We start from the raw sequence: 56,763 nt of genomic DNA on the forward strand, positions 1-56,763 counted from the left end.
CCGGCACGTGGCCACCGCGGTTCTCGCTCAGCGGGAGTGGCGATGGTCTCTTTCGTACCGGCGACTTAATGTCGGTGGCGAATCGACCGGAATACACCGGCGTCACGAAGAGGTTTTCGCTGCGTGGTGTTCGCACCGGTCGAGGTAAACGGTTGCCGACCGCTACGCAGCGGCCGGTCCGCGTATTTCCGCCACCCGCCTGATCGGCCGGACGAGAATCGCGGGCCGGTGGCCGCGGACCTCCGCATACGCGCGTGTATTCGCGCGCTTCGCGGCCGGCGGAGGAGAAGAAGGGAACGTCATGACCGCGACCCAATCCTTATAGCCCGGTTCGTTGCGGTGTTCTGCCCACCGGCCGAAATATCGGACGGCGGGCGTATCGCCACGCCCTGATCACCGGCGCGGCGATATCGTCGCATCCATTGTGCCGAACCCCGAATGAATCCGTTCGGCGGATCGTAATCGCTTCGCCCAGACAATTTACTGTTGCCGGGAATTTTCGTGTGCTCATTCTCCCGACTATGAGCACGACCTGTGGCGTAGTGGCCTGTCCATATTCTTCCGGTGACATTCCGGAAAAAATTGCCGATGCCGGCATGTCCGCTTTCGATCGAGATGAGGGTCAACAGATGAAAGCAAATGTCCCACGCTACCCGTATGCCCGTGGCGTCCGTCGCGGTACGCGCCTGGGCGGCGTAAGTGCGGTATTCGCGACCGTCGGAGTGCTGGCCGCCGGCCACGCCGCGGCCGATACCTTCGTACCGCTTCCCGACGGCCACCAGGCCGCTCCCGGGGCGACGATCAGTCGTACGGGCGAACACGCGGTGGTGTCACCGTCGATGGCCGCCAACGGTGCGGGCCGAGTGGTGTGGGTATCGGGCACCGTCACCGCCGATGTCGTCCATACACCGACGGTCGAACGCCCGGGACCCTATTCGACACCGGCGGATATGCCCGGTACGAACAATTCGTCGACCCACGGCGCCTCGCAGGTCAGCACCGGCTATATCGTGGGTTGCCAGGTCAGCATCGGCGACAGGGCCGTCACCGCAGGACTTTCCGGAAATGCCAGCACGAACGGTGGCGGATTGAGTGGTTCAGTCGGCATCCAGCTCGGCCCGGGGGAGGTGGAATTCGTCCGGGTCGGTTTCAAAGATATTCTGAAGCCGGGTGTCTACAGTCTCGGATACCGGGATTTCGAGATAGAAATCCAGGGTTGTGGCGGTTACGCGCAGGCCAGGGCCTACACGGTGGTGGAAATCATCGGCGATCATTATTCGAAGACCACTCTCTACGGGGCGCCGTTCAGTATCGGATGAGCCGGATCCGATACCGGCCGCTCATCTTCTCGACATGTAATGAACCCGGAGAGGTTTACGCAATGATGAATCCCGAAAAACTCGTCCGCGCCGCTTTCGTGGCGGCCGCATCGGTGGGGTTGCTGACCACCGGCACCGCCGGCGCCGACACCTTCGTACCGCTGCCCGGGGCAGCGGTCACCGAAACTCTCGGTGACGGCACCACCGTCACACTGCGCGTCGTCGGTGAGTCGGCCACGATCAGCCCGTCCATGGGCGCCACCCCCTTGCACCGCAATGCCTGGGTGTCGGGCAGCGCCCAGGTCGAACTCTCGGCGCCGGCACGCTCCAAGATCAAACCCGGCTATGTGGTCGGCTGCCAGGTGAATATCGCCGGCGGCGGTGCCAACGGTGGTGCGAACTACAACAGCGATTGGGCGGGCGAGAACCAGTCGGCCGGCACCAGTCTCGGCGGGAACCTGAGTCTGGGACCGGGGCAGGCCAAGAAGTTCTACCTGCTGGACCTGGAAGCCCCCGACGCTTTCGGTTCGGAATCGCATCGGCCCTTCTCGTCGATCGCCGGTACCAACGGCAGCGTGAGCTGGCACAACAGCACCATCGGGCTGTCGGGTTGCGCGGGCTACGCGCAGGCCAGGGTGTTCACCGAGGTGGAGGTCGAAACGGCTACCGCCAAGGAGATCGTCACCGTATGGGGTCAGCCGTTCAGTCTCGGCTGAGAGCGCCGCAGCCCCGGGGCCCACCGCGCGGTGGGCCCCGGGCATTCCAGTACCGGTCGGCGCGGGTAACGAAATCCTGTTCCCGCAGCCATACTGCGCATTCTTGCCGCTCGCGACCCGACCACCTGCGCGCGAGGCCGCCTACTTCACGCAGTGACCGGCGTCCACCGGAAGGGTGACACCGGTGATGAAACGCGATTCGTCCGACGCCAGGAACAGACTGGCGTTGGCGATGTCATCCGGTTCGATGAAGGCTGTCGGTAGCAGATGCATGGAGCGTAGGCCGTTCTCGAACTGCTCTTGCGTCGGATCGTCTTCGCCCGGGCAGAACGTCCGCATTGTCGAGGCATTCTGGATCATCGTGGTCCGGGTGTTCGCGGGGTGCACGGTGTTGACGCGTACGTGGTGTGGAGCCAATTCCTGGGCCAGTGATTTCATCAACCCGACCACGCCGTGCTTCGCGGCCGTGTAGTGACCGACGTTCATCAGGCCGCGGAGCCCGGCGATCGAACTGACCAGCACGATGGATCCACCCCGGCCACCGGCGAGGATATGGGGAATACCGGTCTTGCAGGTACGCCATACCCCGGTGAGGTTCACGTCCAGCATCGTCTGCCAGCGGTGGGAATCCAGCGCGACGGCGGGTGCGGCCGAGCTGATACCCGCGGTGGCACAGATGAGGTCCAACCGGCCCAGCGTGGCGACGCCGGTGCCGACCGCGGAATCGAGTTCGCCGGGGTCGCGCACATCGGTCTGCGATAGCGTGAATGCGACGGCCGAGCGCCTCCACCGCGCGGACGGTTTCCGCGAGATCGTCCGGCGTGGCCCCGGGGGTCGTCGAATGCTCGACCGGGCGGCAGATATCGAGTGCGATGATATCGGCGCCTTCCTCGGCGAACCGCACCGCCTGGGCGCGCCCGATACCGCGCGCGGCGCCGGTTACCAGGGCGACCTTGCCCGTGAGCCGTCCACTCATCACGCCACCTTCTGGGTGAGTCCGGCGTCGACGATCATCTGCAGGCCGGTGATACAACGGGATTCGTCGGATGCGAGGAACAGGACGGCATCGGCGACGTCGCCGGGCTCGACCTCGACCGGTAGCAGCGCCGCGGTAGCACGGGGGCACGAATGGACGGTGTTGACTCTGATGTGCTGTGGCGCCAGTTCGTTGGCCAGCGTTCTGGCCAGCCCGGTCACCGCATGCTCGGCTGCCGAACTGTGTGATGCCGCCGGAACGGATTTCACGGCGGCCGTGGAACTCACGAAGACCACCGACCCGCCGGCCGTGCTCATCGACGCAATGCCTGCCTTCGCGATCTGCCAAGCGCCGGTGACGATCGTGTCCAGTGTGCGGTGCCAGGTGTCGTCGTCGATCTCCCACGAGGGAGCGTGGGAGCCGGGCGTCCCGGTGATCGCCACGACGCTGCCGAGCGGGCCGAGCTCATCGGCACCGGCCTGTACCGCGGCCGCGACTGCGGCGGTATCGCTGGGATCGGCCATACCGGTTACGGCCCGGCGTCCGAGTGCGCGCACCAGTTCCGCGGTGGCTGCCAGGCCGGCTTCCGAGTTGTGACCGGGCCGGTCCAGCGCCACGATATCGGCGCCTTCCCCGGCCAGCCGCAGCGCGCACGCCCGCCCGGGCTGCCGGCCCGCTCCCGTGATCAACGCGACCTTCCCGGACATTCTCGTCATGGCGTCGGTTCTCCGATCCGGTGACTCACCTGCGGCGTCTTCTCCTGGGTCCGGGTGAGGTTATGCGATGAGGACGGCAGGTCCGTGCCGTTTTTCCACCGAGTGGGACGTTGCGCGCTGTTACGTGAGTGGCGAGCGTGCTCGTGGTCCGCGTACCACCCGGCCGATGCCCTCGGGAAGCCCGGCGGCGGTCTGGATCCGGCTGAACTCCGCCAGGTAACGCTGCCGGTCGGCGGTCATCGGGGCGGAACGCCGAGTGGTCAGGTCGAAGTGCAGGTCCAGTTGTTCACCGACCGCTACCCGGCGCTGTGTGTCCAGGCTGAACACCTCGTGCAAAACGTGAATACGTTTGTCGTCGGCGCCCAGCAGCCAGGAACGGATCTCGAGTTCGTCGCCACGCCGCACCTCGCGCTCGTATCCGAGCGAAGACTGGACCACAACCTTGCCCAGTCCGGTTTGCTCGACGTAGTCGCCGCCCATTCCGATGAGCGCGCTGAACTCCGCCTGCCCCCGGTAGACGATGATGCCGTAATACATGGCATTCATATGATCGTTGAAGTCGATCCACGAATCCTGCACCCGGCATCGGAAAGAGGTGACCGGCCCCTGCGGCACCTGGTCGAGTGGTATCGCGTCCGCCGAAATCATGGGCCTCCTCCGCATCCGGACCACCGGGCCCGACGGCAACCGGTGGACAACTCCGGAACGTATCGACCGGACGATCATGTTGTCTGTCCGGTTACCGGTGAGTGGAAACATCCGGCGGCGCGGGCCGGCCGTCGACCGGGCTGTATCGCCGACAGCGCCCGCACGAGGGTTGGAACGGCCGTGGCAATCGAATACATCGGATACTCGGCGAAACCGCGGCGGATCGGCCGGTGCGGTGTCCTGGTCGTCGGGAAGACCGGTGATAGCGCCGGCCGGGTGACGCATGATGGTGCAGATGTGGGTCCGCCACCGCTGCCGGCGGCCGGGCGGACGAAACCTACGGCCGAGGAGGTCCACCGGATATGCGCGGAATCAACCATATCGTCCTGTACGTTTCCGATCTCGCGCGCAGTCTGTCCTTCTACGAGCAAGTACTCGGGTTCCAGCGGCTTCCCGGTGGCTTTCCCGGTGGCGCGTTCCTGCGGCACGCCGGCTCGGCCAACGATCACGACCTGGGGTTGTTCGAATCCCGTAGCGCGGCCGTCCCGGCGCCTGGATCGGTCGGGATGTATCACGTGGCGTGGGAGGTCGAGACACTGGCCGACCTCGTGGCGGCGCGGCAGCGGCTGTCCGAGGCCGGAGCGTTGACGGGTGCGGGCGATCACGGCTCGACCAAGGCGCTGTACGGCCGCGACCCCGACGGTATCGAATTCGAGGTGTGCTGGCTAGTCCCCGACGAGCAGGTCGAGGAAGCGCTGCGGGGTGCGTCGATGACCGCGCCACTGGATCTCGCGGCCGAGATCGAACGGTACGGCGCGAACACCGCGGGCGGTCCGCGCACCGACCCGGCAGTATGGGCGAGGGTCGCGGCGATGCGCACCGCTGAATAGGGGTCATCCCACACCTGCGGGCCGCAGCGACCGCATATTGCCCGTCTGCCGGTATCCGCGTGCTCCGGTCGGGTAGGTCGCGGATCGCTACCGCCGGGAGTTTCGATGAAGTCGGGATACCGCGCGCCCAACCCCGGAGAAACCGGAGGGCACGCCGGCACGGCCGCGGTCGGTCCGGCCGGTTGTCTCTGTTGCGCGGTGGGGGCGGTCCGGCGTCGGACATGAACGGGCCGGCGATCGCCGAAATTCGAAACCGCCGATGAGCAGTGGCGAAGCCGGCCACGAACACATCGCGGGCGTCGCGATGGGACCGGAAGCGATAGACCCGCGATCCCGATGAATGCGGGTCGCCCGCGGTGGTTCGCGACCCGGCGGTCGATGCCGCGTGCCGGGGCCGCGCCTGATCCGGGCACGCGCCCGAATCCATTCAGTGGGAGTCGGCACCGCACGGTGCGCTGCCGACTCTAGCCTCGACAGCGGTTCTTCCGGGGGTGCCATCAGCCTGAGTGGATGAGGTGTGAGCCCGGTTTCGACTCGGAACGAGGAGAGAAACATGGATATGCAGAAGTATGGGCCGTGGGCCGTTATCGCGGGCGGATCCGAGGGGGTCGGGGCCGAATTCGCGACCCAGCTCGCCGAGCAGGGGATGAACCTGGTGCTGCTGGCGCGCAAGCCGGAGCCGCTGGAAGCCACCGCCGCGGCCTGCCGCGCTCACGGCGCCGAGGTGCGGACACTGTCGGTCGATCTGCTGGCCGCGGATGCGTTCGACCGGATCCGGGAGGCCACCGATGATCTCGAGGTCGGCCTGTTCATCTACAACGCGGGCGCCAACACCTACGGGCACGAATTCGTGACCGGTGATCTCGACCGCTTCCAGGACGTCATCGACCTGAACATCACTGCCCAGCTGAAACTGGTGCAACATTTCGGCGCGCCCATGCGGGAACGGCGCCGGGGCGGGCTACTACTGGTGGGTTCGCTGAGCGGTTATCTGGGATCGGCGCAGATCAGTGTCTATTCGGCGGTCAAATCGTTCTGCCGCACCTTCGCCGAAGGACTGTGGCTGGAGATGAAGGACTACGACGTCGACGTCCTGGAGTTGGTGCTGGGGCTCACCCGTACACCGGCCATGGACCGGGCGGGCCTGAAGATGGACCGGCCCGGGCTGCTGGTCTCCGAACCCCGCGATGTCGCGGCCCAGGGTCTGGCGAACCTCGCCAATGGCCCCGTCGTCGTGGTGAAGCAGTTCGAGGCGGCCGCCGAGAAGAACAGCGGGCACAACCGGGCCGAGCTGCTGCTGGAGGCGCGTGCCTCGGCGAAGAAGCTGCTTCCGCCGCCGACCGAATGATGCTGCTACCGCGGCAATTCGGTTGAAACAGTAGTTTCCGGACGGAAGGAACACACGTGAGACTCGACGGAAGAGTCGCGATCGTCACCGGCGGAGCCGGTGGTATCGGCCGCGGGATCGTGCGGGCTTTCACCGACGAGGGAGCGTCGGTCGTCTTCGCCGATATCAACGCCGAGGCGGGGCGGGCACTGGAGCAGGAACTCCCGGGCCGGGCGAAGTATGTCGATATCGATATCGCGCAAGCGGGCAGCGCCGAGAAGATCTGTGCGGCAGCGATCGAGACCTTCGGCGCGTTGCATATCCTGGTCAACAATGCCCACGCCTCGCGGCAGGCCCCGCTGGTCGACACCACGCAGGAGATGTTCGACCTGTCGTTCGATACCGGGTTCTACCCGACGGTGCGGCTGATGCAGGCCGCGTACCCGCATCTTCGGGAGACCGCGGGCACCGTGATCAATTTCGCGTCCGGTGCCGGCATCGAGGGGCAGGCCACCCAGGCTTCCTACGCCGCGGCGAAGGAGGCGATCCGGGCAGTCAGCCGCGTGGCGGCCAACGAATGGGCCGCCGACAACATCACTGTGAACGTCATCTCGCCGCTGGCGCTCACCGAAGGGGTGCGCGCGTATATCGAGGCGAATCCCGGTGTCGAAGATGCCATGCTGAGCCGGGTCCCCTTGCGGCGCTTCGGTGATCCACAACAGGATATCGGGCGCGTCGCGGTGTTTCTGGCGAGCGCGGACGCCGACTACATGACCGGTCAGACGCTCATGGTCGACGGCGGGACCCAGAAACTCCGATAGTCGGTGCGCAATCGGATATTCGGCCGGACCGCGCCCTCGGTCGCCTACGCCGCATCCGAGATCGCGGTGACCCGCCGGGCCCGGCATCACGCCGTGACGGTGGAATGGGCGGGTGCGGGGATCCGGCCCGATGTGCTCGCGCCTGGTGCCATCCTGGCACCGCTACTGAAGAAGCAGCTCGCCGATGCCGGCCACCGAGCGGCTCCCGCGGCCGATCGGTGGTTTCGCCGGACGCCGGCGATCTGGCGGGACCGGGTGGTCTTCATACTGTCGGATGCTGCGCGGTTCCTGTGCGGGATTGTTGTTTTCGTGGACAGCGGCAGCGACGCGTGTTTCCGGGCCGACGGCCGGCCGCACGCTGTTCCGTTCCGGCGTCTCCCCGCCTGTCTGCGGCATCTCCGCGGCTTCGGCGTGGCCGGCCGGTAGCGAAACCGGTGGAACCCCGGCCGCGTCATCAGCTTCTTTCGAAGCCACGGCCTCGAGTAGCATCGTTTCATGTAGAAGCATGTTCTATGTAAGTGTGTCTGCGAGTATTGACAATCGCCTGTTGTTCAGCGATTCTCCAATTGTAGCTAGAACGCGGTTTCAATAACGATTCTTCGACCGGGAGTGTCCATGGTGACAACAGAAACGCCCTACATTCTCATCTCCGCAGACAGCCATGCCGGCGCCGATCACGCCACCTACCGCTCGTACCTCGAATCGAAGTGGCAGAGCGAATTCGACGAGTGGCGTGGCGGGTACAAGAACCCCTACCGCGACCTCGTCGACGACGGACGAACCCGCAACTGGGACAACGAGCGTCGCCTGCGTGAAACGCAGGATGACGGAACCGTGGGCGAGGTGCTGTTCCCGAACACGGTGCCGCCGTTCTTTCCCAGTGCCGCCGTATTGGCGGGGCCGCCGCGCGCCGAGGACTTCGAGAAGCGTCTGGCCGGGATCCGGGCCCACAATCGCTGGCTGAAGGATTTCTGCGCCGACGCCCCCGCCCAGCGTGCAGGTGTCGGGCAAGTGTTCCTGAACGATGTCGACGAGGCGATAGCCGATGTGAAATGGATCAAGGACAACGGACTGCGCGGCGGGATCCTGCTCCCGAACCTGGCGCCGGACGTCAAGTGGATCAAACCGTTGTACGACCCGTCCTATGACAGGCTCTGGGCAGTCTGTGAGGAGCTAGGTGTTCCGGTCAACAGTCACGCGGGCAGCGGGCTACCGGACTACGGCCGGTACAAGACCGCGTCTCTGCTCTACATCAACGAGGTGGGCTTCTACTCGATGCGCCCGCTGGTCCAGATGATCCTCTCGGGCGTCTTCGAACGGTTCCCGCGGCTGAAGTTCGCCGTATCCGAGCAGGGCTGCGCATGGGCACCGGATCTGATGCGCCAACTGGACACCGTGGATCTGCGCGTCAAGCGCACCGGACGGATCGGTGAGCTCTTCTACAGCGAGGACGAGCAGTTGCCGCTGCGTCCCAGCGAGTACTTCCGGCGCAATGTATGGGTCGGCGCGACGATGCCGTCGGCGCAGGACATGGCCGCGCGCGACACCCTCGGTGCGGGCAAGTTCATGTGGGGCAGCGACTACCCGCACAACGAGGGCACCTACCCCTTCACGCGGGAATGCATCCGCCAGGTGATGCACGACGTCGCCGAGACAGAGCTGCGGAAGCTGCTCGCCGCGAACGCCGCCGAGCTGTACGACTTCGATCTCGAGGCGCTGGCGCCACTGGCGGCGAAGTACGGGCCCACACCGTCGGAGGTGGCCCGGCCACTCGACGCACTGCCGGAGAACCCCAACGATGTGCTGCTGCGCGAAACGTTCGCGCGCGAACTCGCGGTGGAGCTCGGCGCGTGACGGGTCGTCTGCAGGGGCGGCGGGCGATCGTCACCGGCGCGAGCCGCGGCATCGGAGCGGGTATCGCGCAGCGGCTCGCGGCGGAGGGCGCGGCGGTCGCGATCGTGGCGCGCACGCTCGACGATGGCGATTCCCCGCTGGAAGGCTCCCTGCGCAAGACCGCCGAACTGATCGCGGGCGGCGGCGGCAGCGTCGCGACAGTACAAGCGAGCCTGCAGGATCCGGCATCCCGCGCGCGTATCGTCCCGGCGGCCGAACGCGCGCTGGGCGGGCCGATCGACATCCTCGTCAACAACGCCGCTGCCGCGATCTTCCAGCCGCTGCGGGACTACCCGGCCAAGCGTGCGCACCTGACATTCGAGGTGAACGTGCACGCGCCGCTCGACCTTGCGCAGCGGGTGATCCCCGGCATGCGGGAGCGCGGCGCGGGCTGGATCGTCAACATCACCAGCGGCACGGCACACATCCGGCCCGTCGAACCACTGCCTGCGGGTGCCGCCGACCCGGACGCGGACGTGCACGGCACCGCGCTCTACGGCGCGAGCAAGGCGGCGCAGGATCGTCTCACCGCGGGCCTGGCCGCGGAACTGAACGGCACCGGCATCCGAGTGAATGCGGTCCGCCCCCGCTCGGCGGTAGCGACGCCCGCAGCGCTGGCGGTGGCGTCGAACATGGTCGGCTCCCGGTGGTTCGTGCCCGAGCCGCTCGAGGAAATGGTCGAGGCCGTGCTGTGGCAGTGCGATTGCGGCCCCGACTATACGGGCAACGTCGAAGCGAGCCTGGATATCCTCGAACGCGAACGCGTCACGGTCCGTGATCTGAACGGCGTGACAATCCGGAAGGAGCCGGCCGTATGACTCCGTACAACGGCATCCCGATCATCGACACACATATCGGATTCCGTGAATCCGGCGCCGACGAGTACGCCTTCATCAAGCGTCAGACGAAGGACCGGGAGAGCCGGGACGAATTCAGCATGCCCGCCCAGTACATGTTCAAGGGCGTACCCGGCGACCTCGACACCGGCGATCCGATTTCGGTGACGCTGCGCGAGATGGACAAGCACGGTATCGAGATCGGGATGGTCAGTATGGCCAAGGAGTCGGGGCAGCGGGCGGTCCGCCTCCACCCGGACCGGTTCGTGCCGCAGGGGTCGGCGGTCGACCCCAACGACATCATGGGCACGCTGAACCGGATGACCCGGGAATACGAGCAGTTCGGCATTGTCTCGGTGAGTTCCTTTGCGGCGGGCACATTCCCACAGGTCGCGCTCAACGCCCCGCAGATGTACCCGCTCTACGCCAAATGTGTCGAACTCGGCATTCCGATCTTCGCCTGCGCCGGGATCGCCGGACCGCGGGTCAAGTCCGCGGTGCAGCACGTCGAACTGATCGACGATGTGATGTTCGATTTCCCGGATCTGGTCTTCGTTACGCGGCACGGTTGCGAGCCGTGGGAGGATCTGGCGGTCAAACTGATGCTGAAGTGGCCGAATCTCTACTATTCGACGTCCGCGTTCGCGCCCAAGCACTATCCGAAGGCCATCGTCGACTACGCCAACACCCGCGGCGCCCACAAGATCATCTACGCCGGGTACTTCCCGGCCGGACTGACGTTGGACCGGATCTTCGGCGATATGCCGAAGGTGCCTTTCGATGCCGGTGTCTGGCCCAAGTTCCTGCACGAGAATGCCCGCAAGGTGCTGAAGCTGAAAGGTTGATCCGGCATGGCGATCGGTATCGGACCCGACCACGACGCGCTCGCAGACTCTCTGGCGCGCTTCGCCGCGCGGGCCACACCCGTTCATCGGACCCGGTTGCAGTTCGCGCAACTCGCGAGGGGCGAGCGGCCGGCCCACTGGGACCAGCTGGGGGCCATGGGTATTCCGTCGCTGCACCTCGCCGAGGAGTTCGGCGGTGCCGGCGCGGGTCTGCTGGAACTCGCGGTAGCGCTGGAACAGTCGGGACACGGCCTCATCCCGGGCCCGCTGCTGCCGACGGTCACCGCGAGCGCCGTGGTCCAGGCGCACGGCACCAATGCCGCGCGCAAGGAGTGGCTGCCGCGCTTCGCCGCCGGCGCTACCGGCGCGTGCGGGCTGGAACCCGGAACCGTCACGCTCGCGGGAGACGGCGACGAGATCACCGCTTCCGGGACCACCGTCCCGATCCTGGGTGCCGTCGGCGCCGACGTACTGGTACTGGCCGGTCGGTGCGAGGACACGGTTGTCTGGTTCGTGGTCCCCGCGGACCTCGACGGGATCGGCTGCACCGCAGAAGAAGGTGTCGATCTCACCCGCGATATCGGACGGATCCAGCTGTCGGAGGTCAGAGTTGCCGCCGAGCACATCCTCGGCGCAGTGCCGGACGAGGTGGCGTCACTGGCGGCCGTCCTGGGGTGCGCCGAATCCGTCGGGATTGCCCGCTGGGCGCAGGAGACGAGCCTGGCGTACGCGAAGATTCGCGAGCAGTTCGGCCGGCCGATCGGGTCGTACCAGGCGATCAAGCACAAATGCGCGCAGCTGTTCATCCGGCTCGAGGTGCTGACCGGCGCCGTGTGGGATGCGGCGACGGCCGCGGACGGCGGCGACCCGCAGCAGGCGGCCCTCGCCGCGGCACGGGCGGCGACGGTGTGCCGCCGCGAGGCCGTCGATATGGTCCTGGACAGCCTGACGTTGCTGGGCGGTATCGGCAATACGTGGGAGCACGACATCCACCTGTACTGGCGGCGGGCAGCGAGCCTGCTGGCGCTCGGGGGCTCGCCGGAAGAGTGGGCCCGCCGCGCCGGTGACCTGGCACTGACCACCGAGCGCCACACCGCTCTCGGCATCGAGGACCGCCCGAAGTTCCGGGCCGGAGTATCCGCGACCATCGCCGAGGCGGCCGCGCTGGATCCGCCGGCGGCGCGGGTGCTGCTCGCCGACCGTGGCCTGGTGGCGCCGCACTATCCAGCACCGTACGGGCTGAGTGCGGATACTGCCGGACAGCTCATCGTCGCCGAGGAGTTCGACCGCGCGGGGATGCCCCAGCCCACCACCGTCATCGGCGAGTGGGCGCTGCCGTCGATCCTTCAGTACGGAACCGACGACCAGATGGCGCGGCTCGTCGCCCCGACCCTGCGCGGCGAGATCGTGTGGTGCCAGTTGTTCTCCGAGCCCGGTGCCGGCTCCGATCTGGCATCGCTCACCACGTCCGCCACCAAGGTGGCGGGCGGCTGGCGCATCGACGGCCGGAAGGTGTGGACCTCCAAAGCGCACGAGGCGCACTGGGGAATCTGTCTGGCCCGCACCGATCGGGACGCCCCCAAGCATCGGGGAATCGGTTTCTTCCTGGTCGATATGAGCGCACCGGGTGTGGAGGTGCGGCCGTTGCGGGAGGCCAACGGCGACAGCATGTTCAACGAGGTTGCGCTCGAGGCCGTGTTCGTACCCGACGCCGACCTGGTCGGCGCGCCGGGGGAGGGCTGGAAGGTGGCGCGCACGACGCTGGCGAACGAGCGGGTAGCGATGGGCACCACCCCGGTTGCCGGCAACTACCGTTTCGACCCGGTCGAGGTCGTCCGCGCGCTCGACCCCGCCGCCCGGTCGGAGGCGCTGCCGGCACTCGGCCGGATCACCTCCGGCACCGGCGCTCTCGACGCCGTCGCGCACCGCAGCATTCTCCAGCGGCTTTCGGGCTCGGCGCCCGGTGTCGAGGCCAGCGTGCTCAAAGCCGCTTCCGCCCGGCACATCACCGACGCCGCCGCGCAGGTGTTCGAGTGGTTCGGGTCCGAGGCGGCCGTCGGCAGCCTCGGACCAGACGTTGCCGGTGGCGGACGGGCGGCCAAGGCCTACCTGTCGACGCCGTCGCTGTTGATCGGCGGCGGCACACTCGAGATTCAGCTGAATGTGATCGCCGAGCAGATCCTCGGCCTGCCGAGGGACCCGCGGTGAACCGGGTGCCGACCGGATCACCGGTCGTGTCCTGGTTGCCCATGGCGACCGTATCGACGTGATGGTGGCTTCGGCCGGTCGAGACGAGCCTGCGCTCGGCATCGTGGAGGAGTCAGGGCGAGTGACATACGACGTACCGGGCGGGTACCTTGCGCGCCCCCGGCAGCGGGCCAGGGGATCGCGAGGTGACGACCACTAGGCTGCTCCCCGTGACCGATTCCGTTGCTGTGCCGATGAGCCCCGACGATATGACCGCCGGGCAGCGCGAACGTCGGCGGCATGTGCTCGAAACCGTGATCGGGATGCTCGCCGAGATGAGTCCGGACCGGATTCAGATGCGCGAGATCTCCGAGCGGTCGGGTGTTGCGCTCGGCACGCTCTATCGGTACTTTCCGGCGAAGCAGCATGTGCTTGCGGCGTCCATGGCCGCCTGGAACGAGATTCTCGCCGAGCGTCTCGCCCAGGAGAAGGCCGCGGGCGGCCGGGCACACGGCTCGGTGCTCGATCGGGTCGCCGACCTCTATACCCGGCAGATGAAAGCGTTCCAGCGCGGACCGAATTTCGCGCGCCTGGAAGTGGAACTACAGACCTCGGAAGACCCGTATGTCCGTGACACCCTCGACGAGCGGTCGGCGGCGAACCGCAGGGCCCTTTTCGAGTTGATGGACGGTGTTCCGGCCGAGCGCGCGAGGCTGGCGTCGCTGTCGATCGGCAGCACGATGCTCAATTCACTGGTCCTGTGGACCACCGGACGGATCGGATACCCCGAGGCCCTGCGCAATGTCGTGGATGTCTGTCACCTCGTGCTCGCCGATTACGCCGGCGCGGACGCCGACGCCCGGCTGCGGTGACCACCCGGTCACCGCAGCGGTGGCCGGGTTGGCCGGCTACCGCCGCTCAGCGGGAAGGACGCCCGTGGTTACGGCTCACCGCCCGGGGGTGGCGGCGTCGATGCCGGTGAGCAGCATGCGCATACCGCGCAGCAGGATCCGCTCGACCTCGGCGAACTCACCGGAATCGCCGGCGTCGACCCAGTGGATATAGGCCTGCCGCATGGTCTGCATCACCAGTTGGGCGGGCAGTTCGCGCAGGAACGGGTCCTGGCCGAGATCGTAATGCCGGTCGAGGAAACGGGTGATCTCCCCGCACAGTCCTTCGCCCCATTCCAGCCACCGCAGCCGGTACGGCGGTGTATGGATCATCAGCTCCATGAACTTGCGGTCGAATTCCGGTATCCGGCTCCGGTGGACCTCGGTGGTGAACGCGTGCGCGAGCAATTCGACCGGGTCTGTATCGGGGGATGCGTTTCGCAGGATTTCGACGATGAGTTCCTCGCTCTGCCGGAACAGCGGGGAGAGTACGTCCTCCTTCACCGGGAAATGGCGGTGGAAGGTGCGCGGCGAGATCCCCACGATCGCGCAGATCTGCTCCACGGTGGCGGAAGTGCTGCCCTCGGCGATGAACAGATCCCGGGCGGTGAGCGCGATGGTTTTTCGCAGTTCCGCCGCCCGGCGCTCGGTGAGGGTGGGGCGAGCCGACTTGGTCACCGGGCCTCCCTTTCGTCCTGTCGTACCGGGCTTGCGCTGCCTGGAAGCATTGCGCGAGTCCAATTATGTCGTCAGAGTATGACAATACGGCAGAACGTGACAAAAGGGTCCGTTGAAGCGGCGGTACTCCCGGCCAGCGGAATCCGGCGCCCGGGCATCCTCGGCACCTGGTTTCATGCCACCGTACCGCCGACGCCGGATCGGTGCGACGGTCCGGCCGCGACCCACGGTGACTCGGACCGAACCGCGCCGACCCGAGAAAACGAGAGGTAGAGACATGATCGAAGGAGTGGCGCGCGGCCGGCGGCCGGATACGGGCACCGGCTCGCAGGACCTGAGCGTCCCCGGTTACCGGCCGTCGACGGGCACGAAAGGCCAGTGGGTATGAGCGGGGACGAAATACTGGCCGGCCTGGCGGCGCGGGTGCAGCGGCTCGAGGACGAACTGGCCATCATCCGGAAACTCACCGCCTACGGACCGCTCGTCGATGCGGGCGAGGCCGATGCGGTAGCGGAGCTGTGGGCCGAGGACGGTGTATACGACGTCGAAGGCTGGCGGATGGCCGGGCGCGCCGAGGTGCGGGCCATGGTTCTGTCCGACGCCCACCAGAACATCATCGGCGGCGGAAGCGCGCATTTCTTCGGCCCGCCCCATATCGAATGTATCGAGGGCGACGAAGCCGCGGCGATCTGCGAATCGATCCTGGTGCGGCAGGAGGACGGCAGATTCTACATCTGGCGGGCCGGGGTTCATCGGATCGAGTTGCGCCGCACCGACAGCGGCTGGTGTGTCACCCGCCGGGTCACCCGGCCGCTGAACGGCAGCCCCGAAGCGCGCGAACTGGTGACCGGATCGAAATAGCGATACCCCGCTGCGCCCGGCGCTGGTGGCGAGCGTTGTTTCGGTGTGGATCCCGTTCCGGTGACCGGGAGCATGGGCAGACAGGGACGGTTCGTTGACCTATGGTCGGTCCGGCCGGAACTTTTCGTCCCGCCGGCAGCGACGTGAGGGACTGCGCGCGTAGCGGTTTCGCCGGTTGCCGAACCTGCAGCGCACGCAGTGATCGCCGGAACGCGGCCGAAGCGGCAGTGAGGTCTGCGAGCGGCGGCCGAGTGCGAAAACGCACCACCGTGCCGATCTCGCGTCAACAAGGAGGTAATCATGTCCGACCCCGATACCGAGGTTCGCGTCATCGAATCGGCGCCGCCGCCGACGCGCTATGCCCGCGGCTGGCACTGTCTCGGCCTGCTCGACGAATTCCGCGACGGGAAACCGCACGCCGTCGAGGCGTTCGGCACGAAACTGGTCGTCTTCGCCGACAGCGCCGGTTCGCTGAATGTGCTCAACGCCTACTGTCCGCATATGGGCGGTGATCTCACCCAGGGCACGATCAAGGACGACGCGGTGGCGTGCCCGTTCCACGACTGGCGCTGGTCCGGGAACGGGCGATGCGCGGGCATCCCGTACGCCCGGCGGGTTCCGCCGCTGGCCCGCACCAGGTCGTGGAAGACGCTCGAACGCAACGGTCAGCTCTTCGTCTGGCACGATCCGCAGGGAAATCCGCCGCCGCCCGAGGTGACCATCCCCGAGATTGCCGGGTACGACGAGGGGGAGTGGACCCCGTTCACCTGGAGCCGGTTGACGATCGAAGGCTCGAATTGCCGCGAGATCGTGGACAACGTGGTGGATATGGCACATTTCTTCTATATCCACTATTCCTTCCCCGTGTATTTCAAGAATGTGTTCGAAGGGCATATCGCCAGCCAGCACATGAACAGCAAACCGCGTGCCGATGTGGACCTGGGCACGAATTATTCGAAGGAGAAGGAGTCGGTCGGCCGATCCGAAGCCGCCTATTACGGGCCGTCCTACATGATCGACTACCTGTGGAACCAATCCCCGGTCGGTGAGATCGAAACGGCGCTGATCAACTGCCATTACCCCATTTCGCCCACCAGTTTCGTCCTGCAATGGGGCGCGGCGGTGAAGAAGCCCGCAAGCCTGACCGAGGAGCAGGCGCAGGAGATGGCGCGCAGCTTCACCCAAGGGGTCGAACTCGGTTTCGTCCAGGATGTGGAGATCTGGCGCAACAAGGCCAAGATCGACAACCCGTTGCTGTGCGAGGAAGACGGACCGGTCTATCAGCTGCGCCGCTGGTACGAGCAGTTCTACGTCGACGTCGAGGACGTCACCCCGGAGATGACGCAGCGATTCGAGTTCGAGATCGATACCGAACGCGCCATCAGTTTCTGGCAGAAGGAAGTCGACGAGAATCTCGCGGCGGGCCGGTTCGTCACCTCCGACCCGCGGATCGAATCCTTCAAGGCGAGCGCAGAGCCGACCGAAGCAGGCGCGCCGCGCTGATCTCGTCCGTGCCGTTCCGGGCGACCGGAACGGCACGGGAATCCCCCTCCCAGGAGTGAATATGCAGCCGCTTTCCTGCCGTGCATGCGGCAACCGGGTACTGGTCGAGAAGAACAGCCTCGCCCACACCTCGGTGCAGTGGACCGAGAGCCTGCGGTGCGTGGAATTCGCCCCGGCGCCGGACCTCACCGCGCGGGCGTTACGTCCGACCTGCGCGAAAATGCGGGACTCCATCGAATCCGCGGTCCGGGAAGGGCTCATCGACGTAGGTTCCGACCAGCGCTGATACCGGCCGGTCCAGGTACGCCGAGCCTGGATCGACCGGTTGGCGGCCGCACGGGCGGCGCTGTGCGCCGTCCGCCGGAGAATGCCCGGACGGGACGGCGCCGACAGCCGGTCCGCCGTTCAGCCGAACGGCAGGGGGTGCGCGAACCTGGCACGTAGCAGGGCGCCGATCTCGGCGATCGCGAGTGTCGCGCGGGCCGAATTCTCCGGCCGCATGAGAAAACCGTGGAGTACACCGGGGTACCGCGTGACGGTGGTCTGGACCCGCGCGTCCCGAAGCCGCCCGGCGTACCGTTCGCCCCAGTCGCGGATCGGGTCGCCCTCGGCGGTCACCACGATAGCCGGCGGCAGGCCGGACAGGTCCTCGGCGTAGGCGGGAACCCGGTAGCAGTCCTGCGGCCCGGTCGAGGCGGAGTCCACGAGTTCGTGCATGAACACGATGTCCTCACGGAGCAGCATCGGAGCATCGGGCATGGTGACGATCGACGCCGCGCCCATATCACGATCCAGCCCCGGATAGAGCAGCACCTGACCGAAAATGCGCGGGCCGCCACGGTCTCTCGCCAGCAGGGCCGCGCCGGCCGCGAGACCGCCGCCCGCACTGTCGCCGAGGACCACGACCCGACCAGGGTCGATACGCAGGCGGCCGGCGTTCGCCGCGACCCAGGCGGTGGCCGCGTACGACTCCTCGAGCTGCACCGGCGCCCCCCACTCCGGCGCCAGCCGGTAATCGACCCCGATCACCGTCGCACCGGTGGCCGTGGCGATCTGCCGGGCGAGCGGTTCGAAGGAGGCATTGGACCCCATTGCGAGACCGCCGCCGTGCAGGTGGACGACGGCCGGGGCGGCGGACTCGGTGGTGGGCCGGTACACGCGCAGCGGAATGGGCCCGTACGGCCCGGGAATCGTGAGGTTCTCGACCTCGGCCATCGGCAGCGTCTCGGCGGGCGGTTGCATCGCCTCGACCCCGGCGCGGACCTGTTCGATTCCCCGGGAACGCATCGATGGAACCGGTCCCAGGGCGTCGATGCGGGCTCGGACATCGGGATCGAGCGGGGGAACAGGCATGGTCATCTCCTCGGAGTAGGTGATCGGAACAGGGGCCGGCGAGTGCGGTGGTGATCGCCCGCAATCACCCCTGCGCTCGAACCGATCGATGTGCTCGCCGACCCGGTCGGAGGCGGTTTTTGCGGAGGTCAGCCCGCTGTGGCCGGTGAATCGGCCTGCGCGGAGACCCGTTCCACCCGATCGGTCCACAATTTCAACCACTCGGGGTGGGGGAAGATATGGGTTTTGCGTTCCGCCATCCCGCGCACGACGAGTTCCGCGATCTGCGCAACCGGCATCCCTTCCTGTTCGATGGTCCGGTCCACCTTCTCCTGATGTTCGATCAGGGACGGGTCGGCGACGGCGCGGGGAATATGTCCTGGGGGCGCGTTGCGCTCGTCGTGCCGGATGGCCGTGGCGGTGTAGGCCGGGCACAGCACCGCTACTCCGATATGCGGGAACTCGGTAGCCCATTCGAAGGACAACCCCTCCGAAAGCGCCACCACCCCCGCCTTCGACACGCTGTACGGGGTCAGATATCCGCCGGTCAGAAAACCCGACATGGAGGCGGTATTGACGATATATGCCTCATCCTGGGAAGCCAGGATCGGCTGGAAGATCCGGCAGCCGTTGACAACACCCCACAGGTTCACGCCGAGCGTCCATTCCCAGGTGGCGTGGGGAATGGTCGAGAAGTGCTGGGCGCCGCCGACCCCGGCGTTGTTGCACAGCACATGTACGGCGCCGAACCGGTCCACCGCCGCGTCGGCGAGCCGCTGCACCGAATCCGCGTCGGCGACATCGGTGGGCACACCGAGTACTTCACCGAGCTCGGACAGTTCGGTGACCGCTTGCTCCAGATCGGCGGCGTCGTTGTCGGCGACGACGACTTTCATCCCTTCTCGGAGGAAACGGGTCGCCAACCCCTTGCCGATACCGTTCGCACCGCCGGTGACGACAGCTACCCGGCCCTTCAGTACACGCACGGTTCACGCTCCTCGTGTGGTGATGACATCGGCCGGACCCCAGTACGCGCGCATACTGGTGATCAGTCCCTCGTCGTTGAACGTCACCACATCGATCGGCTCGATGGTGACGACCTGGTCCGGCATCGTGGTGACAACGCGCATATGAAATGCCGCGCTGTCCCCGGAAACCCGGATGGTGATCAATTCCGCGGTGGTGGTGACATTGTCGAGCGCACTGTAGAACGCCGTGATATCCGCGCGACCGCTGCGGACCGGGCCGCCGGCGGGGTCTTCCAGGGTGGCGGATTCGTCGTACAGTGCCCCGATTTCTTTGCCGCTGCCTTTTCCCAGCAGGGAAACATATTCGGCGACCGCGGCGGCGATCTGCGCGGTGGATGGCATCGGATTCCTCTCCCGGCGGCGCGGTCGGCCGTCGCGACAAGCCCTATGTGAGCGCATCCGGGCCACGAACGGCCGGTGCTGTTCCGCCAGATGGGAGGCCGGCTGCCGCCTTCCCCGGAAGTACCTGTTCCGCGCGGCCGCCGAACCGCGCCACCGCGAGCTCGTGAACGGTTCGGTCCCGCTCACCGGAAACGCTACAGCCGACATTTCGGGCACGCCTTATCGTCCGTTGTGCCAGCTGTTGGTGACCTACATCACGACGGGCCGTCCATCGGGCCCGCCCTGCTACCGGCGCTGGCGTAGTTTCCGCGGTGCCGTAGGCCCGCGGGGTTCTGCCGCCGAATCCCCGACCCTCGCCCGGCATCACGAAATGCCGTACTCCGCGAAACCTGGTCCTGGATTCGGTGACCGGAACCCCGGGCCGCTCTCGTCTCAGGAGGACGCTCCATGTCCGATCCCTCATCCCGGCTCACCACCGGAAAACCCGCAGATGCGCCGGGGTTCAGATCCCCGGCGCTGATCATCACGGCACTCATCCTCGCCGAATGCGTCAGTGCCTTCGAAGCCGGCACGATCTTCATTGCGCTACCGCGGTTCAGCGAAATCTTCGACGCGCCGGCTTCCACGACCGGCTGGGCGGTGACCGCCTATATGCTCGTCGCGGCGGCGACAGCCCTGGTCGGCGGCCGGCTCGGCGATATGTACGGCCGCAAAAAGGTCCTCATCGTCATCATGCTGGTTTCGGTGCTCGGCTCGGTGATCAGCGTTCTCGGCGATTCGATGGCGGCGATCATCATCGGACGAGGTGTCCAGGGGGTTTCGGGTGCGATCCTGCCGCTCTGCTACGGCCTGGCACGGGAAGCCCTGCCCGCCCCGAAGGTTCCGATCGCCATCGGGTTCGTCAGCGGTGCGGCCCTGCTGGCCGGTTCGGGTGGCTCCCTGATCGCCGGTGTCCTGCTCGACGTCGCCGACTGGCATATGATCTTCGTTCTCGCCGCTGTCCTGGCCGTTGTGGCCTCCGCTGTGGCCGCGGTCGTGCTGCCGGGTGCGCATACCCGATCGGAACTGCCGCGGTTCGACTATGTGGGCGCAATCCTGATGACACCCGGCCTGATCGCCCTGCTGTACGGCATCACGCAGGGCCCGGCCTGGGGGTGGACGAGTCCCGCCGTGATCGGCCTGATCGTCGCCGGGCTCGTCATCCTGGCGGTATGGACTTTCTGGGAACTGGGACGCGACGAGCCCCTGGTCGATTTCCGGGTGCTGGCGAACAAGCAGATGACGCTCAACTTGATCGGACTGTCGGTGCTCGCCCTGGGCCCCGTCGGTGCCGTGCAGATCGTGACCCCGATGATCCTGCAAGCGCCGGACTCGCTACCGATCGGGCTCGGCCAGTCCGCGACGGTGACCGGCTTTGTGGCCGGTATCGCCGCACTGGTCGGTTTCATCACGTCACCGCTGGCCGGGGCGGTTGCCGGCCGGTGGGGCGGCCGGACGGCCTTCTTCATCGGGGCCGCGCTATTCGCCGTCGCCAACCTCATGATCTTGCTGGGGCATAAGTCGCTGGTGGTGATGATGGGGGTTTTCGCGGTCGCGGCCGTCGCCACGGCGTTCGCCTTCACCGGCTACCCGAAGATCGTGATCGAATCCGTTCCCGACAACGTCACCAGCGTGACAACGGGCATCCTGAGCACCGCCCGGCAGGCGTTCTCGGCGATCGGGGTGGCCATCGTATCGGTCATGCTCTCGATATGGACGGTCCCCGGGACCACCGCGCCCACACTGTCGTCGTTCAACGCGGCGGTGGGATGGTTCATCCTGTGCTCGCTGATCGTGGCCGCCATCTGCCTGTTCATCGGCCGGCCGCAACCGGAGCCGAAACAGGCCGGCAGTATCGCTGCCGGTGAGGAGGGCAGCGCGACATCGGCGGCCTACGCCTGACCGACGACCGCTCCGACGCCGCTACCCGGCCCGTTCCGGGTAGCGGCGTCCGCGCCGGTTCCCGGCGCAGAGGCCCACTGACCGGGGCGGCGTACGACGACGATCGGCGGCGGGGGCTCACCGCGCCGGTCCACGGGTACCTCCCGCTCATCGGGATCAGCAACCCGGCATCGCATTATCGTCGCCTTACGATCCGATCGTGACTTCTTCGTCCGAATCCACCAACTCCGAACCGGGTAAACCCGACCGTGATGCCGTGGCCGATACGGTGAACCGATACACCTACGCACTCGACGAGCGGGACTGGGGCCTGCTCGACGAGGTATTCGCACCGGATGCGGTGGCCCGCTACGGCGGGTCCGCGGCTCCCGCGGTCCGCGGCCGCGCCGATATCGTGGCGATGATCCGGTCCTTCCTGGACCGGTGCGGTCCCTCCCAGCATCTGCTCGGCAACCACGTCATCGATATCGAGGGCGATATCGCCACTTCGATCTGCAAGGCGCGAGTTCTGCATATCGGCACCGGGGAGCACTCGCACATCACCTACGAATGCGTCGGCGTGTACCGGGACCGGTTGACCCGGTCGGCGCAGGGCTGGCGGATTGCCGAACGCACCTTCGTCATCGATATCGAATTGGGGGACCGAAACGCGGTCCTGGGCGGGGGCGCCGGCTAGCGACCCCGTGGCCGGGCCTCTCTCCGGCCTTGTCCGGTCGCTCCCGGTAGCCGGAAGCGGCCGAATCGTCGCGGTGTGCCCGTGCCCCGCGGAACGAAAGGAAAACACATGCCCGGTCCTCGTTTTGCCTTCACCAAGATCCTGGTGAACGACCTGCCGGCTCAATTCGACTTCTACTCCACGGTGTTCGGCCGGGTGGAGCGAACGCGCTACGAGTTCGACGACCGGCCCGATGCGCTCGCCGAGATCATCATGACCTCACCGGACGGGGCCGAACAGTCGCTGGTGCTGTTGCACTACAAGAACCGGCCCGCCCCGGCTCCGGGTTCGGCGGTGATCGGTTTCGAGGTGCAGGGGCTCGACGATGTTGTGCGGCGCGCCGCGGCGGCCGGCGCCACCGTGACCCAACAGCCCACCACGATGGCGGATATCGGCATCCGGGTCGCGTTCGTCGCCGATCCGGAAGGGCATGTACTGGAACTGTTCGAACGGCTGTGACCGGCAGTTCCGGTGCAGGCACGGACTTCTGCCGTCGAACTTCCTGCTCAGCGGGAGGGTGCGTGGTTTCCGCGGGTCCGGCGGCTTAACGTCGAAACCGGACCATCGGACCGCGCAGAGACCTGCAACGGTTCCCGTAGCGCGGCTGTGGTCCGTGCGGAACGCAGGCGCAGGGAGCACCGGCCGCCGTCCCCCGGCCCTTCCTGGCGTCCCGCATCCGTATCGCCGCGGGCCGGGCGTGCTGGGCCCGCTCGCCTCCGGATGCGGCGTGGGCCGCGCGGCATCGGGATCGAAGGAAGAAGGAAATCATGACTGCAACTCTCTCGGCTTCCGGCAGGCATCCGCTCGTCCCGGTCGCCCCGCCCCGCGTCGTCGGCGATCTGTACTCCAGCGCCGAAACCGCCGCCTTGTTCGGCGTGATCGCCGATCACGGGCCGTGGCCGCTGGTACTGGCACACCATTTCGCCTCGACCGAGGAGTATCTGGCCGTTTCCGGCGGGGCAGACCGCAAAGCGGATGCGAAACTCTCGGATTTCGCCGCGCCGGTGTTCCGCGGTTACCTCGCCAAAGAGGGTGTGGCCTTCTACGACGAGATCCGCGATATCTACCTGAGCCGGACACTGCTCGAACACGCCAAGAGCGTGCACGGTGCCCGCTACGGCATGGCCCATCACATGCTGTTCAATATGGCGGTCCCGTCGCGCAGTTTCGACGCCGGCCATTTCGACAGCGGTAACTGGCGCGGGATGAGTTCGGTCGACACCCCGATCTGGCTGCTCAGTGTAATGGCGAAATCGGGGCTGTTCGACGCATGGGAGGTCAAGACCTCGCAGGTGATCACCTACTTCTACGATTCCGACCTCGACGGCGGATTCACCTATTGGCCCGACGGTCCCGACCGCGCACCGCAGCGGCTGGCGGCTCCGTTCTGGAATACCGCAGTGCTGTCGGACAATTCGAAGATGTACCACCGGCGCGAAGCCAACGGCCCGCGCGACCGGCGCGATATGCCGGAACTCGAAATGCATACGCGTCTGCACGGCGACAACGGCGAGTGGGTGGTGCGCAACGGCGATACCGAAATCGGCCGGTACACCGACGGCGACGTCCGGACCCTGTTCCATTACACCGCGCTCGTCTTCGACGACCGGCGCGATGCCGACCGCTATCTCGACCACACCGACGACCTCACTGCCGACAAGGTATTCGATATCCTCGGCGAGGATCTGCTACGCCGCGGAATCGAATTCGAATTCCCGGCCGACCCCCTGACCGATCGGGATTTCATCGCGCTGCTCACCGCCACCTACGCGATGGCGCCCGCCGAATACCCGGCCGAGGCCCCGCTCGACGTCAACTGAGTGAACGACGTCACTCATACGGTGGCATGCCCGGTCATACAGGTGGCAGGCCGGAATCGATGTCGTGGCCGTCGAGCCGCTCGATCTCCGTGACAACCTCTCCGGTCGGGTCGAGGCTCAGCTGCACAACAGGCTCACCGTCGCGCTCCACCTGCACGACCCGTGAGCCCGATGACCCGGACGGCGCGGTCAACAAGACTGTACAAGCGGGCCCGAATGTGCACCGACCATGGAACCTCAGTCCCAAGACGGTTCCGGCAAGGCGGCCGTTCTCGACTCCCAGAAGGGCGACAATCTCGGTAACGAGAGCTGGCAAAACCGCGCCCAGCCGGGGAAACTCAGCTGCCGTCATGCCCGGACCTTACAGGGGATCTCATTGTCCGGAATTCGCACCGCACCACCGAAAAATGTCGTGGTAGACGTGTGACCTCCCCTGCCGGGTCGAACGCGACTCCCCGGAAAACGGCGCCGCGGCGGTAGCAGCCGGCAACTCCGGCCCGGTCAGGGCCGCAACAGGAGGAAATGATGAACGATTTCACGGGCCGTGTCGTACTGGTCACCGGTGCCGCACGCGGTCAGGGCCGGGCGCATGCCCTCGCCTTCGCCGAGCGTGGCGCCGATGTGGTGATCTGCGATCGGTGTGCGGATGTGCCGGCGGTCGGCTACGCGATGGGACGGAAGGAGGACCTCGCCGAGACCAAGGCCCTGGTCGAAGCGACGGGCCGGCGCTGCCTCGCCGAGCAGGCCGACACCGCAGACCAGGTGGCCGTACAGGCCCTGGTGGCGCGCGCCGAATCGGAATTCGGCGGGATCGACATTGCCGTCGCCAATGCGGGAGTGTCGGCGGGCGCGCCGATTCAGGATGCTTTCGACGGACACTGGGCGGAGGTCGTCGGCACGAATCTCACGGGGGTCTTCCATACCGTCGCCGCTGTCGCACCCGGCATGGTCGCGCGGGGTTACGGTCGGATCATCACCATCAGTTCGATGCTCGGCCGCGGCGCGGCGCCCGGGCAAGCGGCCTACTGCGCGTCGAAGTGGGGTGTGATCGGTATGACGAAAAGCGTGGCGCTCGAGCTCGCCCCGCACGGTGTGACCGCGAACGTGGTCGCGCCCGGCAATATCGCCACCCCCATGGCGCAGAACGACGCCCTGTACCGGAAAATGCGGCCCGACCTGGAATCTCCGACCCTCGCCGATGCCGAACCGGTTTTCGCGACCCTGCATGCGCAGCCGGTACCGTTCCTCGACCCGTTCGAGGTGACCCGCGCCGTGCTGTATCTGGCCGACGAGGCAAGCGCGCATATCTCCGGCACCGTGATGCCGGTCGACGCCGGAGCGGCGGCCCGCGTCACCGCCTGAGCGGGTCGGTGGTGGCAGGTGGTGGCCTGCCGGCCTCCGATGCAGAGCCCGGTACTGCCGGCGGAGCTGGACGGCACAGCAGCAGAACATCTTCCCGGTGAGCGGGATTTCCCGGAATCGGGCGGCTCCCCACCACTGACACTGGGTCCGCCCCCGAGCAGACAGGACGACCGATACCCCGCCGCATCCAGGATTTGCCGCGGTCATCGTTCCGTACGAACTCGGTCGTCGAACCGGTCGCCGGTCGCAATGAACAGGAGAAGTCGATGCCGGATGTGAGTGTTCACCCCGAGCGGCTCGCCGCGGTCACCGAATGGGACTACGAGGCCGATGTCGTGGTGGTGGGCTACGGGGTCGCGGGCGCGAGTGCAGCGATCGAAGCCGCACGTGCCGGAGCCGATGTACTGGTCCTCGAGCGGACCGGGGGCTGGGGCGGTGCGGCGGCGCTCTCGGGCGGGTTCATCTATCTCGGCGGCGGCACCCCGCTGCAGAAGACACTCGGTTTCGAGGATACGCCCGAGAACATGGAGCGTTTCCTCATGGCCGCGCTCGGCCCGGGCGCCGACCAGGCCAAGATCCACGACTATTGCCAGGGTAGTGTGGAACATTTCGAATGGCTTGTCGCACAGGGGGTGCCGTTCAAAGAGGAATTCTGGGGTGAACCGGGCTGGGAGCCGCCGGCCGACCAGGGCCTGATGTTCTCCGGCGGAGAGAACGCCGCACCGTACAACACCCTCGCCACTCCGGCACCCCGCGGTCACCTGCCGCAGATGGCCGATAAACACACCAGTGAGAAAGGCGGCGGTTTCATGTTGATGAAACCGCTCACCGATACCGCGGCGGCACTGGGTGTGCGCGCCGAATACGATGTGCGGCTGCAACGCCTGGTCGTCGACGACGCCGGCCGGGTCGCCGGTGTGGTGGCCAAACGCTACGGCAAACCGGTGTTCGTCCGCGCGCGCCGGGGCGTGGTGCTGGCGACCGGTAGCTTCGCCTACAACCAGCAGATGGTCGAGGCCTACACCCCGCTGCTGATCAACCGCCCCGCGGCCGCCATCGAGGAACACGACGGTATCGGCATCCTGGTGGCGCAGGCCCTGGGCGCCCAGCTGGCGCATATGGATGCCATCGAGGTCGCCATCTTCGCCGATCCGCAGATGATCGCTCGCGGAATTCTCGTCAACGGGCGCGGCCAGCGCTACATCCCCGAGGATTCCTATCCCAGCCATATCGGGCAGTCGACCCTGATCCGCCAGCACAACGAAGCATTCCTGATCATCGACGAAGCCGCCCTCGAGGAGGCGAACACGAGCGTGTCGAGCAGTGCGGCGATGCGCAGTGCGCCACCCACCTGGGTCGCGGAATCGGTCGAGGAATTGGAAACGGAGATCGGGCTTCCGGCCGGGGTCCTGCAGGCCACCGTCGAGGTCTACAACCGGCACGCGAAGGACGGCGCGGATCCTCTGTTGGGCAAGAAAACCCAGTGGGTGAAACCGATCGGCACACCGCTGGCGGCCTACGATCTGCGCAACCGCACAGGAGGGTTCACCCTCGGTGGCCTGCGCACCGATCTCGACTCCCGGGTCGTGCACGTCTCCGGCGAACCGATCCCCGGTCTTTTCGCCGCCGGTCGCTGCACCTCCGGAATCAGCGCCGGTGGCTATGTGAGCGGGGCGTCCCTCGGGGACGGTAGCTTCTACGGCCGCCGCGCCGGCCGTGCCGCCGCCGGTTCCTGACCTGCACGATGGCAACGAGCCCATCTGGGCCTTGGGGTAATCATCCCCGAGGCCCGGATAGGAATCGTGCCGCCACCAGCGCGCCGACCTCCGATATCGCCGCTCGCGCCCGCGTCACCGACGGCGCCTGCATGGCGAACCCGTGGCCGACGCCGGGATAGCGGAGTTGGGCGGTGGGGACGCCGGCCGCGCGGAGGCGGTCGCCGTAGGCTTCCACGGCGTCGCGGAGGGGGTCGCCGTGGCCGACGGCGAGGATCGCCGGGGGGGAGGCCGGCGAGGGAGTCGGCGAGGGCGGGGACACCGTAAGCGTCGTCGGTGGAAGGGTCGTCGCCGAGGTAGAGGTTCTTCATCCAGTCGATGTCGGCGGCGGTGAGGAACGGGGAATCGCCGAACTCGCGCATGGAGGGGCGGTCGGTGCGGCGTTCGATACCGGGATAGAACAGCACCTGCTGGGCGATGGCCGGGCCGTTCTCGTCGCGGCTGCGCAGGGCGGTGGCGGTGGCGAGGCTGCCGCCGGCGCTGTCGCCGCCGACACCGATCCGGGCGCGGTCCACGCCCCAGGTGGCAGCGTTTTCGGTGAGCCAGACCAGAGCGGCGTAGGCCTCGTCGTTGGCGACGGGGTAGCGGTGTTCGGGGGCGAGGCGATAGTCGACATTGCAGAGGACGGCGCCGGTGGCGTCGGCGATATCGCGGGCCAGGCGGTCGAACGAGTGCAGCGACCCCATGATCATGCCGCCGCCGTGGAACCAGACCAGGGCCGGTGCGTTCTCCGGCGGGGCGGCGACCGGCCGGTAGATCCGCACCGGGACCGGGCCGTGCGGGCCGGCGATGGTGGCGTCGCGGACCGACCGCATCTGCGGGCCGGCCGGACGTTCGATCGACTCCAACGCACGGCGGGCCGCTTCGACCCCGAGTTCGTGCAGCGGACCGGTGCGGCTCGCCCGCGTCCGCTCGACGATCACGGCCACATCCGGATCCCAGATCTCCTGCGCGGCAGAGGTGTTCTCGGTGGGGGTGGCCATGGTGTTCTCCTAGGATTCTGCGGGGTCGGGCGGCCTGGTGGCGCGCAGCATCGTCCCGGCGCTGGTTTCACCGCCCTGGCGGTGCAGGTTCATCAGTTCGTCGAGGCGGTCGTTGTCGTGTTCGGCGAGCGCCTCGATCATCTGGTCGTGTTCGGCGAGGACCCGGGCGCGGGCGGCGGGGTCGTACAGATAGGTGGCGTGGTAGGGCATCGCCAGCGTCCACAACCGCCGTACCTCGCCGACCACCAGATTCAGCGGCGACTGTTCGAAAATGGCGAAGTGGAAGGCGTGGTTGCGCAGCCGCATCTCCAGCAGATCACCGCGATCGGCGGCCTCGACCACCAGATCGCCGAGCCGCCGGATCTCGGCCAGCACCTCGTCGGTGAACCGGGGCAGCGTGGCGATGATCTCCCGTTCGAGCGCGGCCCGCATCAGATAGATCTGGTCGAAATCCGATTGCCGCAGCCGGGCGACGGTGTATCCCACATTGTGTTCGTGGTCGACCAGACCGGCGGCGGCGAGCTGGCGCAGGGCCTCCCGGATGGGCAGCCGGCTGACGCCGAGGCGTTCGGCCATCAGCACCTGGCGGATCGGCTGCCCGGGCAGTAGTTCGCCGGTGACGATGAGTCGTTCGATCTCCTCGACGACGCGGGCCGCCGCCCGTTCACCGTCGCGCCCGCGGTCGCCGGGCGCGGAATCTGCGCTGGGATTGCTCACGGGTTCCCGAAGATACCAGCCGCGCGCAGTTCCTCGATGCGATCGGCGTCGTACCCCATCGCGGCGAGGACCGCGGTGGTATCGGACCCGCGCGGTACGGCGGGCCGCGGCCGGCGGTGCCCCGACCGGCCCAGCGCGATCGGGACACCGATCCCGCGATAGTCGTCGGCATCGATGAACAGGCCCCGATGCCGGACCTGATCGGATAGCAGTGCTTCGTCGACCGTGTGCACCGGGCTCGCCGGGACGCCGGCCTGCTCGAGCCGCCGGCCCAGATCCTCGCGGGACCACTGCGCGATACGTTCGCCCAGCAGGGCCACGAGTTCGTCCCGGTGGGCGTAACGATCGCTGTTGGCGGCGAAGCGCGGATCGTCGGCAAGTCCGGGTAGGCCGAGAGCCTCGGTGAGTGAACGGAATTGCCGGTCGTTGGCCGCGCTGACGAAGAAATCGCCGTCCGCGGCCCGGAACACTTGGTACGGCGCCACCGTCGGATGAAAATCCCCCGTCCGCTGCGGTACCTTGCCGCCTGCCATCCAATTGGCAGCATGCGGGTGCAGGATGGAGATGACGGAGTCCAGCAGCGTGATATCGATCAGCTGACCCTGCCCACTGCGGCCGCGTTCCAGCATCGCCAGCAGGATGCCGCTCACCGCCATATTGGCGGCGACGATATCGACGATGGGAATCCCCACCCGCAGCGGGTTGCCGTCGGGATAGCCGTTGACGCTCATCAGCCCGCCGAACGACTGGAGAACGGCGTCGTAACCGGGCAGCCCGCCCATCGGCCCGTCCACGCCGAAACCCGTGATCCGGCAGTAGATCATCGCCGGATGGCGTTCGCTGAGCACGGACTCGTAATCGAAACCCCAGCGTGCCATGGTGCCCGCCTTGAAGTTTTCGATCACGATATCGGCGCCGGCGAGCAGGTCGGCAAGGATCTCCCGCCCCGCCTCGGTGCGCAGGTCCAGGCTGATGTTGTCCTTGCTGTGGTTGAGGCTCGCGTAATAGGCGCTGCTGGCACCGGATTCCAGGAAGGGCGGGCCCCAGCCGCGAGTCTCGTCACCGGTGGGCGCCTCCACCTTGATGACCTCGGCGCCGTGGTCGGCCAGGATCTGGGCGGTGTAGGGCCCGGCGAGTACCCGGCTCAGGTCGAGCACCCGCACCCCGGTGAGCACACCGTTGCCGACGGCGGTGTCCGCGGCCCGCCAGGCAGCGCGGCCGTCGATGGGGGGCGTGGCGGAATGGTGCTCGGCCTGTGTGGTGACGGTCATCGATTGTTCCCTTCTGCCGCGCCGGAGTTCTCGTCGCCGGCGCCGGTGACCAGATCCCAGACGTCCGCGCCGCCTTCGAGGATCCGGCCGGCGAGGACACCGGCCCAATAGCGTTCCGACCCGTACCGCTCGCGCCAGGCCAGCAGCGCCGTGGTCGATCGGCCGAGTGGATGTTCGGCGGTGAAGCCGATGGCGCCGTGCAGTTGGTGGCCTGCGGCGGCGATATCCCGGGCCGCAGAGGAGGTCACCACCTTGGCGGCGGCGATCGCGGCCCGGGCACGGTCCGGGTTCGTACCGGCATCCTCGGCCACGGCGGTTTCGGTGGCCGTTTCCATGAGCGCGGTGACCGCGGCCAGACCGGCCAGCCGCTGCTGAACGGCCTGGAATTTGCTCAGCGGGCGGCCGAACTGAGTACGCTGCCCGGCATATTCCACAGTCCGATCGCAGACCGCGCGTGCCGCCGCGGCCAGCGCGACGGCGTAGGCGAGAGCACCGCGCTCCTCGAGTTCGGTGCCGCCGGCCGGGGATGCGGCATACGTGTCGACCGCGGCCGCGGCGAAGTCGTAATCGGCCACGGCGGCGCCGAGCAGATCGGTGCCGGGGACGGCGGTGACACCGGCGCCGGTGGGGGAGACGATCGCGACCGCCGGGCCGTGGGCCGCATCGGCCGGCTCGAGCAGTAGTACCAGCCGATCGGCGTCGGGTCCGTGCACCACCGCCCGTGCCGAGCCGTCCAGGACCAGGACGCCGGCTGCGGTTTCACGGACTGTGGTATCGCGCTCCGCGTGGGCGATCGTCGCGGTATGCGAGCCCAGCGAGATACCGCACCGTGCCGCCAGCCAGCCGGCGAGCACGGTGTGCTCGACGAGCATGGTGAGCGCACCGCCGGTGACCGCCGCCGAGACGACGGTGAGCGCGTCGGCGAGCGTGCCGCCGCTGCCGTCGTGGTCCTCGGATATACCGATTCCGGTGAAACCGGCCTCGGTGAGTGCCGTCCAGACCGCATCGTCGATACCGGCGGCCGGGGTGGTGGTATCGACGCCGGCCTTGCCGATCATCGCCTGGGTCGCCGCGCGTAGTTCGGAATTCGGACCCGTCATCGCAATCCCATTCCGCGAGCGACGATTCCGCGAAGGATCTCGTTCGTCCCGCCACGTAGTGTGAATGCCGGAGTATGCAGCATGCTGTTGGCCAGCAGGCGCGCGAACGGATCGCCGCCGGTGCGCCGGGGGTCGGTATCGCAGGCGGCTCGCACCGCCTCCACGAGATCGCCTTCGAACGCCGAGCCGAGGTCTTTCACCATCGCCGCCCGCACATCGGGACGGCGTCCCGCGGCCAGTTCCGCGGCCACCGACAGCGACATCCGGCGCAGCGCCCAGGCCTGCGCCGTGAGTGTCCCCAGCGTTACCCGCTGTTCCTCGGTCGCCCCGGAACGGCGCAGCTCGTCGGCCCAGGCCCGCAACAACGGCATCGTCGACAGATAGCGTTCGGGACCGGAGCGTTCGAACGCGAGTTCGCTCATCACCTGCGCCCAGCCTTCGCCGCGCCGGCCCAGCAGGGCCTCCGGGCCGACGCGCGCGTCGTGGAAGATCACTTCGTTGAAATGCGCCTCGCCGTCGATACTGCGCAGCGGCCGCACCTCGATATCGGGGTGGGACAGATCGACCAGGAACTGCGACAGCCCGGCCTGCCGATCGCCGGCTTCACCGTCGCTGCGAGCGAGTAGCACCATGGCATGCGCCATATGCGCGCCGGTGGTCCACACCTTGGTACCGCTGACCGTCCAGGAGCCGTCGTCGTGGGCAGTGGCCCGGGTGCGGACGGCCGCGAGATCGGATCCGGCGTCGGGTTCGCTCATCCCGATCGCGAAGAACAGCGTCCCCGCTGCGATTCCGGGTAGATAGCGTTGTTTCTGTTCCTCGGTGCCGTTGGCGAGGATGCCTGGCGCCATCTGGCGGTCGGCGATCCAGTGCGCGGCGACGGGCGCGCCGTGCGCGAGCAGTTCCTCGGTCACCACGAAACGCTCGAGCGGAGACCTTCCGTGGCCACCGTAGGCCGTCGGGAGCGTCATCCCCAGCCAGCCCCGTTGCCCGAGCCGGGCACTGAACTCCGGTTCGAAGCCGCTCATCCAATTGTCCACGGCCGGCACGAAAGCTCCGGCGGCGAGCTGTTCGGCGAGGAAGGCGCGCACCTCCGTGCGCAGCGTGTGCAGTTCCGCGCTCTCGGCCACCGGCGAACCGGCTTCGGTGGCGGCCGTCATCGCCCCGGACCCCGCGACGACCAGGATGCCTGCCCCTTGCGCGACATCGACCACATCTGCACGCCGCGCTCGATCTCGAGCGCCGACGACCAGCTGACCGCCGGTGGCCCGAGTTCGAGCCGGGCGCTGGTCATGATCCGCCGGCTCAGTTCGGGATCGGCCGCGGGCGCCGCGGTGAGCTCGGCGATGAGCGGATCGAGTTCGGCTTCGGGGACGGCGGCATAGGCGAGCCCGCAGGCGGCCGCCTCGGTACCGGTCAGCGCGCGTCCGCACGCGGCGAGTGCCACGGTCCGCGACCAGCCGACCGCGCGGCCGAGTAGCGCGAGATGACCGCCACCCGGGTGGATGTTGCGCGCCAGAAATCCGCTGTCCAGCACCGAATCCGGAGTCACCACCATGATGTCGGCGGCCAGCGCCAGGTTCAGTCCCGCCCCGACGGCGCCACCGACGACTCGGGCGATCGTGGGCACGGGTAGGGAGCCGACGCGCACGAAGGCGCCGTAGACCGCCGAGGTGCGGCGTACTGCTTCGGGGGAGGCCGGGTCGGCGGAGGAGGCTGCGAGATCGCGGGTATCGGCGCCACTGCAGAAGTACGCCCCGGCGGAGCGGACGACGACCGCGCCGATGGCGGGATCGTTTTCCACTCGGTCGCAGAATTTGCCGATGAGCGCGGCCATCTCGAGGGTGATCGCGTTCTTGCGGCGCGGATTGTCGAGGGTCAGCTGGGCTACGCCGCCGGTGAACTCGGTCCGAACCGAGCCTTGCGGGGGCGCGCCGACCGAATCGTCTGGCGTCATGAACAAAACCGTAGCAGGATTGGATCCAATATAAAATCCAATATTGATTGACAATTCTCGGTCTGCACCCGGAAAGTGTCAGCAGCGCAGCGCGCCGCCCGGACTCACCGGGCGGCGGACAGAGAGGAGCGCTCGTGTTCGAGCTGAACGGGCGGATCGCCCTGGTGTCCGGAGCAGGTCAGAGTGTGGGCGAAGGGATCGCGACCGTCCTCGCCCGCCAGGGCGCCGCGGTGATCGTCAACGATCTCGTCGGCGACCGCGCCGAGCGGGTGGCCGCGAAAATCGTCGCCGAGGGCAACAAGGCGATTGCGAAGGCATTCGACGTCACCGATTACGAGGCGACCGTCGCCGCTGTCCGTGCGGCCGAAGCGGAACTGGGCGGGCACGTGAACATCCTGGTGAACAATGCCGGGGTCGCGCAGGAGCGAGTCATCAAGCCGTTCCGCGAGCTCACTCCCGATCAGTGGCCGCCGTCGATCGATCTCAACATCTACGGGGCGATGAACTGCATCAAAGCCGTGCTCGATGGGATGTGCGACGCCGGCTGGGGCCGGATCGTGCAGATCTCGTCGGGCTCGGCGCGGACGGGGCAGAACATCAACTACTCGATGTATGCCACCGGCAAGAGCGGTATCGAGGGCTTCATCCGGCATCTGGCGGCGGAGACGGGGCAGTACGGGGTGACGGCGAATATCGTCGCGCTGGGTCAACAGGCCAATCTGGCGGAGAAGATGACGCCGGAGATGATCGACAAGATCATCGCGAGCATCCCGATCGGCCGACTCGGCGATCCGCTCGAAGTCGGCGCCTTCTGCGCGTACCTGGCCTCGAACGAATCCGGGGGAATGACCGGCCAGACCCTCGATTTCAACGGCGGGTCGCAGACCCGATGACCAGCGAACCGGCACCGCCCGCAACGGTTCTGTCACTGACCGCGATCCGGGTCACCGACCTCGCGAAATCGACCGAGTTCTACACCGCGGGGTGCGGATTCGAGGTGGAGCGCGAATTCGCGACGGCGGGATTCGACGCGGTGATCCTGCGCGCCGGCCCGGCCGGAATCGAACTCATCGCGCCGCGTGCCGAGCCGGAGCCGCCGCAGCCGGGCAATATGTTCGTCAAACTGGTGCTCAACACACCGGACGTGCCCGGGCTCCTGGCCCGTGCCTGCCGGTACGGCGGCACCGAGGAGACCCCGGCGACCGTGCTACCCGAGTTCGGTGGAATGACCATCGCGATCCTGCGCGACCCCGACGGGTACCGCATCGAACTGGTGGGGCGGCCGGGCACGGATGACCACTGAGCGGGAGCGGGCCGGTTCGCCGCCGGTCGGCTCGTCTAACGTCGCGGCATCTCACCCGGAACAGCAACAGGGAGTGCAGTCGACGATGACTTGGGGCAAGACCTATGACGTAGTAGTTGTGGGCTCCGGCGGGGCCGCCCTCGCCGGAGCGCTGGCCGCCGCCCACCGCGGTCTGTCGACCTGCGTGATCGAGAAAACCGACCGCTTCGGCGGGACCTCGGCGTATTCGGGCGGCAGTGTGTGGCTGCCCGGAAACCATGTCCTGGCCCGGCAGGGCGTGGACGACTCCGTCGAGAAGGGGCTGACCTACTTCGGTGCCGTGGTCGGCGACCGCACGCGGCCGGAGGTGCAGCGGGCCTACCTCGAAACCGGCCCGGTCGTCGCCGACTTCCTCGAGAACACCGTGGGAATCCCGATCGAACACCGGCCGTTCCCCGATTACTTCGACGCCCCCGGGCGCAGCGACAACGGCCGCAGCATCTTCGCGGAATCGATCGCCGCCGCGGATCTCGGCGACCGGTTGGACGATGTGCGCCCGACGGTGGCCGCCGACCAGTTCGGCATCGATATCGACCGGTCCATGCTCGACGGCGGTCAGGCCTGGATCGCGCGCATGGTGCTCGCCCTGGACGCCACCGGCCGCGCGGACCTGTTGCTGTCCACCCGGGCCGACCGGCTCGTACAGGACGAATCGGGGCGGGTCACCGGAGTGGTGGTGACCGGCGCCGACGGCAGCGAAACGCGGATCCGGGCGCGTGGCGGGGTGCTCCTGGCCGCGGGCGGGTTCGAGCGTTCGGCCCAGCTGCGCAAACGCTGGCAGGATATGCCGACTGCCGACTGGTCCTCGTCGCATCCCGCGACCGGGTCCGGGGATGCGGTCGCGATGCTGGACACGGTGGGTGCCGCGCTGGATCTGCTCGACCAGTCGTGGTGGTGCCCCGCGACCCTGTTCCCCAATGGACATGCCGCGTTCACGCTCGGGCTCCGATCCGGAATCGTCGTCGACGGGCACGGCCGCCGGTTCGCCAACGAGATGCTGCCCTACGACCAGATGGGGCGCGCTATGCGCGCGCAGCGGGAAGCCGGTGGCGACGAATTCTGGTTCATTTTCGACAACAGCGCCGGTGATCGCCTGCCGGCGATCTGTGTCCCCGAACCCCGCCGCGACGAGATGACCGAGGCCGGCCTGTGGCACACCGCCGACTCCGTCTCCGACCTTGCCCGGTCACTCGGTATCGATCCGGCCGCACTGGCGGCGACGGTCGACCGGTTCAACGAACTGGCCGAGCGCGGAGTGGATGAGGATTTCCACCGCGGCGAGGATCCGTTCGGGCGCTTCTTCGTCGGTGCGACCGCGCCGGCGCAGTGCCTGCGACCGCTCGCCGGCCCCCGGTTCCACGCGGTCCGGCTGGTGCTCGGTGACCTCGGCACCAAGGGCGGCGCGGTGATCGACAGCGACGGTGCGGTGCAGCGACCGGACGGGTCGGCGATCCCCGGTCTCTATGCCGCGGGCAACTCCTCCGCCTCGATCTCGGGCGAGGTCTACCCCGGGCCGGGTGTTCCGCTGGGCTCCGGCATGGTGATGGCCTACCGCGCCGTGGCCGATATGACGGCGCGGCTCGGCGGAACGGAGACCGTCGCGACGTCCTGACCTGTACGAACAGCGGCCGCGGCCCCTAAGGGGTCGCGGCCGCTGCGCTTTCCTGACTGCTCGGTTCTCGCCGCCGACCGTTCGATCGGCTCTCGCTCGGGAATCCCGGCCGGGGCGTCCTAATGGGTCGCGAGGTCCGTCGCGACGCACCGATCCCAGATCTCGCGCGCCACAACCCGTACCCGGCCCACCAGTGTGCGGTAGTCGAGCGAGGTCACCGGTCCGCATACGGAGATCCCGGCCAGGTTTCCGTAGATATGGTCCGGTGGTCCGAGGGAGACGCCGACACAGCCGAGACCGGTGAATGCTTCGCCTCGATCGAACGCTGCGCCACGGTCGCGTACAGCGGCCAGATCGTCCGCGAGCTGGGTCTCGTTCGCGATGCTCTGCGGGGTGCGCCGGACCAGTGCGCCCTCGCCGGTACGCCGGAGTTCGCCGATTACCGGCCCGCGGCCGGACTGGTCGGCGACCGCAAGCTGTGCCTTGCCCACCGCGGTGAGATGGGCGGGTACCCGCTGGCCGACGGCGGTCGGGGTGGGCCCCGAAGCGCGGCCGTTGACCTTGGCCAGATAGACGGTGTCGCCGCGGCTGACCACGGCGAGCTGGATGGTCCGGCCGGTGCGGTGCGCGAACGCCTGCATAATCGGCCGGGCGCCCTGCAGCAGGCGATTTTGGTTGAGCGCCGCCTGGCCCATCTCGTAGGCCTTGACCCCGAGTTCGTAGGTCTGTTCGGGCGAGCGGGCGAGCCAGCCCGTATTGGTGAGCTGCTCCAGCAGTCGATGCGCCGAAGAGCGCGGTAAACCGGTGCGCGCGGTGACCTGGGCGAGAGTGAGGGGGCCGGACCCGTTGAAGGTCTCCAGAACGAGGGAGACCCGCTCGACCACCGAGACCGGCATCCCGGCGGCACGTGATGTTCTCATTCGACCTCCCAGCACGCATCACAGCTCTGTGACCTACGTCACGGTACACCGGTATGCGGGTGCAGAACCACGCGCCGTGACGAGCGTCTTCGCCGACGATCGCATCGATCGTCTCCGTTGCCGAGCCCATTCTCCCGATCAGCGAGACGCCGAGCCGATTTTGCCCCGAACCCGGTGCCGCCCCGGCCGTCGCCCGGACGCGCCGCCGGGTTCGGGGACCAACCGCCCGCGCGCCGGGCCGGCTCGCGATCGCACACCGGGCTACCGCGAACGGCGATCCGGGCGGCCGTGGAACGGAGCCGGGCTCCGTCGGTTTGCTCCATTACCGCCGGCCCGCCTCCGGCGTCTCGGAAAGCCTCCCACTCAGCAGGAGATTCGCGTCACACTGCGTTTCGGGCTGGGAAGGTGGACCCACTGCGACGAGTTCCGCGGTCGCAATCATCTGACCAGGAGGTACCGTGAGTCCCACGACCGAGACGGGCAACGAAGTCCGTGTCATCGACACCGGCGCACCGCCCGCGCGGTACGCGCGGGGCTGGCACTGCCTCGGTCTGACCCGTGATTTCGCCGACGGTCGGCCGCACCAGGTGGCCGCTTTCGGCACCGAACTCGTCGTTTTTCGCGGCGAGGACGGGAAGGTGAACGTCCTCAACGCATTCTGCCCACATATGGGCGGGAACCTGGCCCACGGCACCGTGAAGGGCAACGATATCGCCTGCCCGTTCCACGACTGGCGGTGGCGGGGGGACGGAAAATGCGCATCCATCCCGTATGCGCGTCGAGTCCCGCCGCTGGCCCGCACCAAGGCGTGGCCGACCATGGAGATCAGCGGGCAGCTGTTCGTCTGGCACGATCCGCAGGGCGGCAAACCGCCCGCCGAACTGGAGATACCGGCTATCCCCACCTACGGAGATTCCGGGTGGACCGATTGGGTGTGGAATTCGATCGTCGTCGAAGGATCGCACTGTCGCGAAATCGTCGACAATGTCGTCGATATGGCGCATTTCTTCTATGTGCACTACGGGATGCCGACCTATTTCCGGAACATCTTCGAAGGCCATACCGCAACCCAGATCATGCGGTCGCTGCCGCGCGCCGACGCGGCCGGAGTCAGCACCAGTACGAACTACAGCACCGAAAGCCAGTCGGATGCCACGTATTACGGTCCGTCGTACATGGTGGACAAGCTCTGGAGCGGCGGCCGGGCCGGGGCCGGTGAACCGAATATCTACCTGATCAACTGCCACTACCCGATCACCCCGACCTCGTTCCGGCTGCAATACGGCGTGATCGTGGAAAAGCCGACCGGGATGGACGACGCCGCGGCCGAACAGATCGCCGCCGCCGTGGCGAAAGGGGTCGCGATCGGCTTCGAACAGGACGTGGAGATCTGGAAGAACAAATCACGGATCGACAATCCGCTGCTGTGCGAAGAAGACGGCCCGGTGTATCAGCTGCGCCGCTGGTACGAACAGTTCTACGTCGACGTCGAAGACATCAAGCCGGAAATGGTCAACCGGTTCGAGTTCGAGATCGATACCGAACGCGCCCTGCAGAACTGGCAGGCCGAAGTGGACGCGAACCTGGCCGCCGGCCGCAGTGCCATTCCGGCGCAGCGGCAGGGCGCCGCCGCGTCCTCCTGACCACGCTCACCCCACCATCCAGATACCCGGACCAGGAGCACCCATGTCCTACGAAGTACTCGACAAAATCGTCGCCATCGCCGACGAGATCCGCGCCGGCGCCGAAGAGGGCGACTCCCTCGGCCGCCTGCCCGACGATATGGCCAAGGGCCTGAAGGACGCCGGGATCATCCGGCTGCTGCAGCGCAAGAAGTACAACGGCTACGAAGCGCACCCGCGCGAGTTCGCCGAAACAGTGATGAAAACCGCCAGTATCTATGGTTCCGCCGGCTGGGTCGGCGGCATCGTGGGTGTGCACCCTTGGCAGCTCGCCTTCGCCGACCCCAAGGTGCAGGAAGAAATTCTCGGCGAAGACACCGATACCTGGCAGGCTTCGCCGTATATGCCCGGCGGTGTGGCCGTACCGACAGGCGACGGCTATGTGATGAACGGCCGTTGGCAATTCTCCTCCGGCACCGATCATTGTGACTGGATTTTCCTCGGCGCCATGGTGGGGGACGCCGACGGGAAACCCTTGATGCCGCCGCAGAGCTTGCACGTGATTTTGCCCCGGTCCGACTATGAGATCGTCGCGGATTCCTGGGATGTGGTCGGCCTGCGCGGCACCGGAAGCAAGGACATCATCGTCAAGAACGCCTTCATTCCGAACTATCGGGTGATGGACGGGGGGAAGGTGATCGACGGTACGGCGGCGAAAGAGTACGGCGTCACGGAAACGCTCTACAAAATGCCGTGGTCCACCATGTTCCCGCTGGGAATCACCTCCGCGACCATCGGCATCTGCGAAGGCGTGCTCGCGGCGGGCGTCGACTATCAGCGCAACCGGGTCGGTGCGACCGGCACGCTCGTCAAGGACGACCCGTACGTCCTGCACGCGCTCGGCGAGGCGGCCTCGGAGATCGACGCGGCCCGGCAACAGCTGCTGGCCAATGTCGACCGCATCTTCGACAAGGTCGACCGCGGCGAGGAAATCGATTTCGCCACCCGCGCCGCGGTTCGCCGCGATCAGGCCCGCGCCGCCTGGCGGGCGGTCCGGGCGGCCGACGAGATCTTCGACCGGGCGGGCGGTAACGCGCTGCGCATGGACAACGCGCTCCAGCGATTCTGGCGGGATGCGCACGCCGGTCTGCACCACGCCATCCACGTCACCAGCACCACCTATCACGCGGCCGCCATGGCCTCGCTCGGTGTCGAGGTCCCCGAGGGCCCGCTGCGCGTGATGATCTGACGACCCGGAAAGGAAACCGACAACGATGACGGAAATAAAAGCGCTCGGCTACGTACGCGTTCAGGCCACGGATATGGACCGCTGGCGCGAACTCGGATTCGAGGTACTGGGCTTCGCACCCGGTTTCGGCGACGAAACCGACGCCCTGCACTTCCGGATGGACGAGCGGGCCTCGCGGATCACCGTCGAACGCGGTGACGTCGACCGGGTGACCGCGGTCGGTTGGGAGGTCCGGGACGCGCCCGCGCTGCGCCGGCTGACCGCCACCCTGGACGAAGCCGGGTTCGAGTACACGCCCATGAGCCAGGAACTGGCCGACCGGCGCAAGGTGGAGGCCGGTATCTGTATGCAGGATCCCGGCGGCACACCGCTGGAATTCTTCTACGGTGCGGTGCTCGAGCACAGCCCGGTACTCACCAAGTACGGCCAGAAGTTCGTCACCGGCGATCAGGGCCTGGGCCATGTGGTGATGCCGACGACCAATTTCGACGAATCGTTCACCTTCTACACCGAGACACTGGGATTCCTGTCCCGGGGCGCTTTCCGGATGCCGTCGCCGCCGGAGGTGGGCCCGCTGCGGATCCGGTTCATGGGTGTCAACCAGCGGCACCACAGCCTCGCGATCATGCCCAGTATGGAGGGCCGCGACCCGGGACTGATCCACGTCATGGTCGAGGTCGACGACATCGATGCGGTCGGCCGCGCCTACGACCAGGTGATGGCCCGCGATTTCCCGGTGTCCTCGACGCTGGGCCGGCATACGAACGACAAGATGATCTCGTTCTACGTGCGGGTTCCCGGCGGCTGGGATATCGAATACGGCACCGGCGGCAAACTCGTCGACGAGGCGTATTACACGGCCGAGGAGATCACCGCCGACAGCTACTGGGGTCATGAATGGATGTGGGCCCGGGAGATGAAGGAAGCGCAGCGGGCCGCGGAAGCCGGGGAGGCCGGAGCCACGGAACCGGCGCCGGCCTGAGCCTGCGGATTCCCGGTGACCAGCGCCGGTTCGGGTGGTCGCGCGGGTTGCGCCGGCCCGGACCGGCGTGCGACACGAGGGGCGCGGTGCTCACATTCGAGGCCGCTCGTTGACTCACCCGAGTAACGCCGGCAGCCGGTCGACCGACGGGAGGCCGGGAAAAGGACCGCTGTCCGAGCCGGACCGGCTGCCGAGCCGAGTCAACCTCTCCGGTCCACCCGGACCCGGCTGCGGAGGCCGTCGGGCCGGGCGATCGGAGTTCGTCCCGGCCACCGATCCCCCGGGACAGCATGAGATAACGCGGATCGCCACCCAATGGCAGACCTCCGAGAAGCCGGCCGAATTCAGCGGACACGATATTCGGCGGACCGGCGATCGGCTGGGGATCCATCGGGGCGATCTCCGCCCACCCGCCGTGCGATTCGAATTGGAGGACCGCTGGGTGGGAAGGAGCGTTCGCCCCGCCCCGTATGGCCCCTAACTTGACTTTCGAACACAGGTACCTCAGCGAGGGAAGTGAATGTGGTGACAACCAGCGACAGCGATTTCGATGCCGTCGTCGTCGGTGCCGGGATCTCCGGCCTGTACGCGGTGTACAAGTTCCGGCAGCGTGGTATGCGGGTACACGGCTTCGAATCCGCCGAGGGAGTGGGCGGTACCTGGTATCACAATCGGTACCCGGGTGCGCGGTGCGATGTCGAGAGTATCGACTACTCCTACTCGTTCGACGAAGAGTTGCAGCAGGAATGGACCTGGACCGAACGGTTCGCCACCCAGGACGAGATCCTGCGCTATCTCGACCACGTCGCCGATCGGCACGATCTGCGTTCGGCCTACGATTTCCTGACCCGGGTGACCTCGGCCGTCTACGACGAGGAAGCCCGCCGGTGGACGGTCACCACCGATACCGGGAAATCCGTCACCGCCAAGTTCTGCATTCTGGCGACGGGCGTCTTGTCGGCGACCAACAAACCGGATATCCCGGGCCGCGACACCTTTGCGGGCGAGACGTATCACACCGGCGAATGGCCGCACGATCCCGTAGATTTCGCCGGCAAACGCGTGGGTGTGATCGGCACGGGATCCTCCGGTATCCAGGCCATACCGATCATCGCCGAAGAAGCCGATGCGGTCGTCGTATTCCAGCGCAGCCCCAATTATTCGATTCCCGCGGGCAATCGGCGTCTGACCGATGATGTGCTCGCGGAGGTGAAGGCGAATTACGCCGAGCGGCGCCGGTTGTCCCGGCTCAGTGGCGGCGGCACCCCGAACAGCCCGCACCCCAAAGGCGCGCTGGAGGTCGACGAGGCCGAGCGGACCCGGATCTACGACGAATGGTGGCAGCGCGGCGGATACCTGTTCACCAAGGCGTTTCCGGACCAGATGGTGAGCAAGGCGGCGAACGATACCGCGCGCGAGTACGTCGAAGCGAAGATCCGGGAAATGGTGGAGGATCCGGCGATCGCCGATCAGCTGATCCCCACCGATCATCCCATCGGGACCAAGCGGATCGTCACCGATACGGGATATTTCCAGACCTACAATCGCGATAACGTCACCCTGGTCAACCTGCGGCGTACGCCGATCACCGAGATCACCGAATCCGGTGTGCGGACCGGCGAGGCAGCCTACGACCTGGATATTCTCGTCTTCGCGACCGGCTTCGACGCGATGACCGGTTCGCTGGCGCGGATCGATATCCGCGGCCGGGACGGCCGCGAACTGATTGCCGAATGGTCGGCGGGGCCGCGAACCTATCTCGGGCTGGCCGTCGACGGCTTCCCGAATATGTTCATTCTCGCCGGCCCCGGCAGCCCCAGCGTGCTGGCGAATATGGTGCTGATGGCCGAACAGCACGTCGATTGGATCGCGGGCTGTATGGATCATCTGGATGCCCACGAGGTGGCGACCATCGAGGCCACTCGGGAAGCGGCCGACGAATGGGTGGCCGAATGCAACGCCAAGGCCGCGGGAACGCTTTTCCCGACCGCGAATTCCTGGTATCTGGGCTCGAACATTCCCGGTAAACCGCGCGTGTTCATGCCTTATATCGGCGGTTTCGGCACTTACAACACCATCTGCGCCGAAGTGGCGGCGGCCGGATACAAGGGTTTCGCGCTCGACGGCCGGGCCGCGACCGCGAGTATTTGAGCGACGCGTACGAACACCCCGGCGCGAGCGCGCCTTCCCCATACGACGAGAAGTGAGGACGTGGTCGAGATGGGCGGACAACGAAGGTCCGACCTGCATCCGGATGTCGAAGCGATGCTGTCGGCGCTGGAATCGTTTCCGGATGTCACCCAGCACAGCGCGGCGGAGTTACGCGAGATCATCGCCTCGCGCCGCGCACCGTTGACGCGGGAGCCGCAGATGCGGATCGCGCAGGACCGGACGATCGACGGCCCCGGCGGCGAGCTGGGCCTGCGGGTCTACGTACCGCACGGTGGCACGGTGGCACGGCCGGTGGTGGTCTTCGCCCACGGTGGCGGTTTCGTCTTCTGCGATCTCGACAGTCATGACGAGTTCTGCCGGTCGATGGCCGCGGCGGTGGACGTCGTGGTCGTCTCGGTCGACTACCGGCGTGCACCCGAGCATCCCGGACCGGCGGCGCTGGAGGATATGTACGCCGCGGTGCGGTGGACCGCCGAACATGCCGCGGAATTTGGCGGCGACCCGGACCGCCTGATGGTGGCCGGTGACAGCGCCGGCGGCAATCTGGCGGCGACGGTGAGCCTGGCCGCCCGTGACCGCGGTGGCCCGGCGATCGCGGCGCAGGTCCTGCTCTACCCGGTGATCGACGACGACTTCACCACCGAGTCCTATCGACGCTACGGCGAGAACTACTACAACACCTCCAAGGCGATGCGCTGGTACTGGCAGCAGTACGCCCCGCACGGAACCGGCAGCCCGTATCTGGTCCCGACCCGCGCCGAAACACTGGCCGGACTGCCTCGGGCGGTCGTCGCGACCGCCGAACTCGATCCGCCCTGCTCGGCCGGCGACGACTACGCCCGCCGGCTCGCCGAGGCCGGGGTCCCGGTGACCGCGTACCGATTCGACGGGCTCTTCCACGGCTTCCTGACCTTCCCGTCGCTGTCGCTGACCGGGCCGGCGCGGGAGAAGCTGTGGCAGATGATGCGGGACGTGCTCGCAGCGCCGGCCGGTTCGTCCGCCGAGAGTCGCGGCGCGGCCGGGTGAGGGCCGTGGAGCGAGTGGAGCGGAGACGGAACCGATGAGCACGGAGCGAGATATGACGCAGCGATTGGCAGGCCGGACGGCGCTGGTGACCGGCAGCAGCCGCGGAATAGGCCGCGCGGTCGCGCAGCGGCTGGCGGCCGAAGGAGCGACCGTCGTCGTCACCGCCCGGTCGGCCTCCGCGCCGTCACCGTCGGTCCGGGACGGCGAAGCCCATCTGCTGTCCGGTTCGCTGGGGGAAACGGTGGAGGCGATCGAGCGCGCCGGCGGTAAGGCGATCGCGATACCCGCCGACCTCGAGGACGCCGAGCAGCGCGCGGGGCTGATCGACAAGGCCGTCGCGGCCGTGGGCGGAATCGATATCCTGGTCAACAACGCGGGTTTTGCCGATTACAGCCCGATCGCCGAAATGAGCGATGCCACGTTCGATCGCACGATCGAGCACTACCTGAAGGTCCCGTTCGTGCTGAGCCGCGCCGTGATCCCGCATATGCGCCGGCGCGGTGGCGGCTGGATCGTCAATATCGGGTCCTCGACCGGGCTCGATCCCATCCGGCCGTTCCGCGAGTACAACAAGACCTCCGGTGATGTCGTCTACGCCTCGGCCAAAGCCGCGCTGCACCGGCTCACCCAGGGACTGGCCGCGGAAGTACTCGACGACGGTATCGCGGTCAACGTGGTGGGACCGTCGACGGCCATCAGGACGCCGGGCGCAGCGGCGCTGCTGCCCGACGGGTACGAAACCGAACCTGTCGAGTACCTCGCGCAAACGGTGCTGGAGATGACGACTGCTCCGGCCGCCGAGCGCACCGGCCTGGTGACCTTCAGCCTGCACTACCCGTACGCGACGAACACTCCGGTCATGTCGCTCGACGGACGTACCGAACTGCCGCGCCGCGAGCCGCCCGCCTGGGCGAACCCGAATATCCGGCCGGAGGGTATTTGATGACCACCACGGCGCAGGAACGGTTCGCGCGGGGCACCGCCGTGGTGACCGGCGCCGCCGCGGGGATCGGTAAGGGTCTGGCCCAGCGGCTGGGCGAATACGGAATGTTCGTCGTCGTCGCCGATATCGAAACCGGGCGTGCCGCCGAGGTCGCCGCGGAAATCGTCGAGAAGGGCGGTCGAGCGGAAGGTTTCGGTGTCGATGTCGCCGATCCGGCGCAGGTCGCGGAGTTGGCGGCGACGATATTCGAGCGCTATGGCAGCGTGGAACTGCTGATCAACAATGCCGGTGTCGAATCGGCGGGCCTGCTGTGGGAAATCGACCCTCAGCGCTGGCGGCGGGTGCAGCAGATCAATGTGGACGGCGTCTTCTACTGCTTGAGATCGTTCGTGCCGCGGATGATCGACGCCGGTACACCGGCCTGTATCGCCAACCTGTCCTCGGTGGGCGGACTCAACACAGTCGCGGTGCAATCGCCCTATATCGTCAGCAAATTCGCGGTCCAGGCGATGACCGAATGCCTGCACCAGGACCTGTCCATCGTGGGCGCGCCGATCCAGGTCAGCGCGGTCGTGCCGCATTCCATCCGCAGCGAGATCTTCCTGGCCGCGCAGCGCGAAGCCCCCACTGCCAACCCCACCGCGAACGCCGTTTTCGCGGCCATGCAGCGGGACAACGTCGAGAAAGGGCTGGATCCGCTCGACGCCGCCGCTCATATGCTCGAACAGATCGCCCGCGGCGATTTCTGGGTCTTCTCCGACGACGAACTGTGCACCGCGGCGGCGACCCGGCGCGGCCGGCAGCTCATCGACCGGGACCCGCCCTCGAACCCACGCGATATGCTCGCCCGGATGGGCGTGCCGCTTCCGGAAGGCAGCTCATGACAGAAATCATCGAGACCGGTATCGACGCCACCGACGATCCGGAAACCCTGCTGCACAATGCGATTGCCGAAGCCGACCCCGCTCCGCTGCTGATGTCGATGGTGCATGCGACCGGAGATACGGGCCTGCTCGCGGAATTCGGGGCGCGGCTGACGATCACCGAACCGGGCAACCACTACCGCACCGGAACCCGCCCGGTCGCCCCGCCCGGCACCTACCCCGAGGACGTCGCCGCCGATATCCGCGCCCGCGCCCGCGAAATCCTCACTCCGGACCTCGAACCGAAGCTGGGCGTACCCGACGACGAACTGTTCGGCCGGATGGCCACCATATGCACCTCCGAACGCGTGGACGCCGAATTCCTTCCGCTGTTGCTGGAACAGTCGGGCTTCGCGAAGGACCGGCGGCATGTGCCGGTGACCACCGCCCCGCCCGCCGATTTCGAAGTCATCGTGATCGGCGCCGGAATGGTCGGCATCAATGCCGGAATCAAACTCGGCGAAGCCGGCTTCGCGTTCACGATATTCGAGGAACGCGACGATATCGGCGGCACCTGGCATCGCAACACCTATCCCGGCGCGGCCGTCGACACCCCCAGCCATTACTACTCGTACTCGTTCGAACTGAATCCGAACTGGTCCAAGTACTACCCGACCGGCGTCGAGTACCAGAACTATCTGCTCGACGTGGTCGAGAAATACCGGTTGCGCGAGCACATGCAGTTCGGCACCCGCGTACGGTCGGCCACCTGGCTCACCGCCGAGAACCGGTGGGAAGTGGTGACCGAAGACCGTACCGGCACCCTGCGCCGGCACCGGGCGCGTGCGGTCGTCACCGCACTGGGCATGCTCAACGCCCCGAATATTCCCGACGTACCCGGTATGGACACCTTCGCCGGCACGATCACGCATACCGCCCAATGGGATTCCGATCTCGACCTGCGCGGTAAGCGGGTCGTAGTGCTGGGCACCGGCTGCACCTCGGTGCAGGTGGTGGCGAACATCGTCGACGAGGTCGAATCCCTGGACGTCGTCGTCCGCAGCCCGCACTGGCTGGTCCCGGAGAAAACCGTGGGCGGCGAGGTGCCCGCGGGCGAGCGCTGGGCGATGGCCAATCTGCCGTTCTACGACCGCTGGTTCCGGTTGCGCACCTACTGGTTCGCCTCGGACAACCTCTATGTGCTGCCCCGGATCGACAAGGAATGGGCGGCCACCCATCTGTCGGCGTCACCCGCCAACGATATGGTCCTGAACACTGCGCTGGAGTACCTGCAGAAGAGTTTCCCGGACCGCCCGGATATGGTCGAGAAACTCACTCCCGATTTCCGGCCGTACTCGAAGCGAATCGTGAAGGATCCCGGATTCTTCGCGGCGCTGAACCGGGAGCATGTGAATTTGCACCGGGCGTCCTTCCGGGAGATCACCGCCGACGGTGTCGTCACAACGGACGGGACGTTCATCCCGGCCGACGTGATCGTGCTCGCGACCGGCTTCCGGCTCCAGTTCACCACCGCCATCGATATCACCGGCCGGGACGGCCGTACCCTGGCCGATATCTGGAAGGGCGGCGAGGACCCCCGGGCGTATCGGGGCGTGCAGGTGTCGGGATTCCCGAACCTGTTCATCACCGCGGGCCCCAACTCGGCCCCCAACCACGGCGCCGGTCACAACATCACCGGTGAGGAGCAGGTCCACTACCTCATCGAATGCCTGCAATACCTGCTCGAGAACGAGTATGCCGCGATGGATGTCGCGCAGTCGGCGCAGGACGAATACAACCGCAAGGTCGACGAAGCGCTCGACGAAACAGTGTGGGTGCATCCGGGCGCGCAGACCAACGGGTACTACCGCAACAGTGCGGGCCGGGCCGTCGTACCCTGCCCGTGGCGTCTCGTCGACTACTGGACGTTGATGCGGGAACCGCAGCCCGAGGACTTCACATTCCTCTCGAACGGGAAGGCCGGGAAATGACCGGCCCGCAGGTCCCGGACGTCCTCGCTCCCGCGCGGCTCGGCCCGCTCACCCTCCGGAACCGGATCATCAAATCCGCGACCTTCGAACACATGGCGCCAGGGGCGCTGGTCAGCGATGACCTCATCGATTTCCATCGTCGACTGGCCGCCGGTGGAGTCGGGCTCACCACGGTCGCCTACTGCGCGGTCGCCCCGGAGGGCCGCACCGAAGCCGACCAGCTCTGGATGCGGGACGAGGCCGTCCCCGGATTGCGGCGGCTCACCGATGCAGTCCATGAGCACGGTGGCGCCGTCTCCGCGCAGATCGGGCATGCCGGGCCGGTCGCGAACGGGAAATCGAACGGTCTGCCCGCACTGAGCGCATCCCGGCGGATCACCCCGATGGGACCGCGGATCACCCATGCCGCGACCCTGGCCGATATCGCCCGCATCCGCGAAGCGCACGGCAACGCCACCCGGTACGCGATCGAATCGGGCTTCGACGCGGTCGAAATCCACTTCGGTCACAACTATTTCGCGAGCTCGTTCCTGAGCCCGCTGCTGAACAAGCGCACCGATTCCTACGGTGGCTCGCTGCGCAACCGGGCGCGCCTGGTCCGCGAAACCGCCGCCGAGGTGCGCGCCGCGGCCGGCGACCGGATCGCGGTGATCGCGAAACTCAATATGGACGACGGGGTCCCCGGCGGATTCTGGCTCGACGAGGCGATCCAGGTCGCGCAGTGGCTCGAGGACGACGGCAGCCTGGACGCCATCGAACTGACCATCGGCAGCTCGCTGCTCAACCCGATGTATCTGTTCAAGGGCGACGCACCGCTGGCCGAGTTCGGCGCGGTGATGTCGCCGCTGATGCGGTTCGGGGTGAAGGTGGCCGGGAAATACTTCCTGCACAGCTACCCCTACGAGGACCTGTTCATGCTCGACGCCGCCCGACAGATCCGGGCAAGCGTGGATATGCCCCTGGTGCTGCTGGGCGGAATCACCGACAAGGCCGCGATGGATACGGCGATGGCCGAGGGGTTCGAATTCGTGGCCATGGCCCGGGCGCTACTGCGCGAGCCGGACCTGATCAACCGGATCAGCGCGGACCATGCAGCGAAATCGTTGTGCATCCACTGCAACAAATGCATGCCCACGATCTTCTACGGCACGCACTGCCCACTGGCCACACCCCAGGTGGCGGCGAACTAGTCGGCCGGGCCGGCCGGGCCGGGCCGGGCGGGCCGGCCCGGTGTTCCGGTCAACGGGAAGTGCCGGTCCTGGCGGTGGCGGAGCCGATACGGTCGCACGGTGTCCAGACCGTGCGAGGAGCTACTTCGTCGCGTGGCCGGCACGCAACCTTGGAGGTGGTCGAGAAATATGGGGAGAACCGACATCACGCTCGAACTGCACCCCGATTCCCCATATGATCGTGCAGGCGGGCATGTCGCCGGGGCAGTCTTCTCGATGACAGGCGTCCGCAGCGCACGGGGGTTCGGCCGATGACGATGCGCCCGCTCGCCTGTGAAAGATGCGGTAACCGGGTACTGGTGGAAAAGTTCAGCCCGGTCCATACGGCAGTGCAATGGACCTCCGACGCCCGGGCATGCCCGGCGATCTCGGCCCACAACCACGGTATCGGCGAACGGGAACGCGAATGCGAGGCGCTGCATCGCAGTATCGACCGTGCCGTACGCGAACACGAACTGTCCGAGTCGCGTCTCGAGCTGCCCCGCGGCGAGGCGATACCGCGACTGCACTGACCACTCGGCCGGTGGCGCGCCGGCTGCCCGCGCTGCGGCGCCTTCCACCGTCCGGACACGCTGTGCCGCTCACCGGGAGTATGGGCCGACAGGCCCCGGTACCGGTGGCAGGCTCGGTACCTATGAGTACCCCAGTCGATACCCGAACCACTCCCGAATTGCGGGAACTGCCGACCGAGCACGGTGTGCTGCGCTACCGCGAGGCCGGTGACGGCCCGCCCCTGCTCCTGCTGCACGGGTCCGGTCCCGGCGTCACCGGGTGGCGTAACTTCGGCGGTAACTTCGCCACCTTCGCCGAGCACTATCGGACGCTGGTCCTCGAACTGCCCGGCTTCGGCGTCAGCGACGATTTCGGTGCGGTGCACCCGATGATGTCCGCCCAGCAGGCGGTCAATGCCTTCCTCGACGGGCTCGGGCTCGACCGGGTTCGCATCATCGGTAATTCGATGGGTGGTTTCGTGGCCACCGATTTCGCGCTCGCCGCACCCGACCGGGTCGAACGGCTGGTCACCATCGGCGGCATCGGTACGCCGGCGCTCAGCCCGCAGCCGGGGGAGGGGATCATCCGGCTCAGCGAATTCGTCGACAACCCCACCCGCGAGGCGCTCGTGGCGTGGCTGCGCTCGATGGTCTTCGACCAGGCCCTGGTCACCGAGGAGCTGATCGAGGAACGTTGGCAGCAGGCCACCGATCCGGCGACGCTCGAGAACTCGCGCCGGATGTACAGCAGTGCGGCGCTGGCCCGGATGGCGGCCGCGGCGCGCAGTGCCGACAGCACGCCGAACTGGGCGAAACTGGGTAGTCTCGCAGTGCCGACCCTGGTCACGTGGGGACGTGACGACAGGGTCAGCCCCGTCGATATGGCGTTGCTCCCGATGCGCACCCTCCGTAATGGAGAGGTGCACATCTTCCCCAACTGCGGCCACTGGGTGATGATCGAGCAGAAGGAAGCCTGGGAAGCTACCGTCCTGGCGTTCCTCCGCCGCTGACGCGGACGCTTTCCTCGATTGTCGGATCGAGGTCCGGCGCCGGGTCGATCACCGGCGCCGGGATCGCGCAGAAGCTGTGGCAGATACGGTCTTTGACGATCTGGTGCGGACTCTCCGGGTCGAACCACTGGTCCACGAGTGCCCAGTGCACGGGGTGGTTCATATAGGGCCCGAGCAGGCCGTCGACATCGGCGAATTCCTGTTCCCAGACATGCGTCCATTGCGAGGTCCCCGCGGCACGGTCGACGCGGCTGAGCTGCCATGCCCGGATCGCCGGGATATGGCGCGGCATCTGTAGCGTCGCGTGCTCGAACCGGGCGATTTCGACCGGTGTGGCGGCATCGTCGACGCGCAACAGCAGCGTGCGGTAGACCGTGGACGGTTCGGCGTTCTCGCGCCGGCCGGAGCGGCCGGCGCGGGTGTCGCCGCCGGGGTACTCGGCGGAATCGATATGGTCGACAGCCGGGCAGGTCATGGCCTCACCGATGGCGTCGCGGTGCGATAACCATTCGGATTTCGATGCGAACCGGAAATGGGCGAGCAGGTCGCCGCCGTTGCGCACGCCCGGCAGCGTCCGGGCGACCAGTGGACGCCGCACGCCCGCCGCTTCCGCCGCCGCACGCAGGCGTTTGACGGTCATCTCCGTGGTCATCGCATCACCGGGGTCGGCCAGGTGTAGCAGGCAGGTCACCTTATACATCGCACAGTCCTTCTACGTCCTCGGCGCGGCTCGCCATGGAACGGGTTCGTTCGACGATCATCGGCGCCATCGATTCCCACCAGCGGGCCGGTGCGGGGTCGTGCCGGGCACCGACCGCGGCCGCCCACCAGGCTCTCGGGCCCGGTACCGTCCAGGTGACGGTGACCGTGTTGGTTTCACCGTCGATCCAGGCCGGCGGGCTCACCAGAATCCGATCGAGCGTCAGCCCCCGTTCGCGCGCCTGCGGCGCATAACCGCTGAGATACGCGTCGACGAAGGCGCGTGCGCTACCGGGCGTGAGCACGATCCGATCGATGATGTAGATGGTGCGGTCGTCCATGTTCCGAACGTAAGCGCTACCGTCTGGGCCGGTGCCGGTATCTCCCGGTGGCCGGGAGGTCTGCCCCGGGCTGCCTTGTAGGCTGCACGATCATGGCCGCCGATCCCGATTCCTATCCCACTCTGCCCGCGACCAGTTGGGCCGTACTGGGCATGCTGTCGTTCGGTGAGGAACTGACCGGCAACGACCTGAAGAAATGGGCGGATTGGAGTATCGGCTTCTTCTATTGGAGCCCGTCGGTGAGTCAGGTCTACGGTGCCCTGGAAAAACTCGAGGATCTGGCGCTGGTGCGCTCCCGGGTGGTCGCCGACGAGGGGGTGCGTGGCCGGCGCCTGTACGGGATCACCGATATCGGGCTGCGCGCTCTGCGCAACTGGTCGCGTGATTCCGAGGTCGAGATGCCGGTGCTCAAACACGGTGTGATGCTTCGCCTCTACATGGGGCATCTGCACGATCCCGATCGGCTGAAAGAGATCGTCCGCAGGCATATCGCGAACCTGCGCGAGCGTGCCCAGCAGGCGCAGTCGCATGCCGATCACTCCGATCCCGAACCCGGCTGGGCTTTCACTCAGATGAGCCTGCGCTGGTCGCAGCGGTACTTCACGGCGGAAATCGAACTGGCCGAGCAGTTGCTCGACGATATCGACGAGGCGGCCGCCCGGTATCGCGAAGCGGCGGTACGGGACGACAACGATCTGCCGATACCGCGGCAGCCCGGTAGATGGCGCACGGTCGGCGAGGATCTCCCCAGCGGATCGTGACCGGCCGTGCGCCGGCCGGTCAGCCCTCGGCCAGGACGCTCGGCGCGGTGGGCAGCGAGCGCAAAATGTTGCGGCGCTGCAGAGTCGGTGTCACGCGCACTCCGGCACAGACGCTGCGCCAGATTGCGTGCGCGGTGAGCTGGACGGGGCTGATCATCCGGCTGTCGAAGGTCATCTTTGCCAGCGGCCCGCAGATGGACACTGCGGTGGTCGCCTCGCCGATCGGTCCGATCGGCGCGGCGATACAGCCGAAGCCCTGGATTGCGCTGTTGCGCTGGACGGCGTAGCCGAGTTCGCGGATCCGGGCGGCCTCCGCCCCTGCGCCGCCGTCGAAGGCCAGCAGTGCCTTGCCGAGCGCTGTCTGCGACGCCGGTAGCCGCCGGCCCACCCGGGTGGGTACGTGCGCGGCGAGCCGGCCGCCGATCTTGTCGAGGTAGACGACATCGTCACCGTCGAGAACGGCCAGATGCACGACCATGCCGGTCGCGCGGTAGAGGTGGTGCAGATGTTCGCCGGAGGCGGCGTGGACCCGGTCCTGGTGCACCGCGAGCGAACCGAGTTCGACCAACCGGATACCGAGACTGTAATTGCGGCCTTCGCGCCGCAGCCAGCGCAACTGGACCAGCCGGTCGAGCATCCGGTGCGCCGAGGAACGGGGCAGGCCGGTGCGGAGTACGACCTCCGCCAGGCCGAGGCTCTCGCGCCCGTCGAAGGCGTCCAGTACGAGCGAGATGCGGTCGAGGATGGCGCTGGGGGTCGCGGCCGTACCGGTGTGCATCTCCTGGGTGGTGATCGTCATGCTTGGCTCCCTTGCCTACCTGCGCCATCGCTCTGACATGGCTATTTCTATTAGGAATAGTGCCATAGACCCAGCGGTATGTGAAGCAGCTCACGAAGAGCGGAGGTCAGGCGCAGGTTCCCGCTCAATGGAAACGTCGACCGGAACACCGGCCCGCTCGGCCTACGTTTACCTCCACTTGTCGCCCCGATCTGAATGTGGAGCCCGGACCAGATGGTGAAGAAAATGCCCCCGCTCGTACCCGCCCACGACACGATCGTCGATCTGCTCGTCATCGGATCGGGCACCGGAATGTCGGCCGCGCTCACCGCGCACGAACTGGGACTGTCGGTGGTCATCGCCGAAAAGACCGCCTATGTCGGCGGTTCGACCGCGCGGTCGGGCGGCGCGTTCTGGATTCCGGGAAGCTCGGTCCTGCCCGAACCGCACGATCACGGCGTGGCGGAAGCCGCGACCTATCTGCGTGCGGTCGTCGGAGATTCGGCCCCGGCCGAACGCGGTACCGCCTTCCTCGACCACGGGGCCGAAACCGTCGCCATGCTGGAGCGGACGACGCCGATGCGGTTCTTCTGGGCCGAAGGCTATTCCGACTACCACCCCGAACAACCCGGCGGCCGGGCCGCGGGCCGGACCTGCGAATGCCGTCCGTTCAATGCCTCGGTGCTGGGTGAGCAGCGGCCCAGGCTGCGACCGGGCGTCATGGAGGCACCGATGCCGATGCCCGTGACAGGCGCGGACTACAAATGGATGAACCTGGTGGCGCGTAAGCCGCTGAAAGCGCTGCCGCGCATCATGCAGCGGGCGGCGCTGGGGATCGGTGGCATGCTCATCGGGCGCGAATACCTGGCGGGCGGGCAGGCGCTCGCGGCCGGCCTCTTCGCCGGTGTTCTGCGTGCGGGTGTGCCGGTGTGGACCGAGACGAGTCTGGTGCGGTTGCTGCACGAGGCGGGCCGGGTTTCGGGTGCCGTGCTGCGGCAGGGGGAACGTGAGGTCACCGTGCGGGCCCGTCGCGGTGTCGTGCTGGCGGCCGGCGGATTCGACCACGATCTCGACGCGCGGCGCAAATACCAGTTCCCGGCGCTGGATCCGAACACCAGCCTCGGCTCCGAAGGGAACACCGGGGATGCCATCGAAGCCGCGCAGGAACTCGGCGCCGGCACTGTCTCCATGGACCAGGCCTGGTGGTTCCCGGCCTTCGCGCCCCGGCCCGGTGGTGCGCCCGCCGTGATGCTCGCGGAACGTTCGCTGCCGGGATCGTTCGTCGTCGATCAGACCGGCCGGCGATTCATCAACGAAGCCACCGACTACATGACCTTCGGCCAGCGGGTGCTCGCCCGCGAACGGGACGGCGACCCGGTCACCGAGATGTGGCTGGTCTTCGACCAGCGCTACCGCAACAGCTACATCATGGCCGGGGGTATCTTCCCCCGCCAGCCGATACCCGAATCCTGGTACAAAGCGGGCATTGCGCACCGTGCCGACGACCCGGCCGCACTGGCCCAGGCCGTCGGCCTGCCGGTGGAGACATTCACCGGCACGTTCGCTCAGTTCAACGAATACGCCGAAGCAGGTTCGGATCCCGATTTCCAGCGCGGCGAAAGCGCATACGACCGCTACTACGGCGATCCCACGGTGCGTCCGAACCCGAATCTGGCCCCGCTGCGCAAGGGGCCGTACTACGCGGTGAAGATGGTCCTCAGCGACCTCGGCACCTGTGGCGGTGTCATCGCCGACGAGCACGCCCGGGTCCTGCGGGAGGACGGGAGTCTCATCGAAGGTCTGTACGCCATCGGCAATACGGCGGGTAACGCCTTCGGCTCCACCTACCCCGGCGCGGGCGCCACCATCGGCCAGGGGCTCGTCTACGGTTACATCGCCGCCCGGCACGCTGCCGCGAACGGGGCCGCCGAATCCGCGGCACCCGCCTCCGGCGAATAGGCAACCGGTCGAACCCGCCCGGCTGCCGGACGCGGCCTCAGCAGGTGGCCCGGATGCATGCTGCCTCCGGGCCACTCGTGAACAGGCTGGACCAGCGCGTCACATATGCGAGCCGCCGTCGACGCGGACCTCGGTTCCGGTGACGAAGTAGGCGTCCGGTGAACCCAGCATGGCCACCACCGACGCCACCGCGTCCGGTCCCGCGAAGATCGCGCCACCATCGAGTGGGAGAGCGGGAGAGGCTTTGGCGAACATCCCGAAGTCCACGTCCGCGGGCAGTCCGGGACCGATGCTCTGTTTGGCTTCGCCGGTGCCGTCGGTCATCCCCGACGAGATCGAACCGGGCTGAACGGAATTGAACCGGATCCCCTGTTTGCTGAACTCCAGGGCCAGGGCATGGGTCATCGCCTGGATACCGCCCTTGGACGCGGCATAGGCCGACATGTACGGGTGGGCGAAAGCCGCCGACGTCGAGCTGAAGTTCACCACGGCAGGGCCCACACCCGCACGCAACGCGGCGATCGATTCCCGGGTCACCAGAAAGGTCCCGATGAGATTGATGCGGACCACCTGTTCGAAGTCGGCGAGGGTGGTCTGCTCGAAATGCGCCGAACGGAGCACACCGGCCGCGTTGACGAGGGTGTCCAGACCACCGAGCCGCTGCACCGCCCCGGCGACACCCGCCCGCACCGACTCCTCGTCGGCGATATCCATCGTCACGGTGCTCAGTGCGGCGGAGTTCGCCTTCTCGGCGGTATCCCGCAGGCCGGCCTCGCTGATGTCCGCGGCGACCACCTGACCGCCTTCCGCCAAGATGCGCAATACGCAGGCCTGGCCGATACCCGACCCGCCACCGGTGATCAGTACCCGCCGGCCGGTGTACCGCTGAAGAACGCCCATATCGTTTGCTCCTGTACTCAGGGGCGGAACGCACTGACCGCGCCGCCCGGACAGCCGAGACTGGCACAGGTAACTTCACGTCCGAAAAGGTGATTCCGGTCAGCGGGCAGGTAACTCACCAGCACGGGCCCGGCCGGGTTCGTCACCGCCGGCCTTCTGTGTCACCGGCTGTCAGCGGCCGCCGTTACCGGCTGCGTTGTTGCCGAGCACGGTGTGTGTGCCGGACGACCTCGCGGGCGCGCTCGATCATAAGATCGCGGCCGGCGAAACGATGACCTGGCCCGCCCCGACCTGCGGTGCACCGCGCATCCGGCGCTGACAACCGGGATCCGGCGCTGACAACCGGGATCCGGCGCCGACAACCGGGATCCGGCGGCCGGATCACCGGCGATGAGCTCGGTGGCCGCCGGGCCGCGTTGGTGGC

General features: G+C 67.3%; 53 protein-coding genes and 2 pseudogenes. 36 read left to right on the forward strand and 19 right to left on the reverse strand.

The genetic code is table 11. The features are described from left to right. Positions 1-629 precede the first annotated feature (629 nt). Positions 630-1,319 (forward strand): MspA family porin, encoded by a 690-nt coding sequence (locus IU448_RS00275; protein WP_195053473.1) that lies wholly within the window; start codon positions 630-632, stop codon positions 1,317-1,319. A gap of 62 nt (positions 1,320-1,381) precedes the next feature. Then, positions 1,382-2,035: an MspA family porin gene (locus IU448_RS00280; RefSeq protein ID WP_195053474.1), complete on the forward strand. Its 654-nt coding sequence runs from the start codon at positions 1,382-1,384 to the stop codon at positions 2,033-2,035. A 141-nt stretch (positions 2,036-2,176) separates the two neighbouring features. Here the strand turns inward: IU448_RS00280 and IU448_RS00285 are convergent. The 3 genes and pseudogenes from IU448_RS00285 to IU448_RS00295 all read right to left on the reverse strand — a co-directional run bounded on the left by IU448_RS00285 (position 2,177) and on the right by IU448_RS00295 (position 4,375). Further along, positions 2,177-3,011, reverse strand: a pseudogene (locus IU448_RS00285) (mycofactocin-coupled SDR family oxidoreductase). Further along, on the reverse strand, positions 3,011-3,727 hold the full coding sequence (locus tag IU448_RS00290; RefSeq protein ID WP_195053475.1) for an SDR family oxidoreductase: 717 nt from the start codon (positions 3,725-3,727) through the stop codon (positions 3,011-3,013). Before IU448_RS00290 ends, IU448_RS00285 begins: the two are co-directional and overlap by 1 nt. A gap of 120 nt (positions 3,728-3,847) precedes the next feature. After that, positions 3,848-4,375, reverse strand: a complete 528-nt coding sequence (locus IU448_RS00295; RefSeq protein WP_195053476.1) for a thioesterase family protein — start codon at positions 4,373-4,375, stop codon at positions 3,848-3,850. A 362-nt stretch (positions 4,376-4,737) separates the two neighbouring features. Between IU448_RS00295 and IU448_RS00300 the strand changes: the two genes are divergently transcribed. The 9 genes from IU448_RS00300 (at position 4,738) to IU448_RS00340 (ending at position 14,046) form a co-directional block, all read left to right on the forward strand. Further along, entirely contained in the window at positions 4,738-5,265 is a 528-nt protein-coding gene (locus IU448_RS00300) for a VOC family protein (protein ID WP_195053477.1), read from the forward strand. Between the two features lie 553 nt (positions 5,266-5,818). Beyond that, complete coding sequence (locus IU448_RS00305) at positions 5,819-6,613, forward strand: SDR family NAD(P)-dependent oxidoreductase (protein ID WP_195053478.1); 795 nt, start codon at positions 5,819-5,821, stop codon at positions 6,611-6,613. 56 nt (positions 6,614-6,669) lie between these two features. Next, the gene (locus tag IU448_RS00310) at positions 6,670-7,413 is read left to right on the forward strand and encodes an SDR family NAD(P)-dependent oxidoreductase (RefSeq protein ID WP_195053479.1); all 744 of its coding nucleotides are present in this window, start codon (positions 6,670-6,672) and stop codon (positions 7,411-7,413) included. A gap of 3 nt (positions 7,414-7,416) precedes the next feature. Further along, positions 7,417-7,839 (forward strand): SDR family oxidoreductase, encoded by a 423-nt coding sequence (locus IU448_RS00315; protein ID WP_195053480.1) that lies wholly within the window; start codon positions 7,417-7,419, stop codon positions 7,837-7,839. Positions 7,840-8,028: 189 nt separating this feature from the next. Next, on the forward strand, positions 8,029-9,267 hold the full coding sequence (locus IU448_RS00320) for an amidohydrolase family protein (protein WP_228811970.1): 1,239 nt from the start codon (positions 8,029-8,031) through the stop codon (positions 9,265-9,267). Beyond that, complete coding sequence (locus tag IU448_RS00325; protein ID WP_195053481.1) at positions 9,264-10,124, forward strand: SDR family NAD(P)-dependent oxidoreductase; 861 nt, start codon at positions 9,264-9,266, stop codon at positions 10,122-10,124. Before IU448_RS00320 ends, IU448_RS00325 begins: the two co-directional genes overlap by 4 nt. Next, complete coding sequence (locus IU448_RS00330) at positions 10,121-10,987, forward strand: amidohydrolase family protein (protein WP_195053482.1); 867 nt, start codon at positions 10,121-10,123, stop codon at positions 10,985-10,987. Before IU448_RS00325 ends, IU448_RS00330 begins: the two co-directional genes overlap by 4 nt. A 6-nt stretch (positions 10,988-10,993) precedes the next feature. Then, the gene (locus IU448_RS00335; protein WP_195053483.1) at positions 10,994-13,195 is read left to right on the forward strand and encodes an acyl-CoA dehydrogenase; all 2,202 of its coding nucleotides are present in this window, start codon (positions 10,994-10,996) and stop codon (positions 13,193-13,195) included. Between the two features lie 233 nt (positions 13,196-13,428). Then, the gene (locus tag IU448_RS00340; protein ID WP_195054938.1) at positions 13,429-14,046 is read left to right on the forward strand and encodes a TetR family transcriptional regulator; all 618 of its coding nucleotides are present in this window, start codon (positions 13,429-13,431) and stop codon (positions 14,044-14,046) included. A gap of 75 nt (positions 14,047-14,121) precedes the next feature. On the opposite strand, the gene IU448_RS00345 is transcribed toward IU448_RS00340, so the two are convergent. Further along, positions 14,122-14,742 carry a TetR/AcrR family transcriptional regulator gene (locus IU448_RS00345; protein ID WP_195053484.1) on the reverse strand — a complete coding sequence of 207 codons (621 nt, stop codon included), beginning with the start codon at positions 14,740-14,742 and terminating at the stop codon, positions 14,122-14,124. Between the two features lie 384 nt (positions 14,743-15,126). Between IU448_RS00345 and IU448_RS00350 the strand changes: the two genes are divergently transcribed. The 3 genes from IU448_RS00350 to IU448_RS00360 all read left to right on the forward strand — a co-directional run bounded on the left by IU448_RS00350 (position 15,127) and on the right by IU448_RS00360 (position 17,392). After that, positions 15,127-15,603 (forward strand): nuclear transport factor 2 family protein, encoded by a 477-nt coding sequence (locus IU448_RS00350; RefSeq protein WP_195053485.1) that lies wholly within the window; start codon positions 15,127-15,129, stop codon positions 15,601-15,603. Between the two features lie 300 nt (positions 15,604-15,903). Beyond that, positions 15,904-17,106 carry a Rieske 2Fe-2S domain-containing protein gene (locus IU448_RS00355; protein ID WP_195053486.1) on the forward strand — a complete coding sequence of 401 codons (1,203 nt, stop codon included), beginning with the start codon at positions 15,904-15,906 and terminating at the stop codon, positions 17,104-17,106. Positions 17,107-17,167: 61 nt separating this feature from the next. Next, on the forward strand, positions 17,168-17,392 hold the full coding sequence (locus IU448_RS00360) for a hypothetical protein (RefSeq protein WP_195053487.1): 225 nt from the start codon (positions 17,168-17,170) through the stop codon (positions 17,390-17,392). Between the two features lie 119 nt (positions 17,393-17,511). Here IU448_RS00360 and IU448_RS00365 read toward each other — a convergent pair whose 3' ends face one another. The 3 genes from IU448_RS00365 to IU448_RS00375 all read right to left on the reverse strand — a co-directional run bounded on the left by IU448_RS00365 (position 17,512) and on the right by IU448_RS00375 (position 19,808). Next, positions 17,512-18,459: an alpha/beta hydrolase gene (locus IU448_RS00365; RefSeq protein ID WP_195053488.1), complete on the reverse strand. Its 948-nt coding sequence runs from the start codon at positions 18,457-18,459 to the stop codon at positions 17,512-17,514. A gap of 128 nt (positions 18,460-18,587) precedes the next feature. Further along, entirely contained in the window at positions 18,588-19,424 is an 837-nt protein-coding gene (locus IU448_RS00370; RefSeq protein ID WP_195053489.1) for an SDR family NAD(P)-dependent oxidoreductase, read from the reverse strand. 3 nt (positions 19,425-19,427) lie between these two features. Beyond that, positions 19,428-19,808 (reverse strand): nuclear transport factor 2 family protein, encoded by a 381-nt coding sequence (locus IU448_RS00375; protein WP_195053490.1) that lies wholly within the window; start codon positions 19,806-19,808, stop codon positions 19,428-19,430. Positions 19,809-20,255: 447 nt separating this feature from the next. Here IU448_RS00375 and IU448_RS00380 point away from each other — a divergent pair, with 447 nt between their 5' ends. The 4 genes from IU448_RS00380 to IU448_RS00395 all read left to right on the forward strand — a co-directional run bounded on the left by IU448_RS00380 (position 20,256) and on the right by IU448_RS00395 (position 24,284). After that, on the forward strand, positions 20,256-21,749 hold the full coding sequence (locus IU448_RS00380; RefSeq protein ID WP_228811971.1) for an MFS transporter: 1,494 nt from the start codon (positions 20,256-20,258) through the stop codon (positions 21,747-21,749). A gap of 199 nt (positions 21,750-21,948) precedes the next feature. Then, on the forward strand, positions 21,949-22,425 hold the full coding sequence (locus tag IU448_RS00385) for a nuclear transport factor 2 family protein (protein ID WP_195053491.1): 477 nt from the start codon (positions 21,949-21,951) through the stop codon (positions 22,423-22,425). A 108-nt stretch (positions 22,426-22,533) separates the two neighbouring features. Next, positions 22,534-22,923 carry a VOC family protein gene (locus IU448_RS00390; protein WP_195053492.1) on the forward strand — a complete coding sequence of 130 codons (390 nt, stop codon included), beginning with the start codon at positions 22,534-22,536 and terminating at the stop codon, positions 22,921-22,923. A gap of 308 nt (positions 22,924-23,231) precedes the next feature. Continuing rightward, positions 23,232-24,284: a hypothetical protein gene (locus tag IU448_RS00395; RefSeq protein ID WP_195053493.1), complete on the forward strand. Its 1,053-nt coding sequence runs from the start codon at positions 23,232-23,234 to the stop codon at positions 24,282-24,284. Positions 24,285-24,318: 34 nt separating this feature from the next. On the opposite strand, the gene IU448_RS00400 is transcribed toward IU448_RS00395, so the two are convergent. Beyond that, positions 24,319-24,636 carry a hypothetical protein gene (locus IU448_RS00400; RefSeq protein ID WP_195053494.1) on the reverse strand — a complete coding sequence of 106 codons (318 nt, stop codon included), beginning with the start codon at positions 24,634-24,636 and terminating at the stop codon, positions 24,319-24,321. Between the two features lie 173 nt (positions 24,637-24,809). On the opposite strand from IU448_RS00400, the gene IU448_RS00405 reads away from it, so the two are divergent. Together IU448_RS00405 and IU448_RS00410 are read left to right on the forward strand one after the other, a co-directional pair. Further along, complete coding sequence (locus tag IU448_RS00405) at positions 24,810-25,646, forward strand: mycofactocin-coupled SDR family oxidoreductase (RefSeq protein WP_195054940.1); 837 nt, start codon at positions 24,810-24,812, stop codon at positions 25,644-25,646. A gap of 266 nt (positions 25,647-25,912) precedes the next feature. Then, positions 25,913-27,382, forward strand: a complete 1,470-nt coding sequence (locus tag IU448_RS00410; protein ID WP_195053495.1) for an FAD-dependent oxidoreductase — start codon at positions 25,913-25,915, stop codon at positions 27,380-27,382. A gap of 40 nt (positions 27,383-27,422) precedes the next feature. On the opposite strand, the pseudogene IU448_RS00415 reads toward IU448_RS00410, so the two are convergent. The 6 genes and pseudogenes from IU448_RS00415 to IU448_RS00440 all read right to left on the reverse strand — a co-directional run bounded on the left by IU448_RS00415 (position 27,423) and on the right by IU448_RS00440 (position 33,449). Beyond that, a pseudogene (locus IU448_RS00415) lies at positions 27,423-28,404 on the reverse strand (alpha/beta hydrolase). 9 nt (positions 28,405-28,413) lie between these two features. Next, positions 28,414-29,121 carry a GntR family transcriptional regulator gene (locus IU448_RS00420; protein WP_195053496.1) on the reverse strand — a complete coding sequence of 236 codons (708 nt, stop codon included), beginning with the start codon at positions 29,119-29,121 and terminating at the stop codon, positions 28,414-28,416. Then, positions 29,118-30,392, reverse strand: coding sequence for a CaiB/BaiF CoA transferase family protein (locus tag IU448_RS00425; protein ID WP_195053497.1), 1,275 nt, complete (start codon positions 30,390-30,392; stop codon positions 29,118-29,120). The genes IU448_RS00420 and IU448_RS00425 overlap by 4 nt, the downstream gene beginning before the upstream one ends. Beyond that, on the reverse strand, positions 30,389-31,492 hold the full coding sequence (locus IU448_RS00430; protein ID WP_195053498.1) for an acyl-CoA dehydrogenase family protein: 1,104 nt from the start codon (positions 31,490-31,492) through the stop codon (positions 30,389-30,391). Before IU448_RS00430 ends, IU448_RS00425 begins: the two co-directional genes overlap by 4 nt. Then, entirely contained in the window at positions 31,489-32,652 is a 1,164-nt protein-coding gene (locus IU448_RS00435) for an acyl-CoA dehydrogenase family protein (RefSeq protein ID WP_195054941.1), read from the reverse strand. The genes IU448_RS00430 and IU448_RS00435 overlap by 4 nt, the downstream gene beginning before the upstream one ends. After that, on the reverse strand, positions 32,649-33,449 hold the full coding sequence (locus tag IU448_RS00440) for an enoyl-CoA hydratase/isomerase family protein (protein ID WP_195053499.1): 801 nt from the start codon (positions 33,447-33,449) through the stop codon (positions 32,649-32,651). The genes IU448_RS00435 and IU448_RS00440 overlap by 4 nt, the downstream gene beginning before the upstream one ends. Positions 33,450-33,583: 134 nt before the next feature. Between IU448_RS00440 and IU448_RS00445 the strand changes: the two genes are divergently transcribed. The 3 genes from IU448_RS00445 (at position 33,584) to IU448_RS00455 (ending at position 36,403) form a co-directional block, all read left to right on the forward strand. Next, entirely contained in the window at positions 33,584-34,342 is a 759-nt protein-coding gene (locus IU448_RS00445) for an SDR family NAD(P)-dependent oxidoreductase (RefSeq protein ID WP_195053500.1), read from the forward strand. Then, positions 34,339-34,752: a VOC family protein gene (locus IU448_RS00450; protein ID WP_195053501.1), complete on the forward strand. Its 414-nt coding sequence runs from the start codon at positions 34,339-34,341 to the stop codon at positions 34,750-34,752. The genes IU448_RS00445 and IU448_RS00450 overlap by 4 nt, the downstream gene beginning before the upstream one ends. An 85-nt stretch (positions 34,753-34,837) precedes the next feature. Beyond that, positions 34,838-36,403, forward strand: a complete 1,566-nt coding sequence (locus tag IU448_RS00455; protein ID WP_195053502.1) for an FAD-dependent oxidoreductase — start codon at positions 34,838-34,840, stop codon at positions 36,401-36,403. Positions 36,404-36,522: 119 nt separating this feature from the next. Here IU448_RS00455 and IU448_RS00460 read toward each other — a convergent pair whose 3' ends face one another. After that, entirely contained in the window at positions 36,523-37,323 is an 801-nt protein-coding gene (locus tag IU448_RS00460) for an IclR family transcriptional regulator (protein ID WP_195053503.1), read from the reverse strand. A 458-nt stretch (positions 37,324-37,781) separates the two neighbouring features. Here IU448_RS00460 and IU448_RS00465 point away from each other — a divergent pair, with 458 nt between their 5' ends. The 11 genes from IU448_RS00465 to IU448_RS00515 all read left to right on the forward strand — a co-directional run bounded on the left by IU448_RS00465 (position 37,782) and on the right by IU448_RS00515 (position 50,901). Further along, positions 37,782-38,966, forward strand: coding sequence for a Rieske 2Fe-2S domain-containing protein (locus IU448_RS00465; protein WP_195053504.1), 1,185 nt, complete (start codon positions 37,782-37,784; stop codon positions 38,964-38,966). 43 nt (positions 38,967-39,009) lie between these two features. Continuing rightward, positions 39,010-40,194, forward strand: a complete 1,185-nt coding sequence (locus IU448_RS00470) for an acyl-CoA dehydrogenase family protein (protein WP_195053505.1) — start codon at positions 39,010-39,012, stop codon at positions 40,192-40,194. A gap of 25 nt (positions 40,195-40,219) precedes the next feature. Continuing rightward, positions 40,220-41,176, forward strand: a complete 957-nt coding sequence (locus IU448_RS00475) for a VOC family protein (protein ID WP_195053506.1) — start codon at positions 40,220-40,222, stop codon at positions 41,174-41,176. Between the two features lie 525 nt (positions 41,177-41,701). Beyond that, positions 41,702-43,327, forward strand: a complete 1,626-nt coding sequence (locus tag IU448_RS00480) for a flavin-containing monooxygenase (RefSeq protein WP_195054942.1) — start codon at positions 41,702-41,704, stop codon at positions 43,325-43,327. A 69-nt stretch (positions 43,328-43,396) separates the two neighbouring features. Continuing rightward, on the forward strand, positions 43,397-44,374 hold the full coding sequence (locus IU448_RS00485; RefSeq protein WP_195053507.1) for an alpha/beta hydrolase: 978 nt from the start codon (positions 43,397-43,399) through the stop codon (positions 44,372-44,374). A 52-nt stretch (positions 44,375-44,426) separates the two neighbouring features. Next, the gene (locus tag IU448_RS00490; RefSeq protein WP_195053508.1) at positions 44,427-45,317 is read left to right on the forward strand and encodes an SDR family NAD(P)-dependent oxidoreductase; all 891 of its coding nucleotides are present in this window, start codon (positions 44,427-44,429) and stop codon (positions 45,315-45,317) included. Continuing rightward, complete coding sequence (locus IU448_RS00495) at positions 45,317-46,201, forward strand: SDR family NAD(P)-dependent oxidoreductase (RefSeq protein WP_195053509.1); 885 nt, start codon at positions 45,317-45,319, stop codon at positions 46,199-46,201. Before IU448_RS00490 ends, IU448_RS00495 begins: the two co-directional genes overlap by 1 nt. Continuing rightward, positions 46,198-48,171: a flavin-containing monooxygenase gene (locus IU448_RS00500; RefSeq protein ID WP_195053510.1), complete on the forward strand. Its 1,974-nt coding sequence runs from the start codon at positions 46,198-46,200 to the stop codon at positions 48,169-48,171. Before IU448_RS00495 ends, IU448_RS00500 begins: the two co-directional genes overlap by 4 nt. Then, the gene (locus IU448_RS00505; RefSeq protein WP_195053511.1) at positions 48,168-49,361 is read left to right on the forward strand and encodes an NADH:flavin oxidoreductase; all 1,194 of its coding nucleotides are present in this window, start codon (positions 48,168-48,170) and stop codon (positions 49,359-49,361) included. The genes IU448_RS00500 and IU448_RS00505 overlap by 4 nt, the downstream gene beginning before the upstream one ends. Before the next feature lie 290 nt (positions 49,362-49,651). After that, the gene (locus IU448_RS00510; RefSeq protein WP_195053512.1) at positions 49,652-49,912 is read left to right on the forward strand and encodes a hypothetical protein; all 261 of its coding nucleotides are present in this window, start codon (positions 49,652-49,654) and stop codon (positions 49,910-49,912) included. 122 nt (positions 49,913-50,034) lie between these two features. Further along, the gene (locus IU448_RS00515) at positions 50,035-50,901 is read left to right on the forward strand and encodes an alpha/beta fold hydrolase (RefSeq protein WP_195053513.1); all 867 of its coding nucleotides are present in this window, start codon (positions 50,035-50,037) and stop codon (positions 50,899-50,901) included. Here the strand turns inward: IU448_RS00515 and IU448_RS00520 are convergent. Beyond that, positions 50,873-51,601, reverse strand: coding sequence for a Dabb family protein (locus tag IU448_RS00520; protein ID WP_195053514.1), 729 nt, complete (start codon positions 51,599-51,601; stop codon positions 50,873-50,875). The genes IU448_RS00515 and IU448_RS00520 overlap by 29 nt on opposite strands. After that, on the reverse strand, positions 51,594-51,941 hold the full coding sequence (locus IU448_RS00525; protein ID WP_195053515.1) for a hypothetical protein: 348 nt from the start codon (positions 51,939-51,941) through the stop codon (positions 51,594-51,596). The genes IU448_RS00520 and IU448_RS00525 overlap by 8 nt, the downstream gene beginning before the upstream one ends. A 92-nt stretch (positions 51,942-52,033) precedes the next feature. On the opposite strand from IU448_RS00525, the gene IU448_RS00530 reads away from it, so the two are divergent. Next, positions 52,034-52,702: a PadR family transcriptional regulator gene (locus IU448_RS00530; RefSeq protein WP_195053516.1), complete on the forward strand. Its 669-nt coding sequence runs from the start codon at positions 52,034-52,036 to the stop codon at positions 52,700-52,702. 19 nt (positions 52,703-52,721) lie between these two features. On the opposite strand, the gene IU448_RS00535 is transcribed toward IU448_RS00530, so the two are convergent. Then, positions 52,722-53,501, reverse strand: a complete 780-nt coding sequence (locus IU448_RS00535; protein WP_228811972.1) for an IclR family transcriptional regulator — start codon at positions 53,499-53,501, stop codon at positions 52,722-52,724. A gap of 213 nt (positions 53,502-53,714) precedes the next feature. Between IU448_RS00535 and IU448_RS00540 the strand changes: the two genes are divergently transcribed. Next, complete coding sequence (locus tag IU448_RS00540; RefSeq protein WP_195053517.1) at positions 53,715-55,439, forward strand: 3-ketosteroid-delta-1-dehydrogenase; 1,725 nt, start codon at positions 53,715-53,717, stop codon at positions 55,437-55,439. A gap of 99 nt (positions 55,440-55,538) precedes the next feature. On the opposite strand, the gene IU448_RS00545 is transcribed toward IU448_RS00540, so the two are convergent. Further along, entirely contained in the window at positions 55,539-56,339 is an 801-nt protein-coding gene (locus tag IU448_RS00545) for an SDR family NAD(P)-dependent oxidoreductase (RefSeq protein WP_195053518.1), read from the reverse strand. Between the last annotated feature and the right edge of the window lie 424 nt (positions 56,340-56,763).

Source organism: Nocardia flavorosea, from assembly GCF_015477805.1.
Lineage (GTDB): Bacteria > Actinomycetota > Actinomycetes > Mycobacteriales > Mycobacteriaceae > Nocardia > Nocardia flavorosea_A.

Coding starts and splice junctions, on each gene's coding strand:
- IU448_RS00365 (WP_195053488.1), bottom strand. CDS start 18,459: ATGCCTGTTCCCCCGCTCGATCCCGATGTCCGAGCCCGCATCGACGCC.
- IU448_RS00275 (WP_195053473.1), top strand. CDS start 630: ATGAAAGCAAATGTCCCACGCTACCCGTATGCCCGTGGCGTCCGTCGC.
- IU448_RS00360 (WP_195053487.1), top strand. CDS start 17,168: ATGCAGCCGCTTTCCTGCCGTGCATGCGGCAACCGGGTACTGGTCGAG.
- IU448_RS00435 (WP_195054941.1), bottom strand. CDS start 32,652: ATGACGGCCGCCACCGAAGCCGGTTCGCCGGTGGCCGAGAGCGCGGAA.
- IU448_RS00495 (WP_195053509.1), top strand. CDS start 45,317: ATGACCACCACGGCGCAGGAACGGTTCGCGCGGGGCACCGCCGTGGTG.
- IU448_RS00440 (WP_195053499.1), bottom strand. CDS start 33,449: ATGACGCCAGACGATTCGGTCGGCGCGCCCCCGCAAGGCTCGGTTCGG.
- IU448_RS00485 (WP_195053507.1), top strand. CDS start 43,397: ATGGGCGGACAACGAAGGTCCGACCTGCATCCGGATGTCGAAGCGATG.
- IU448_RS00375 (WP_195053490.1), bottom strand. CDS start 19,808: ATGCCATCCACCGCGCAGATCGCCGCCGCGGTCGCCGAATATGTTTCC.
- IU448_RS00280 (WP_195053474.1), top strand. CDS start 1,382: ATGATGAATCCCGAAAAACTCGTCCGCGCCGCTTTCGTGGCGGCCGCA.
- IU448_RS00395 (WP_195053493.1), top strand. CDS start 23,232: ATGACTGCAACTCTCTCGGCTTCCGGCAGGCATCCGCTCGTCCCGGTC.
- IU448_RS00505 (WP_195053511.1), top strand. CDS start 48,168: ATGACCGGCCCGCAGGTCCCGGACGTCCTCGCTCCCGCGCGGCTCGGC.
- IU448_RS00390 (WP_195053492.1), top strand. CDS start 22,534: ATGCCCGGTCCTCGTTTTGCCTTCACCAAGATCCTGGTGAACGACCTG.
- IU448_RS00330 (WP_195053482.1), top strand. CDS start 10,121: ATGACTCCGTACAACGGCATCCCGATCATCGACACACATATCGGATTC.
- IU448_RS00500 (WP_195053510.1), top strand. CDS start 46,198: ATGACAGAAATCATCGAGACCGGTATCGACGCCACCGACGATCCGGAA.
- IU448_RS00535 (WP_228811972.1), bottom strand. CDS start 53,501: ATGACGATCACCACCCAGGAGATGCACACCGGTACGGCCGCGACCCCC.
- IU448_RS00525 (WP_195053515.1), bottom strand. CDS start 51,941: ATGGACGACCGCACCATCTACATCATCGATCGGATCGTGCTCACGCCC.
- IU448_RS00450 (WP_195053501.1), top strand. CDS start 34,339: ATGACCAGCGAACCGGCACCGCCCGCAACGGTTCTGTCACTGACCGCG.
- IU448_RS00340 (WP_195054938.1), top strand. CDS start 13,429: ATGAGCCCCGACGATATGACCGCCGGGCAGCGCGAACGTCGGCGGCAT.
- IU448_RS00335 (WP_195053483.1), top strand. CDS start 10,994: ATGGCGATCGGTATCGGACCCGACCACGACGCGCTCGCAGACTCTCTG.
- IU448_RS00510 (WP_195053512.1), top strand. CDS start 49,652: ATGACGATGCGCCCGCTCGCCTGTGAAAGATGCGGTAACCGGGTACTG.
- IU448_RS00490 (WP_195053508.1), top strand. CDS start 44,427: ATGACGCAGCGATTGGCAGGCCGGACGGCGCTGGTGACCGGCAGCAGC.
- IU448_RS00300 (WP_195053477.1), top strand. CDS start 4,738: ATGCGCGGAATCAACCATATCGTCCTGTACGTTTCCGATCTCGCGCGC.
- IU448_RS00515 (WP_195053513.1), top strand. CDS start 50,035: ATGAGTACCCCAGTCGATACCCGAACCACTCCCGAATTGCGGGAACTG.
- IU448_RS00355 (WP_195053486.1), top strand. CDS start 15,904: ATGTCCGACCCCGATACCGAGGTTCGCGTCATCGAATCGGCGCCGCCG.
- IU448_RS00410 (WP_195053495.1), top strand. CDS start 25,913: ATGCCGGATGTGAGTGTTCACCCCGAGCGGCTCGCCGCGGTCACCGAA.
- IU448_RS00425 (WP_195053497.1), bottom strand. CDS start 30,392: ATGACCGTCACCACACAGGCCGAGCACCATTCCGCCACGCCCCCCATC.
- IU448_RS00530 (WP_195053516.1), top strand. CDS start 52,034: ATGGCCGCCGATCCCGATTCCTATCCCACTCTGCCCGCGACCAGTTGG.
- IU448_RS00290 (WP_195053475.1), bottom strand. CDS start 3,727: ATGACGAGAATGTCCGGGAAGGTCGCGTTGATCACGGGAGCGGGCCGG.
- IU448_RS00475 (WP_195053506.1), top strand. CDS start 40,220: ATGACGGAAATAAAAGCGCTCGGCTACGTACGCGTTCAGGCCACGGAT.
- IU448_RS00430 (WP_195053498.1), bottom strand. CDS start 31,492: ATGACGGGTCCGAATTCCGAACTACGCGCGGCGACCCAGGCGATGATC.
- IU448_RS00545 (WP_195053518.1), bottom strand. CDS start 56,339: ATGGGCGTTCTTCAGCGGTACACCGGCCGGCGGGTACTGATCACCGGT.
- IU448_RS00400 (WP_195053494.1), bottom strand. CDS start 24,636: ATGACGGCAGCTGAGTTTCCCCGGCTGGGCGCGGTTTTGCCAGCTCTC.
- IU448_RS00320 (WP_228811970.1), top strand. CDS start 8,029: ATGGTGACAACAGAAACGCCCTACATTCTCATCTCCGCAGACAGCCAT.
- IU448_RS00470 (WP_195053505.1), top strand. CDS start 39,010: ATGTCCTACGAAGTACTCGACAAAATCGTCGCCATCGCCGACGAGATC.
- IU448_RS00460 (WP_195053503.1), bottom strand. CDS start 37,323: ATGAGAACATCACGTGCCGCCGGGATGCCGGTCTCGGTGGTCGAGCGG.
- IU448_RS00305 (WP_195053478.1), top strand. CDS start 5,819: ATGGATATGCAGAAGTATGGGCCGTGGGCCGTTATCGCGGGCGGATCC.
- IU448_RS00540 (WP_195053517.1), top strand. CDS start 53,715: ATGGTGAAGAAAATGCCCCCGCTCGTACCCGCCCACGACACGATCGTC.
- IU448_RS00520 (WP_195053514.1), bottom strand. CDS start 51,601: ATGTATAAGGTGACCTGCCTGCTACACCTGGCCGACCCCGGTGATGCG.
- IU448_RS00295 (WP_195053476.1), bottom strand. CDS start 4,375: ATGATTTCGGCGGACGCGATACCACTCGACCAGGTGCCGCAGGGGCCG.
- IU448_RS00405 (WP_195054940.1), top strand. CDS start 24,810: ATGAACGATTTCACGGGCCGTGTCGTACTGGTCACCGGTGCCGCACGC.
- IU448_RS00350 (WP_195053485.1), top strand. CDS start 15,127: ATGAGCGGGGACGAAATACTGGCCGGCCTGGCGGCGCGGGTGCAGCGG.
- IU448_RS00455 (WP_195053502.1), top strand. CDS start 34,838: ATGACTTGGGGCAAGACCTATGACGTAGTAGTTGTGGGCTCCGGCGGG.
- IU448_RS00380 (WP_228811971.1), top strand. CDS start 20,256: ATGTCCGATCCCTCATCCCGGCTCACCACCGGAAAACCCGCAGATGCG.